Raw genomic sequence first — 57,671 nt, 5'->3', positions numbered from 1 at the left:
GGACAGCGGCGGGGTCAGTCCGAGCAGTGCGCCCAGGGTGATGAGCAGGACCGGTGGCGCCACCCGGTACCGGCCACCGAGCGTGGTACCCACCAGCACCGTCGCGGCCAGCACGACGACCAACACGAGACCCTGCACCGCCGACACCCCCGGTCCAGCATGGGGCAAACGGACCGGCTTACGGGCCGGGTTGGCCGGCATCGCGGCAACCTGGCTCTCCCGCCCGCCCGTGACCGGCCCGGCGTCACGGGGTCGGCGGGGCTGACGTCAGCGGCAGCCGCGGATCGCCGTCAGGGTCGTGTGTACGGCGAGTTGGTCGCCCTCCTCGTTGTCCCAGGCACCGTCGCTGCGTTGGCTGTCCGCCAGCCGCCGCCGGGCCGCGATGATGAACCGGTCGTTGACCGGCACGTCCACCCGGCGCAACGCGGCGGTCAGCCAGGCGAGTTCGGCCGCGGAGAGGTCACCCAGCCGGCCCAGCAGCACCGCCCCGATCCGCGCCCAGTCGGGGAACATCTCCTGCCGGTACAGCACGGCCGCGGCCAGCCCGCCGGCGATCAGGAACGACGGCCAGGTGCCGTCCGGCCGTAGCCGGTCGGCGAGCGCCTGGGCGCCGGCGTGTACGACACCGGCGTACACGCCGCCGACCCGGTGGTCCAGCGGCCCCGCGGAGCGGGCGTCGAGGCCGGCCACCGTCAGCCAGAAGGCCGCGTTGGCGGTCAGGTAGAAGATGGCGTCCGGGTCGCCCGGCCTGGCCCACGGCGGCGCGACATCGGCCAGCACCGCGTTCTCATCCCAGGTGCCGTCGGGCTGCTGCCGGGCGGCGAGCCAGTCCAGCGCGCGCCGGGCGGCGGGACGGCCGAGGGCGCCCAGGTCGTCCAACTCGGCGAGCCGGAAGCAGGTCGCGTCGACCGAGGCCACCTCGCCGGCCCAGAACGCGGGCCACCCGCCGTCGACGGTCTGACCGATCTCGGCGTCCCGCAGGATCTCCGGCGGTACGTCCGCGCCGGTGCGCAGCCGGTGCAGGCGGGCCCGTTCCACCGGGTCGCCGTGCGCCACCACGAATCCGACGGCGGCCTCCATGTCAATCACGCCGGGCACGCTACTGGCCGGTCCGGAGTTACGCCTCGGTAGCTTGGCTTGCCGTGGGCCCGCCGACAGGTCGACCGGCTGGTCCGGGCCGGACGAGCGGCGGTGTGTTAAAGAAGGGCCCCTCCTCCACCGAAAGCGATAAGAAGGGGCCCTTCCTTGCTCAGTACTCGGGGAGGGAGGGATCCACCTGCTTGATCCAGGAGAGCACGCCGCCCTGGACGTGTACGGCGGTGCCGAAGCCGGCCGCCTTCAGCGCGGCGAGGGCCTCGGCCGAGCGGACGCCCGACTTGCAGTGCAGGACGATCTGCCGGTCCTGCGGCAGCCGGGACAGCGCCTCGCCGGACAGGATCTCGCCCTTGGGGATCAGCGTCGAGCCGGGGATCCGGACGATCTCGTACTCGGCCGGCTCCCGCACGTCCACCAGCAGGAAGTCCTTGCCGGCGTCCTGCCACTCCTTCAGCTCGCGGGCCGTGATGGTCGCGCCGAGGGTGGCCTCCTGCGCCTCCGTGGAGACCGCGCCGCAGAAGTCCTCGTAGTCCTCCAGCAGGTCGGTCACCGTCGGGTTCTCCCCGCACAGCACGCACTCCGGGTCCTTGCGCACCTTGATCTTGCGGTACGTCATCTCCAGCGCGTCGTAGACGATCAGACCACCGACCAGCGGCTCCCCGGTGCCGGTGAGCAGCTTGATCGCCTCGGTGACCTGGATCGAGCCGATCGAGGCGCAGAGCACGCCGAGCACGCCACCCTCGGCACACGAGGGCACCATGCCGGGCGGCGGCGGCTCCGGGTAGAGGCAGCGGTAGCACGGACCGTGCTCGGCCCAGAACACCGAGGCCTGGCCGTCGAACCGGTAGATCGAACCCCAGACGTACGGCTTGCCGAGCAGCACGGCCGCGTCGTTGACCATGTACCGGGTGGCGAAGTTGTCGGTGCCGTCCACGATCAGGTCGTACCCGCTGAAGATCTCCCGGACGTTGTCCCGGTCCAGCGCGGTGTTGTGGATGATCACCTCCACCAGCGGGTTGATCTCCCGGATGGTGTCCGCCGCCGACTCGGCCTTGGGCCGGCCGACGTCCGACTGGCCGTGGATGACCTGGCGTTGCAGGTTGGACTCGTCGACCGTGTCGAAGTCGATGATGCCGAGCGTGCCGACGCCGGCCGCCGCGAGGTACATCAACGCGGGCGATCCCAGGCCACCGGCGCCCACACAGAGCACCCGGGCGTTCTTGAGCCGCTTCTGCCCCTGGACGCCCACATCCGGAATGATCAGGTGGCGGGAATAGCGGCGGACCTCGTCAACGGTCAGCTCGGCGGCGGGCTCGACGAGCGGGGGTAGCGACACGATGGACTCCGATCGACAGCGGTCTGCCGCGCCATTGTTGCTCGCCCGACCCGCCCACGGCCATGAGCCGGAACACCTGTCCGGCATCCGGGAGCGGGAATAAGGCGGGAGACGGGCCGCCGGCCCTCGGCCCGCCGCCCGTTGGCCCGTCGACCGTTGGCCCGTCGACCGTCGGCCCGCCGCCCGTCGGCTCGTCGGCCGCAGGCACCGAGGTGCCCTCGGTCGGTCAGCCCCAGGACACCTCGGTGCCGGCGTACCGGCGCCCGTCCAGATACGGCCAGGCGTTCGCCACGCAGCCGACCAGGCCGTACGTCTGTTGCTGCATCACCGGCGCCGGCACCCCCCGACCGGGGCACGCCTCGTGTCCCAGGCCGAGTTCGTGGCCGACCTCGTGGTTCAGCGCGTACGCCTGGTAGACCCCCAGCGACGCGCCGTACCCGGGCACCGCGTACCGCCAGCGGCTGAGGTTGATGACGACCTGTCCGGGCAGCCGGCAGGAGGTGTAACCCTCGGTGTCCAGCCCGCCGCTCGCGCAGATCAGTTGCGACGTGCCGGCGGTGGCCAGATAGATCGTGAAGTCGGCGGCCGACGTCACGGGCACCCGCTGGAACCGCACGTCCCGGCCGGCGATCCAACTGCGCGGATCGCCGAGGACACCGTCGATCCTCGCCGCGAAGCCGTCCGGATCCAGCCCCACCTGCCCTTCCACCGCGACGTGGAAGGTGCGCAGCCGGCCGGCCACGCCGAGGACCGGGCCGGCACCGGCCGCGTACGCGAACGTGCCGGGACCGGTGGTCGGGGCCGATCCGGACTGTGCCGTTGCGGCCGGCGGGGCGGACGGCACCGGAACCCCCGCCGCCAGGGTGGCCCCGGAGGCGGCCGGTACCGGAGTGACCGCGATCTCGGCATCTCCGCCGAGCGCCGGACCGCTCGGACCGGTCCGGGCCGGGCCGGCCAGCGGTCCGCGCCCGGCGTGCGGGTCCGACCCACGGGTCGCCGCGACGGCGAGCCACCCGGCGCCGGCGAACGCCACGACCAGCGGAACCAGCAGGGGTACGGCGAGCCGCCGCAGCCGCCAGCGCGCGGCGGTGGACCGCAGCCGCCAGCCCGCGGCGGTGGCTCGCAGCTTCCGGACCCGACCCACCATGTTCCCAGGATCGCAAAGGCGAGCCCGATTCAGGGTCAAATCGTCATATTTTCGCGTTTTGCGCGTAGGCCGCCTCGGTGCCTTCGGAACCGACCTCGGCCAGCATTCCGACCTCGTCCAGCATTCCGACCACGGCCCGGGCCACCACCCGGGGGACTTCCAACTGCGCCACGTGCCCGACGCCGTCCAGGAGCAACAGCCGGCTGTCCGGGACAAGCCGGGCCACCTGCGGCGACACCCGGACGTCCACCAGCCGGTCCTGCCGGCCGGCGACCACCAGCGTGGGCGCGCTGACCAGCCGGGCGATCCGCCACAGCGAACCGGAACCCGGCAGGTACGCCCGGAGGAAGCTGGACACCAGGCCACGGAGCGTCCGCAGATAGGCGTCCGCGTAATGGTCCTCGGTGTAGCGGACCCGGATCTCCTCGATCGCCTCCTGCCGGCGCTGTTCGCAGATCCGGCTGGTGTCGGCGACGCACGCCTCCATGATCTGCCGGGCGGTCTCCTCCGGATCCAGCTGGGTGAGATAGCGCGCGGTCAGCCGCTCGGCGCCGGGGAGAGCCAGCAGCGGCACCAGCCGCCCCTGCAGGGACCGGCGCGGATCCAGGAACGGCATCGCCGGGGAGATCAGCGTGAGGGTGCGGACCAGGTCGGGACGGAGACCGGCCACCCGGACGCAGATGGCGCCGCCCAACGAGTTGCCGACCAGGTGCACCGGCCCCCGGCCGCTCTGCTCCAGGTATCGCACGACGTGCCTGGCGAAGGCCGGGATCGAGTAGCTGCGCCCCGGCGCGCTGCGCCCGAAGCCGGGCAGGTCGATCGCCTGTCCGGCCAACCGGTCGGCGAGCAGCCCGGCGAGATCCGTCCAGTTCTGCGCGGAACCCCCCAGACCGTGGACGAACAGCGCCGGCTCGGCGCCCTCGCTGGTCGCCGGGGTCTCCCGCACGTACGTCGCCAGCCCGTCGACCAGGACGTGCCGGCCCGGCCAGGGCGGCGGCACGTCACCCGGCGGGAACAGCTCCTCCGGGCCGAGGGAAGCAAGTTTCATGCCACCCATGATGCCCCGGCGCCGGCCGGGCTCCCACGCTCAGGCGAGCAGCGCCTCCAGCCGGCGGTTCACGGCGGCCAGTGTGGCCCGTACCACAGCCTGTCGGGGATCGCCGGTGACCAGCGCGGATCCGGCCAACTGTTCGACCCAGCCGTCGCAGACCAGGAACACCACCACCGTCGCGACCTCGCAGCTACCGAACGGCAGCACCGCGGCGTGTTCCACGAAGCACCGCCCGCGATCCGCGGTCCGGTCGGCGGACCGGAGCAGCTCACCGACGGCCGCGGCCGCCGACGCGGCACAGAGCCGCAGCACGTACCCGTCGACCGCCGGCCCGGTGGTGACCCCGGTGGCCCGCTGGTCCGCTGCCGACAGGCTCACCTCCACGGTGGCTTCCAACCCGAACGTGCTGACCTGCACATGGTCGATGACCACGCGCGGTCCGGGCGGGCCGTCCGGGTTGAGCGGCCGGGACGGCGCGCTCTCCGTCGTCGACAACTGCTGCCCGGTGGCGTACGAGACGCCGGCGGCCTGCGACTCCAGATCCGGCCCGGCCACCGGTTCACCGACCTGGGCACGGCCCCGGTGTGCCACCGCCGACCGGCGCCGGCGCGGCACCGTCAACGACTCGGCCGGGCCCGCGTCCGGCGCGTCCGGGCGCGAGCCGGTGGAGCCACCCTGCGTCGGGGCGGTGCCGGGGGACGAACCGCTGGCCGCGCCGGGCGGCGGGGCGACGGCGGGCCGGGCCGGCGGTGGGCCGGCGGCGACCGAGCGGGGCGCTCCGAACGGGGTACGCGGCCCGGGGACCGTCGCGGGCGGCGGAACGTCAGCCGCCGCGGTGCCCGCACCGGCTCCGGCGCCGGATCCGGGAAGGTTCTGCGGTGCCGCCGCCAGGCCCATCCGCTCCTGGAGCAGGCGGGCCACCTGGCGGCTGACGTCCGCGGGGTCCGCGCCGTCGGCCAGTTCGAGGCGCAGGCTGTGCGCTCCGGCTGGAGTGGTCCGCAACACCCCGTCCCGAACCCCGGGTACGCCGCGCACCGCGGCGAGGATCGCCTGGACGTCGAACCCGTCCGGTCGCTCGTCCTTGGCCGACGTCGGCTCGTCCCGGCGCAGGTGGGTAGCGATCCGGGCCAACTCGGGCGTCTCGGCTGGGGGCTCCACGGCGGGCGGCTCCGGCACGGTCGGTACGTCGGGTTCAGCGGGAACGCGCTGCGGGAGCGTGTCCCCCGAGGTCTCCGACCGGTGGCGCCAGGCCGGGTCGGAGGCGGTGGTGACGGCTCGTGTCGAGCCACGCGCGGCGGACGGCACCGGTTCAGCCGGCTCGCCGTCCACGACCGGATCCGCGGCCCGGATGGTCTGGGTCCGGCCCGCCGAGGCGACCGGAGCCGGTGCCGCCGCCGGCTCGTTCGAGGGCGGCGGGCCCGCGTACCGGTCACCGGCCGGGGGCTGCGGGACAGCGGGTGGGTACCGGTCCGGTTCCGGCCGGTCCCCCGCGGCGGGCCGCCGGTACCAGTCGGTGAACGGCCGGTCGGTGAACGGCAGGTCGCTTGACGGCCGGTCGGTTGACGGCCGGTCAGCGGACGACCGGTCGCTTGACGGCCGGGGTGGGCCCGCGTACCGGTCGCCGCCCGAGGCGTACGGCGGCATGGACGGCGGGTACGACGGCAGGGCCGGCGCGGGAGTCTGCGGATAGTCGGCCAGGTCCGGATCCGGCCTGGGGACCCCGGTCAACCCCACGAATGAGTCGGAGAGCTCACCAGCCGGAGCCGGCCGCTCATCCTCGGCCGCCCGTCGACGGCCGACGCCGCGCAGCGGGGCCAGCTGGCCGGGCTGACCGTCACCGGGCTCCGCCGGGCTGTCGGTGCCGGGAACGGTGGCATCCCGTTCCGCCGTGGCCGGCGTACCGGCGGCGGCTTCCATGGTGGGCGGAGCCGGTGGCTCCGGCGCCCACTCGTCGCGTCGGCGGCGCCCGGCGGCACCGGCCGACGACGGCGGCCAGGCCGACTGCCGATCGCCCGGATCGCGCTGCCCGGCGCCGGTCGGCTCGTCCAGCTCGAAGGCCGGCCAGGCCGTCCCGGACGGCGGATCGTAGGACCAGGATTGCGGCTCCGGACCAGCGGCGCGACCGGCGGTCGCCTCCGGACCCGGACCGGCGGCGACGCGACCGGCGGACGTCACCGGGTCGGGACCGCGTTCCGCGTCCGGCTCGAAGCGACGCCGCTCGGTGTCGGCGCCGGACGCCGCGTCCGACCGCTCGGCCGCGGCCCGCTCCCCACCCGGCTCGGGCCGGCCAGCCGGACCCGCCGGATCGTGGCCGTCACGCTGCTCGACCGGACCGAAACCGCCGCGCTGCTCGACCGGGCCGAAACCGCCATGCTGCTCGACCGCGGCGGGCTCGTTGGCCGGCTCCGATCGGACCGACCAGGGTGGGACCGGATCGTCGCGGTGCGGTGACCGGGGCGACGGCACCGGAGACCGCGTCGCGGCGGCCCCGTATTCGGGCGGCGGCTGGAATCCGGGCGGCACCTCGAACCGGGGCGCGGCGGCCTCCGGTCCGGAGCCGGCGTCCCGGGTTGGCCGCCCGGACCACGGACCGCCGGGCTCGGGCGTCGATCCCTCGCTCGCGCGCCGGGCCGGGTCGGCGAGCAGCGGCGTCTCACCTGTTGGTCGGCGCAGGGGACCGGGTGAGACCGGCCGGGCCGGGTCCGGTGCCGGACGCTGGGCCGGCACCGCCAACCGGTCGTGGGCCGCACCGTCCCCTTCGGATTCGTACGGCAGTGGTGGGCCGGCGGGCAGCGGCCGGAGTCCCGACCGGGGCATCTCGAAGCGCTCGTTGGCGTAGCCGTTGACCGGACGCTCCGTCGCCGGAGACGGGCCGGCGGGCGGCTCGGTGGCGTACCGGAACCGCGGGTCGGCCCAGCCCAGCGCGGGCGTCTCGACCGGCGGACGCCACGGCTCCGGTGGGGTGCCGCTCTCGTCCGGCTCGGCCGCCGGCGCCGGCGCGACGGGCTCGCCGTGGTCCGCCCAGCCGGCCTCGGCCCACGCGGCGTCGGCCGGTGCCCATCCGTTCACCGGCCGTACCTGTTCACCGCCGCGGCTGTTCTCTCCCGGCGTGGCAGCCCCGGGCTGCCCTGATTCATCCACCGTGCGCTCCTTGGTCGCCCTCGCTGAGGCTACCGTGTGGTGTCAGTGGCGATAAGTTACAGCGGCACGCCTTTTCAACAGTCGCGCGAAGGGTACCGATCCGGAACCGGATAGGCACCTGGTGCGTGAGTTCGGAGGGACCCCATGACGGCTGCGGGCGGCGCACAGACGGCCGGACGCCCCACCCGCCTGCCCCGTTCGGCGCGGCGTAAGCAGTTGCTGGCAGCGGCGCAGGAGGTGTTCGTCGCGCAGGGCTACCACTCGGCCGCGATGGACGACATCGCGGAACGGGCCGGGGTCAGCAAGCCCGTCCTGTACCAGCACTTCCCGGGCAAGATGGAACTCTATCTGGCCCTGCTGGACACGCACTGCGACGCCATCGTGGCCAAGGTACGCGAGGCGATGGCCGGCACCTCCGACAACAAGGAGCGGGTCAAGGGCGCCGTACGCGCCTACTTCGACTTCGTCGACCACGAGAGTGAGGCGTTCCGGCTGGTCTTCGAGTCGGACCTGCGCAACGACCCGGCGGTGCGCGAGCGGGTCGACCGGGTGGAACAGGGCTGCATCGCGGCCATCACCGACACCATCATGGCGGACACCGGGGTCAGCCGGTCCCGGGCCGAGTTGCTGGCCTCCGGCCTCGTCGGCGCGGCCGAGACGGCGGCGCAGTTCTGGTTGGCCAACGGCCGCCGGGTGCCCAAGGCGGAGGCGGAGGCCCTGCTGGCCAGCCTCTCCTGGCGGGGCATCGCGAGCTTCCCGCTGCACGGCGAGCCCGGCTGACTTCCCGCTGCACGGCGAGCCCGGCTGAGCGGCGGGACCGCTGATCGGTCGGCTGGGGCCAGACCGGCCGGCGGCGGGGCGCGAGTCGGCCTGACAGGTCCCCCTTGCGATCGGATAGCCTTCTGTCGGCGTACTTTCCTGGATGAGGAGGGCCCGTGGAGGTCAAGATCGGCGTGCAGTACGCGCCGCGCGAACTGGTCGTGGAGAGCGCGCAGACACCGGCTGAGATCGAGCGGATCGTGACCGACGCGATCGCGAACGACGGCACTCTGTCGCTGACCGATGAGAAGGGTCGCCGGATCATCGTTCCGGTGAGCAAGGTGGCATACGTGGAGATCGCCGAGTCGTCGCCCCGGGCGGTGGGCTTCACCGTCCGCTGATCCGGCGCCCGATCGTCCGCCCGGCCGGCACCGCGAGGAGCCGGCCGGACCGGCGGTCGATCGGGACCGGCGGTCGATCGGCAGGGCTTGGCGGCCGGTGAGCGCGGCCGGTGGCCGATCAAGCGAACCGGCGGTCGAAGTCGCTGGTCAGTCGGCGCGGGTCGATGGTCAGCCGGTGAGGCCGACGGCGGCGACCCGGGCCGCGTGCGCGCCGGCCAGCCGGGTGAACAGGCTCTCGATGCCGGCCGGGTCCGGCTCGGCTGCCAGGATCAGGTCGGCGACGGCCGGCCGGGCCAGCACCATCCGGTTGACCTGGGACAGCGCCTCGCGGACCAGCCGGCGGGCCCAGGCCGAGAGCCGGTCGACCAACCCTGGATCGGCATGGACGGCGGCCCGGATCTCGTCCCGGGCGAACTCGTCGTACCGCGAATCGTGCAGCACGTCCAGGATCAGCCGGCGGTCCGGCTCGGGGACCATCATGGCCACCGCCCGGCAGAAATCGTCGGCCACCGCGTCCCCGACATATGCCTTGGTCAACGCCTCCAGCCAGTCCGTCGGCTCGGTCGAGTCGTGGTACGTCCGCAGCGCGGAGACGTACGGCGACATGGCGGACGGGGTGTCGACGCCGAGTTCGGCCAGCCGGCCGGCGATCCGGCGGTAGTTGTCGACCTCCCGGGCCGCCATCTCGCTGAGCGTCGCCCGTCGGCCCAGGTCGGGGGCGAGTCGGGCATCCGCCGCCAGGCGGTCGAATGCCGACAATTGTCCGTACGCAACCAGGCCGAGCAGGCCCACGAGGGCGGACGACGGCATCGGCGGGGTGGGGTCGGGCACGCCCGCAGGGTACGCTCCGACCGCCCGGCCCGGTGGCCCCGGGATCGACGGACGTCAGCTGTGCGAGCACGATGACGAGGGCGGGAATGCTGTCCGGGGGCAACATCGTTGCAACTCGGGTAGGATGTAGTAGTTGCCGTGGGCACCGAGGTGATCCGATCCCCGGTCCACAGCGCGCGTGCGGCCCGGTCCGATCCCGCTCCCCGCGGGGACCGTGTGGCCCGCGCACACCACGAAGCGCCCTTGGGACCGATGGGGCGCACCACGAGAGGGCACCCCCACAACCACATGAGCGAGAACTACCAGAACGACACAGTCGCGACCGACGAAACGGTCGCCACCGCTCCGGTCCGTCCGGAGGCACCCACTTTCGCCGAGCTCGGCGCCCGGCAGGAAACCGTCGACGCGCTCGCCGCGGTCGGCATCACCCGCGCCTTCGCCATCCAGGAGTACGCGCTGCCGATCGGGCTGCGCGGCACCGACATGATCGGCCAGGCCCCGACGGGTACCGGCAAGACGCTCGGCTTCGGCATCCCGCTGCTGGAGCGGCTCCTCGCGCCCGCCGAGGGCGCGGACGGCCTGCCGCAGGCGCTGGTCGTGGTCCCCACCCGGGAACTCGGCCTCCAGGTCGCCAAGGACCTCGCCGCCGCCGGGCGTACCCGGGGCATCCGGGTGCTGCCGATCTACGGCGGCGTCGCTTACGAGCCGCAGGTCGATGCGCTGAAGTCCGGCGTGGAGATCCTGGTCGGCACCCCCGGCCGGCTGCTGGACCTGGCCAAGCAGAAGCAGCTGCGGCTGGACCGGGTGCACGCGCTGGTCCTGGACGAGGCCGACCGGATGCTCGACCTGGGCTTCCTCGACGACGTCGAGCGGATCCTCGCGATGCTGCCCGAGGACCGGCAGACGATGCTGTTCTCGGCCACCATGCCGGACCCGATCGTCACGCTGTCCCGGCGCTTCCTGCACCGGCCGGTGACCATCCACGCCGGGCACACCGCCGAGACCGGGCCGTCGCCGCAGACCAAGCAGCTCGTCTACCGCACCCACTCGATGAACAAGATCGAGGTGGTGGCCCGGATCCTCCAGGCGGAGGGGCGCGGCCTCACGATGATTTTCACCCGCACGAAGCGCGCCGCCGACCGGGCCGCCGCCGACCTCGACTTCCGGGGCTTCGCGGTGGCCGCCGTACACGGCGATCTCGGTCAGGGCGCGCGGGAGCGGGCGCTGCGGGCGTTCCGCGCCGGCAAGATCGACATCCTGGTCGCCACCGATGTGGCGGCCCGGGGCCTGGACGTGACAGGTGTGACGCACGTCATCAACTACGACTGCCCCGAGGACCAGGACACCTACACCCACCGGATCGGCCGGACCGGTCGGGCCGGTGCCACCGGCGTCGCGGTGACCTTCGTCGACTGGGACGACATGCCCCGCTGGCGGATCATCGACAAGACGCTCGGCCTGGAGATGCCGGAGCCGCCGGAGACGTACCACACCTCGCCGCACCTCTACACGGACCTGGCGATCCCCACGGACATCTCGGGCACCCTGCCGACCGCCTCCCAGACCCGGGCCGGCCTCTCGGCCGAGGTCGAGGAGGACCTGGGCGGCAGCGGCCCGCGTGACCGCCGTCCCGGGGGCGGCGGACACGGTGACCGGGCCCGTGGTCGCGGTCGCGGCGGGCGGTCCCGGAGCGAGCAGCCGGTGCCCGAGCAGAGCACCGAGGAGGTCACCCGGACCCCGCGTACCCGTCGGCGTCGCCGGCTCGGCACCGTGGCCACCGGGCCCGAGGTGCCCGTCGTGGACGGTGCCGCGGCCACCATCGCGGTGGACGACGCCCGACCGGCCGAGGCCGTCGGCTCGGCCGGCGTGCCGACCGATGGTGACGGGGAAACCCGACGGTCCCGGCCACGTCGACGTCGCCGGCGCGGCGGCCGGGGCCCGGACGCCACCAGCGCCGACGCCGGTACGGACGCCGGCGCGGCCACCGCCTGACGAACCGATGCCCGAACCCCTCGACCAGGCTCTGGCCGAGGTCCGGTCCCTGTTGTTGGGACCGGACCTCAGCCGCGCCGTGGCCGCCGGTCGGCGGCGCGGCCACACCCCATCGGTGGTCCGGGCCGAACTTCGTCCGGTACGCCTCAAGGCCGGTACCCGGTTGCAGATCGCGACCTTCGACGGCGCCCGACCGCACACCCGTAATGTCGCGGCAGGCGCCGACGCGGACGCGGCCATCGACGCCCTGCTGGCCGAACCGTTCGGGAACTGGCATGTGGAGACGGCCACGGGTACCACCCAGGTCCGGATCACCAAGAAGGGTGACGCCCAGGTGCACCGGGCCATCGCCGAACGCCCGCCAGCCCCGGTGAACGGCAACGACCGGGCAAAGGAACATCTGCTCGACCCCGGGGACGCGTTGTACGCCGCCGTCGGTGGCAGCGCGGCCAAGCGCCGGCAGGTCGACGCCTTCCTGCGCGCGCTCGCCGCCACCCTGCCCACCGAACTGACCGGGCCGTTGCGCGTGGTCGATCTGGGCTGCGGCAACGCCTACCTCAGCTTCGCCGCGTACCGCTATCTCACCGGTCGCGGGCTGGACGTCGAGCTGATCGGGGTGGACGTCCGGGAGGACCAGCGGCGCCGCAACTCGGCGCTGGCCGAGCAGCTCGGCTGCGCCGACCGGGTCAGCTTCGTGGCCGGCACCATCCTGGACGCCGAGGTGGCCGCCTCACCCGACCTCGTCCTCGCGCTGCACGCCTGCGACACCGCCACGGACGAGGCGCTCGCCCGAGCCGTCCGCTGGCAGGCCCGGTGGGTGCTCGCCGCGCCGTGCTGCCACCACGATCTGGCGGCGCAGCTACGCCGGGAGCCGACGCCCGCGCCGTACGACCTGGTGACCCGGCACGGCATCCTGCGCGAGCGGTTGGCCGACGTGCTGACCGACTCCCTGCGGGCCGCGCTGCTCCGGCTGCACGGCTACCGGGTGGAGGTGGTCGAGTTCGTCGACTCCCAGCACACTCCCCGGAACCTGCTGATCCGCGCCGCCCGTACCGGCTCCACCGGTACGCCCGAACAGTCCGCGGACTACCACTCGCTGGTGGCTGACTGGCGGGTCACCCCGGCACTGGAACGCCTGCTCGGCCCGCCACCCGCGCCGGGGCCCCGAGCGGACTGACCGGTCAGGCCGACCCTGCTGTTGCCGCTTCCGAGGTGGACCGGCCGGGATGCCGTCGGTCAGCGACGGCGCTGCCGGTCAGCCCATCGCGGACGCCGTCGATCGGTCAGCGGCGGCGCTCGAATTCGTTTGTCTCGCCGTGGCTCCGGTGGGCCGTCGGGGCGTCGAGCGAGGCACCCCGGAACGGCACCACCTTGGCCCCCCGCTCGTCGTTCCCGTTCCCAGCGGCGGCGAACGCGTTCCAGGAGATGTCCACCAGCAGGCGCTTGAGTTCGGCGTGCCGAACCGCGGCGTTGCGCTGGAGCGCCAGGCGCGCGCCCAGCACCACCGAGACCAGGGTGGTGACGATCCCGCCGGACGCGGCGACCAGGTGTACCCCGGTGGCGGCACCACCCCGGGCCATCAGCACGATCAGCCAGATCCAGAAGCCGGCTGCGAACAGCGCGGCCTTGGCAACGAAGAACAGGCTGATCGCCCCGGGGCTGTGCGGAGGCGGAGAGGTGGAGTCGGACATGGTCTCCTCGTCCTCGCTGCGACTCGGCCTGCACCGCGACGCCAGGCCGCCGACCAGCGTCGGGTGAGCGTCGAGCATAGAGGATGCGGTTGATCACCGCTCGTGTCCCGCGCCGGACATCCGGCGCCGGCCGGCCGGACCGACGGGAGCGGGCCGCCGGCCGCGGATCGGCCCCGCCCGGCGGATTCATGTTGATCAGTCCGATGGACGGGACCAACCGGTCGGTCGGCTGACCGCGTCGGTGGTCGTTCAGGTTAGGCTCGACCCGGTAGGTCCGATTGGTGGGCTGAAGGGGTGAGCCGGTGCCGGAGACGCCACAGGCGGCGTTCGCCCGCTTTGTCCGCAGAGCGATCGACGACGCGCGGTCGGACCGGGGCTGGACGGTCACCGACCTCGCCGCGCACACCGGTGTCGGTCGATCCACCGTGTTCCGCTGGCTGGCCGGTGACTGGCAGGACTATCCCGAGTTGGCCAAGGTCCGAGGCTTCTGCGCGGCGCTGGACGTACCGGTCGCGGCGGCGTTCCGGGCCCTCGGACTACCCGATGGCGACAGCTCCGGCACGCGGGTCAGCCGAAGCACCGGCACCCGGGTCGACGAGGACATCCGAGCCATCCTCAACCGGCTGGCCGACCCCCGGGTCGCCGCTGAGGAGAAGAAAGACATCCGGGACATGCTGCACTATCTGGCCCGGCGGACGGTCCGACGCGCAAGCTGACATCGATCCGGGGCGTCTCCTTCTATCGGCGCCAATCGTTGTGGTGGTCGTGCCGACAATTCTGTCGTCCCGCCGGATGGCCCCGCTGGCCGTCGTCATGGTGTGCGCGCTGAGCGCGACGCCCGACGCCGCCCACGCCGCGCCCGACCCAGCCGGGACCGCACGACAACTCTCCGACGCAGCGGAACGCCTGGAGGTGGTGGTCGAGGACTACAACGATCTGCACGAAGACCTGCTCGACACCCAGCACAGGATCACCGCACTCGACGCCGAACTGGCGACCCTCGAACGGCAGCTGGCGGATCACCGTGGCCAGGTCGGGATGATCGCCGCGACGGCGTACCGGACCGGCCGGACCGACACCGTGGCCGTGCTCGCCCTGCTGGACGGGACCAGCGCCGACCTGGTCGAATCGCTCACCACGTTGCAGCAGCTCGGCCGCGACCAGCGCGGCGCGTTGGAGTCGTTGACCACGGCCCGGAACAGACTCGCGGTGACCCGCCGGGACGCCCGTGCGCTGGCCGCCGAGCAGCGGGCCGATGAGCGTCAGCTGGCGCTTCGCAAACGGCAGATCGAACGGGAGATCGCCGACCTGACCGCGTTGCGCCGCACCGCCGAGGCGGCGGCGACCCGGCAGGTGGTGGACGGACCCGTCCCGGCGCCACCACCCGGCACCGGCGGCGCCGCGAAGGCGGTACGGTTCGCGTACGCGCAGCTCGGCAAGAACTACCGGTGGGGTGCCGCCGGCCCGAACGGCTACGACTGCTCGGGCCTCACCTCGGCCGCCTGGGCCACCGCCGGAGTCCAACTGCCACACAACGCGGCTCGACAGTGGCGCGCGGTGACTCGGATCGGTCGGTCCGCCCTGCGCCCCGGCGACCTGGTCTTCTATTACCCGTCCATCCACCACGTCGCCATCTACGTGGGCGGCGGCAAGATGATTCACGCGCCGCGAACGGGTGAGCGGATCCGGATCGACTCCGTGGACTCGCAGCCCGTACACGGCTACGGCCGCCCCGCCTGACCCACCCCCCCTGGTTCCCCCGGCCCTCCTGGCGCGGCCCGGGACTGGCGCGAACCGGGCCGGGAAGGGTGGTCAGGCGGCCAGACCGAGGGCCAGCGGAAGTACGTCCGGTGCCCCGGCCAGCCGCAGGAGCCGACCGACCAGCGTCATCGTCCAGCCGGTGTCGACCAGGTCGTCGACCAGCAGCACCGGACCGGCCAGCCGGGTCAGTTCGTCCGCCAGGTCGGCCGGCACCTCGAACGCGCCGTGCAACGCGCGTACCCGCTGGGCGCTGTTGCCCCGGGCGCCGCCACCGGGTGGGGCGTCGGCCACCGGGACCACGACGCCGAGCAGCGGCAGCCGGCCGACGGTTGCGATCCGCCCGGCCAACGAGCGGACGAGTTCGGGCCGGCGCCGGGACGCCACCGCGACCACCCCCACCGGCCGGCTCGGCCACGGGTCGGCACCGTGCGCCCACTCCCTGAGCACCGCCACGACGGCGTCCGCCACGTCGTCCGGTACCGGCCCGTCCGGCGCCTCCGGCCCGAGCATCGCGCGCAGCCGACCACCCCAGCCGAGGTCGGAGAGCCGGCCCACCGCCCGGCCCGGCCGCACCTGCTCCGCCGGGGGGATGCGGCCCTTCAGCGGTACGCCGACCGCCTCCATCCCGGTCGGCCAGAGCTTCTTGGCCGGGATCTGCACCCCGGGCCGGCCGAGAAAGGCGTTCCCGGCATCGAGGGCCGGCGCCGAAACCTCCCGGTCGAAGCGCGGTTCCGCGCACCGGTCGCACCGGCCACAGTCCGTCGCCGCCGGGTCGTCCAGGCACTCCCGCAGGAACCGCATCCGGCAGCCGGTCGTCGCCGCGTACTCCCGCATGGCCTGTTGCTCGGCGGTGCGCGCCTCGGCGACGCGCCGCAACCGCGCGGTGTCGTAGACCCAGGGCTGGCCGGTGGCCACCCAACCGCCACGCACCCGACGGACCGCGCCGTCCACGTCGAGCACCTTGAGCATCAGTTCCAGCCGGGCCCGGCGCAGGTCGACAATCGGTTCGAGCGCCTGCGTCGAGAGGGGACGGTCCGGGTCCAGGGCGTCGAGCACCCGCCGCACCTGCTCCTCGGGTGGGAAGGCGAGTGAGGCGAAGTACCGCCAGATCGCCGCGTCCTCGGCGCCCGGCAGCAGCAGCACCTCGGCGTGGTCCACGGCCCGACCCGCCCGGCCAACCTGCTGGTAGTACGCGATCGGCGACGGCGGGGCACCCAGGTGTACGACGAAGCCGAGATCCGGCTTGTCGAACCCCATGCCCAGCGCGCTCGTCGCGACCAGGGCCTTGATCTTGTTGTCCAGCAGGTCCTGCTCGGCGGCACGCCGGTCCGCGTCCTCGGCCTGCCCGGTGTACGAAGCGACGGCGTAGCCCCGGGCGGTGAGGAACTCCGCCGTCTCGGCCGCCGCCGCGACCGTGAGGGTGTAGATGATGCCCGAGCCGGGCAGCCGGTCCAGGTGGTCGGCGAGCCAGCCGAGCCGGTGGGCCGGGCTCGGCAGATCGACTACGGCGAGCCGCAGCGACTCGCGGTCCAGCGGGCCACGCAGCACGAGCGTGTCCCCCGTCAGCCGTCCATCGGGATCGGTGCTGAGCTGTTCGGCCACGTCGGCGGTGACCCGCGCGTTCGCGGTGGCCGTGGTGGCCAGCACCGGGGTGCCGGCCGGCAGGTCGGCGAGGAAGGTCCGCAGCCGCCGGTAGTCGGGGCGGAAGTCGTGCCCCCAGTCGGAGACGCAGTGCGCCTCGTCCACCACGAGCAGCCCGGTGGTGGCCGCCAACCGGGGCAGGATGGCATCCCGGAAGTCCGGGTTGTTGAGCCGTTCCGGGCTGATCAGCAGCACGTCCACCGTACCCGCGTGGATCTCGGCCGCGATCTCGTCCCACTCGTCCAGATTCGCGGAGTTGATCGTCCGGGCCCGGATACCGGCCCGGCCCGCCGCCTCCACCTGGTTGCGCATGAGCGCCAACAGCGGCGACACGATCACGGTCGGCCCGGCCGCCGGCGCCGAGGACCCGCCCCCGCCCGGCCCGAAGGCGTCGCCGGCCCGGGAGGCCGAGGACCCGCTCCCGACCGGCTCGGCGGCACCGGCGCGCAGCAGCGCGGTGGCCACGAAGTAGACCGCCGACTTGCCCCAACCGGTGCGTTGCACGCAGAGCACCCGACGCTTGTCGACCACCAGCGCCTCGATGGCCCGCCACTGGTCGTCGCGCAACCGCGCGCCCGCGCCGGCCAGCCGCCGCAGCACCGCCTCGGCCCGGTCCCGTACCGCCGTCCGCTCCTGCGTCATCCGGCCTTTCTACCAGCGCCACCCGACGCTCTCGCGCCGGTACGCGCCGATCATGGGCTTCCCTGCGCTCATCGGCCGGAAAGTCGCAGTACAACCCGTGCTCAACCAGGGGGGCGGGGAGGCCCGGGCGATCCGGGGGCGGGGTGCGGGGTGGGGGGAAGGAAGATCAGGACCTCGCGGAGGGTATCGGTCACCGCCGGAGGCAGCAGGCAGCGCCCGGCCAGGTCCTCCATCGAGGCGTACGGCCCGCGCAGCCAGCGGTCGACGCTGACCTGATGGCCCTGCTCGGGTGCCAGTCCCGGCAGCCGGCGCAGCACGTCATCGGCCACCGAATTGACGTCGACCAGTCCGCCGTCGTCATAGTTGCGCGGCAGGTCGGGCCGGCCGATCCGCAACTCCTGCCGGGCCGCCGGGTAGTGGTAGAGCAGATACCTCGCCTGTTCCCGCCGGAGCCGACCCGGATCCGACCGGTGCCGCACGCCGCCACCCGAGCCGGCCGGGCGGCCGCCGATCGCGGTCCGCACCTGCCGATTGAGCAGCACGATGTGTGCCGCGCCACCGAGCCAGCTGATCAACAGGCTCGGGAGTGCGATCGCATCCAGGGCCCTGAAGGCCTCGTAGTCCGGATTCTCGTGCACCACGATGCTGAGGAACGTCGCGAACAACGCCCCGTAACCGATCCCGGTGATGGCCAATCGGCGACTCCGCCGGTACAGGGCATAGCCGAGGAAGACGAGCCAGGTCAGGGACCCGAAACTGGCCAGCGCCACCAGCGCGCCGATGAAGGTGACCAGGGCCACCAACCAGCGTGGCGGATCGTCGCGCGGGCGCGCCGGAGCCGGAGAGTACGCCGTACCCGGATATCCGGACGGTGACAGCGGCGGCCCGTAGGTCACGGGCGGCCAGCCAGCCAGCGAGCCCGGTGGAACCACCGGCGGGGCCGACAGCGCCGGCGGCGGCGGAGCCACCGGCAGGGCCGGCGGGGGCGGAGCCACCGGCAGGGCCGGCGCCGGCGCGACCGGCGGAGGCGGAGCCACCGGCGGGGCAGGTGGCGGCGGAACCACGGGCGGGGCCGGGGGCGGCGGGGCTATCGGCGGCGACGGCGCGGTCGGGCCGGCGAGGTCGGGGTCGGCGCGCAGGATCCGGCCATGCAGCTCACGCAGGGCCTCCCCCGGCTCCAGCCCGTGTTCCTCCGCGAGCAACCGCCGGATGTCCCGGTACGCCGCCAGGGCGTCGGCCTGCCGGCCACTGCGGTACAGGGCCAGCATCAGGGCGTGGCGCAGTTGCTCCCGCAACGGCATCTCGTCGACCAGCGGCACCAGTTCGGTCACCAGATCGCGATGGTTTCCGCGGGACAGCTCCAACTCGGCCCACAGCTCCACGGCGGCGGCACGGTCCTCGACCAGCCGGACCCGGGCCGCGGCGAAGTACGGACCGCTGAGCCCGCCCAGCGGCTCCCCACGCCACAGTTCCAGTGCGGACCGGAGCGCGTCGACAGCCGCCGCCGGTTCGCCCCGGGACCGGGCGGCCCGGGCCCGGCGTACCAGTGCCTCGAAACGGGTGAGGTCAACCGCCTCGGGTCCGACCCGCAGCACGTACCCGGCCTCGGTCAGCCCGATCAGTTGCCCGGGGGCCCGTGGGGACCGGTCGGGTTCGAGGATCCGCCGGAGACCGGCGACGTACTTCTGCACGACGTTCGGACCGTTGGCCGGCAGGTCCTCCTGCCACACCGCGTCGAGGATCTGTCCGGTCGGGACGGGCCGACCGGCCCGCAGCAGCAGCACGCCCAGCACCGCCCGCTGCTTGCCCGGGCCCAGGTCAAGCTCCTGGTCACCGGCCCAGGCGCGCTGCGGCCCGAGGACCTCGAAGCGCAGCTCACCCGCCACTGGCCTCATCCCCCGACCCGATCCCCGTACGGCCGCAGTGAGGCCGCAGTCGAACGGCAGCATATCGGCAGTCGCTCGGCAGTGATCCCGAGCAGTGTTCGCTACCGGCCGTCCCGAGGCACGGGACCGCCGGGCAGAAACACGCTGGGAGAGCAGAGACATGAATCGACAGACCGCCTCCGTACGACACACCCGGAAGGGAGCGGTGGTTGCCGCCACCCTGGTCGCGATGGCCGTACCCGTGACCGGTTGTGACCCGGCGACCGTGGCGCAGGTGGCCACGCAGTCGCCCAAGGAGGCGTTGCTCGCGGCCGTACCGGACGGTTCCGAGGGGCCGTTCCGGTTCAGCGGCAAGGACGAGTCGAGCGACATCTCCGGCTCGGTGGACCCGGCGGCGAAGGCGCTCCAGCTCGCCACCTCGGTGCGGCAGGAGGGCTTCGCCATGAAGATGTCCTTCCTGGTCGTCACCGAGCAGTCCTGGGTCAGGGTGAAGTTCACCGGGGACCGCAGGCAGGTCGCCCTGCTGCCGAAGTTCCCGGACCGGTGGATGCACCTGAACCGGTCGAAGCTGACCGGCGAGGACGCCATCCCGACCTACGACGGGGCGGACCAGGGCAATGTCGGTCCGCTGGTCCAGAACGCGACGTCCGTCGAGGACAAGGGCTCCGGGCGGTACGCCGGCGTCCTCGATCTGTCCACCGGAGAGGCGGCCAAGGTGCTGGATGCCGAGGAGATGACCGCGCTCGGTGCCGCCGCCAAGCAGGTCCCGTTCACCGCCGAGGTGACCGGTGACAACCTGACCGCGTTCACCATGCGGGTTCCGGCGGCCGGCAAGCACAAGGCATTCGAGTACGTCGTCAACTACCGCGACTACGGCTCCGCCCCGAAGCTCACCGCGCCGACCGGGGACGCGGCCCGGGAGGCGCCGCCGGCCCTGTACGACATGCTGGCGGGCTGACCCGCTCGACGGGACCAGGGACTCCTGGAGGGGTGGCGGGGACACGGGGGAACCGCCGCCCCTTCCGGCGTTGGACTACCGGACCCGGCGTGCGGCCGTCGGTCACCAGGTCGGACGAGGCTACCGGCGGGAAACCGCTGTTGAGTAGGGTGCGGCCATGCGCGCTCGGTTGTCAGACATCGCTCAGCAGGCTCAGGTGAGCGAAGCCACCGTGTCCCGCGTGCTCAACGACCGGCCCGGGGTGGCGCCGGAAACCCGGCAGGCGGTACTGACCGCTCTCGATGTGCTCGGCTACGAGCGCCCCGCCCGGTTGCGTCAACGCAGCGCCGGCCTGGTCGGGCTGGTCGTGCCGGAGCTGGAAAATCCGATCTTCCCGGCCTTCGCCCAGATCATCGAGTCGGCGCTGGCTCAGTCGGGCTTCACCCCGGTGCTGTGCACCCAGGCGCCCGGCGGCGTGACCGAGGACGAGTACGTCGAGATGCTGCTCGACCGCCAGGTCTCCGGCATCGTCTTCGTCTCCGGCCGGCACGCCGACACCGCCGCCGACCACGACCGCTACCGCGCGCTGCTCACCCGCCCGCTGCCGATAGTGATGATCAACGGGTACGCACCGGGCATTCCGGCGCCGTTCGTCTCCTGTGACGACCGGGAGGCGGCCGAGTTGGCCGTTGCTCACCTGGTCGCGCTCGGCCACCGCCGGATCGGCCTGATCACCGGGCCCGACCGCTTCGTACCCGTGCGGCGCAAGGTGGCCGGCTACCGGGCCGCGATGGGGCGCCTGGTCGGTCTCGCCGACGCCGACCTGGACGAGTTGGCCGAGCTGTCGCTGTTCGGCGTGGAGGGTGGGGAGGCCGCCGCCGGCCGGCTCATCGAGCGGGGGGTCACCGGGCTGGTCTGTGGCTCCGACCTGATGGCCCTGGGCGCCGTACGGGCTGGTCGGCAACGCGGATTGGCGGTGCCTCGGGACCTCTCCGTGGTCGGCTATGACGACTCACCGCTGATGGCCTTCACCGATCCACCGTTGACCACGATGCGCCAACCGGTGATCTCGATGGCCGTGGCTGCCGTCCGGGCCCTGGTCGATGAGATCAACGGGCACGCCGCTCCGCACACCGAGTACGTCTTCCGGCCCGAGCTGGTGGTTCGAGGCTCGACGGCGGTCGCCCCGGCGGCGGCACCGACGGCCCCGGCGAATCAGGTGACCTCGGGGACCCCGCTCTCCCCGGTTTCGCCGCTGCCCTCGCCCGCCGGCTGACTTCCGGAGCCTCGATCCTGAGGTTCTGTCGGACGGCGCTGCGACGAGATGGTTCGAACCGGCGTCCCTGGGGTAAGGCGATGGTCAGGTCAGGTCACCCGGTGTGCAGCGTCGCCCCGGGCGGACCGACCGCAGACCCCTGTGGTGGGGGGCGATGGTGGCGCCGGTGTCCCGCAACCGCGGGCCACCGGCGCTCTTCGCTTCGGGCTTCGGCCCCTCAGTCCCGGGATGCCGTTGCGGGCCTTCTCATCCTCGACTGCGCGGGAACACCGCCGACGGGCTTCTCAGTCCCCGGGCGCGACCGGGCCGTCACTGGTCAGCAGCGTCGCGATCCGGGCGAAGCCGGCTCTGACCTCGGCCTCGCTGGGTGGCGTGCCGGGCTCCCGCTGGGACGGTTCGGTCAGCTCGGCCAACTCGGCGTCGAGGTCCGGGTCTCCGTAGTCCGCGTAGAGATCGGCGTCCGCCCGCTCCGCCGCGTCGTCCTCGGCCGCGCTGCGGGCCGCGGCGATCTCGGCCTGGATCTCCCTGGTCGAGACGGCCATCACCAACGGCTCCACCACCGCCATCAACTGTTCGTCGGCCACCACCGCCTCGGCCAGCGCCAGTGCGTGCGGGCGCTCGTACGGACCGCACACCACCGGCTCCCACTCGTCCACGTCGTCGAGCGGGCCGAAGGTGATGATCCACGGCTGCCGGAGCATCGGCGAGCCGTCCGGCAGGTCCAGTGTCACGAGTGCGCCCACGCGCCTCATCATGTCGGCCGCCGGTCGACCAGTGGACCGATTTGCCCGTATTGCGGTTCTCGCGATTTCATGCAGATGATCAGTCGTCCTCGTCCTCCACCGGCCGCTCCGGACGCCGCCCGGGCGGCATCGAAGCCGGCGGGACCGAGGGCGGCGGGGCGATGACCTCAGGCGGGCGCCCCCCGGACAGGTCAACCACCCGGCCGTACTCACTGGTGGCGGCGATCGCCGCGCCGAACAACAGCAGCTGATTGAGCAGGTAGAGGTACAGCAGCAGGGCCACCGCGCCGGCCACCACGGTGTACGCGGGGTTCCGCTCGGTACGTCCCACCCAGTACCGCCCGACGGTGTTCAGCAGGGTGATGCCCACGGCCACGAAGAGGATCGCCGGCCGCAGCCGGCGACTGCTGATCTTGACCCGTGGCACGGCGACCATCAGGGCCGTGGCCAGCACGAGGTTCACCAGGACGCTCAGCACCCCGCTGAGAATGCCCAGGCCCACCGAGCCGGTGCTGCGCAGCAGCCAACGCAGCAGCGATTCCAACGCGTCGATGGCGGCCACCGACACGCCCAGCATGAGGAACACCCCGAACAGCACAGCCAGGTCGATCAACCAGCGGACCACGATGTTGCCCGGTTGCTGTTGCAGGCCGTAGATCAGCCGCTGCGAGGAACGGATCGCCTCGATCCAGCCCACCCCGGTGAAGACCAGGATGATCGCACCGGCCACGCTCGCCGTGCTGCCGCTGTTGAGGATCTGGTTGAGATCGACGAAGGGCAGGTTGTTGGCGAGGAAGTCCGCGACGGCCACCCGGACCCCCGCGCTGCTCCTGATCACCACGCCGAAGATCGAGTACGCCAGCAGGCCGAGCGCGAAGAAGGCGAAGAAGCCGTAGTACGCGATGGCCGCGGCGAGCCGACCGCCAAGAACATCCTGGTAGCGCATCAGCGCCCGCCAGAAGTGGTCGAACCACGCCGAGCGGCGCCGCAGCACCTCGATCCACCGGTCGAAGCCGGCCTCGATCCGGGACAGGAGATCCACGCCACTCATCCTCGCCGATCCGGTGCCCGTCCGGCGGGCACCACCCGGTGGCTTCCGGAACGGCACCGGCCAGCGCCCGGCCGCCGGGCACCGGCCGGTGGCGTCAGGAACAGTCCTGACCGGTCAACTCGAAGTCCCGGCGCGGCTGCCACCGGGTCTGCCCACTGTGCGAGAAGAGGGTGAAGTGCTCCACCTCGAACCGGGCGGAGAAATCCGCGAGGTCATCGTAGATCTTGTCCAGGGCCTCGGGCGCGACATCCTGGGCCACCGTGACGTGTGGGTGGTAGGGGAACCGGGTCTCCCGGTGCAGGTCCGGCGCCGAGCGGATGGACTCGACTAGCAGCTCACACTCACTGATGCCGGCAGCCACCACCACGAAGACCACCTCGGTGATCGGCCGGAAGGTGCCGGTGCCCCGCAGGTGCATGGTGAACGGCAGATGCTGACCGGCCACCGTGGCCAGGTGCTCCTCGATGACCGGCAGGCTGGTCGACGGGATCTCGGTCGGCCCGAGCAGCGTGACGTGTGCCGGTACGTCCACCGCCTGCGGATCGCCGGCCTCGGCCCGACACCGGGTCAGGAACTCACCCCACGGCGGGGGGATGTCGATCGCGATGCCGATCTGCGTCGTCGCGATCCCGCTGTTACGCGTACCGTCCGTCCGAACCACGCTCCCGCTCACCACCGGCCGGTTCGCCGGTCTGCCCTCTCCGCCATCCGCCTGCCGCGCGACCGAACTAGGCCGGCCGGCCCGGCCCCAGGAAACCCACCCGGTCATAGGTGGTGCGCAGGGTGGCCGAGGCGACCGCCCGGGCCTTCTCGGCGCCCACCGCGAGCAGCTTGTCCAGCTGCGCCGGGTCTTCGAGATAGGCCCGGGTGCGCTCCTGGATCGGCCGCACCGCGTCGGTGACCACCTCGGCCAGGTCCTTCTTGAGGTCGCCGTAGCCCTTGCCGGCGTACGCCTCGACCAGCTCGTCGATGGTCCGGTCGCTCAGTGCCGAGTAGATGGTCAACAGGTTGGCGATGCCGGGCTTGCTCTCCGGCTCGAAGATGATCTCGCGGCCAGTGTCGGTCACCGCCGAACGGATCTTCTTCGCCGACTTCGCGGGGTCGTCGAGCAGGTCGATGATGCCGGCCGGCGAGGAGGCCGACTTGGACATCTTCGCCGTCGGATCCTGCAGATCCGTGATCTTGGCGGTGTCCTTGACGATGTACGGCGCCGGAACGGTGAACGTCGGCCCGAACAGGCCGTTGAACCGCTGGGCCAGGTCACGGGTCAGCTCCAGATGCTGGCGCTGGTCCTCGCCCACCGGCACCGCGTCGGCCTGGTAGAGCAGGATGTCCGCGGCCTGCAGGATCGGGTACGTGAACAGGCCCACACTGGCCCGCTCGGTGCCCTGCCGGGTCGACTTGTCCTTGAACTGGGTCATCCGGCTCGCCTCGCCGAAGCCGGTGATACAGCTCAGTACCCAGGCCAGCTGCGCGTGTTCCGGCGCCTGGGACTGGACGAACAGGGTGCACCGCTCCTGGTCGAGCCCGGCCGCCAGCAACTGTGCGGCGGCCACCCGGGTCCGCTGGCGCAGCACCGCGGGATCGTGCCCGGCGGTGATGGCGTGCAGGTCCACCACGCAGTAGAACGCGTCATGGGTGTCCTGCATGGCCACCCAGTTGCGCAGCGCTCCCAGGTAGTTGCCGAGGTGGAACGAGTCGGCGGTTGGCTGGATGCCGGAGAAGACCCGGGGGCGGGCGCCTGCGTCGGACATGCCGGCATTCTGTCAGCAACGCCGCCCCGTCGCGACGACCCCCCGGACCGATGAAAGGAAGGGCCCCTTCTTATCGCTTTTTGTACAGGAGGGGGCCCTTCCTAACGTCCGTCGCGGTCGGCGAAGTCCGCGCGGGAAACACCGTTGGGCGCAGTCAACCCCGGCATGCCGCCGGACGCAGGTTGCGCGGGAACGCCGTTGGCCGGCCGGGTTGGCGAGATCGCCAACCGGCCGATGCGGCGGCCGTCCAGGGCCAGCACCCGCAGCGTCCACCTGTTGGTCTCCCCCGACGGTCCGTCGTCGTCGGCCACCGGCACGTCCACCTGCACCTCGTCGCCGACCACCGGTAGCCGGCCGAGGGCGGCCATCACGAACCCGCCCACCGTCTCGTACGGTCCGGCGGCCAGCTCGATGCCGGCCCGTTCGGCGAAGTCGGCGAGGTTGAGCCGGCCGTCCGCCTCGACGGCGAAGCCGGCCGCCACCGGGTCCGGGTCGGTGTCGTACTCGTCGTGGATCTCGCCCACCAGTTCCTCGATCAGGTCCTCCAGGGTGACGATCCCGGCGGTCCCGCCGTACTCGTCCACCACGACCGCGAGATGATGGCGCTCCCGCCGCATCTCGGTGAGCGCGGCCAGCACCCGCTTGCTGCCGGGCAGCCGCTTCACCTCGCGGACCAGATCCCGGACCCGGGTGCCGTCGGCGGGCGGGTGCAGCAGCAGATCACGCAGGTGGACGAAGCCGATCACGTCGTCGTGGGTGCCGTCGACCACCGGGTAGCGGGTGTGGGTAGCGTCCCGCGCCCGCTCGGCCGCCTCACCGACCGTCAGGCTGGCGGTCAGGAACACCACCTCGGTCCGCGGCATCATCACCTCGCGTACCAGGCTCGCGCCGGCCACCAGCACCTCGTCGATGATCCGCCGTTCCACCGGGTCGAGGCGGGTGTTGGCCGCGACCAGATCACGCAGCTCGGCCTCGCTGATCCGTTCCCGGCCGGCGGCCGGGCTCGCGCCGAGCAGGTCCGTGACCAGCCGGGTGGCGGCGTCCGCCGCCCGGACCACGACCCGGGCCACCACCCGGGCCATCCGGCCGGGCTGCCGTCGTGGACGCCCCGACGATCGTCGCCGGGGCCCGGGACTGCCACCTTCCCGCATGCCAGTGATGGTAGACAGCGCGGACCCGTCGGGGTCGACGCAGCGCGGTGGCCGACGCAGCTCGGTGGCCGACGCAGCTCGGTGGCCGACGCACTGCGGTGGCCGACGCACTGCGGTGGCCGACGCACTGCGGTGTTCGATTACGTTCGGATGTGTGCGAACATGAAAGCCGGTCGGTCGGCGGCGACCAACCGCCGACCGTAGGCTGATCCACAACCGGGTACCGCCGTCCCTCCGGCGGCCGACAGGGAGGACAAAGCGTGAAACTGCTGGTCACCGGCGGCGCGGGGTACATCGGCGGCGTCGTCACCCGGTTGCTCCTCGATGCCGGACACCAGGTCGTGGTGCTCGACGACCTCCGCACCGGGCACCGGGCCGCACTCGCCGCCGAGGCCGAGTTCGTCGAGCTGCCGGTGCAGGAGGCGGCCCGGATCCTCACCCCGGAAGCCGGTTTCGACGGCGTGTTGCACTTCGCCGCGCTGATCGCCGCCGGCGAGTCGATGGTCCGGCCCGAGCGCTACTGGCGGAACAACACCGTGGGTACGCTCGCACTGCTCGACGCGGTACGCGCCGCTCGGGTACCCCGGCTGGTCTTCTCGTCCACCGCCGCCGTCTACGGCAATCCGGTCGAGCTGCCGATCCGGGAGACCGCCGTGACGGCCCCCACCAACCCGTACGGCTCGACCAAGCTCGCCATCGACCTGGCGCTGACCTCGGAGGCGACCGCGCACGGCCTGGCCGCCGTGTCGCTGCGGTACTTCAACGTCGCCGGCGCCTATCTGCGACCCGGCGTCGCGCTCGGCGAACGGCACGACCCGGAGACGCACCTGATCCCGATCGCGCTGGAGGTCGCCGCCGACCGGCGGGACAAGCTCCAGATCTTCGGCGACGACTACCCCACCGCCGACGGCACCTGCGTCCGGGACTACATCCACGTGGAGGACCTGGCCCAGGCCCACCTGCTGGCCCTGGACGCCGCCCGACCGGGCGAGCACCGGGTGTTCAACCTTGGCAACGGCAGCGGCTTCACGAACCGTCAGGTGGCCGAGGTGGTCCGGGAGGTCACCGGTCATCCGTTGCCGGTGGAGGTCGCCCCCCGCCGGGAGGGCGATCCGGCGGCGCTGGTCGCCTCGTCCGACCGGGCCCGCGCCGAGCTGGGTTGGACCCCGGCGAAGCCGACCCTGCACGACATGGTGAGCGACGCCTGGGCGTTCTACCGTACGCAGATCCTGGAGCAGCCGTGACCGACCAGCCGACGCAGCCGGATCCGGTGGCCGAGCGGGCCGTCGCCGGTTTCCGGACCGAGTACGCCGGTGAGCCGGCCGGCTGTTGGGTGGCCCCGGGCCGGGCGAACCTGATCGGCGAGCACACCGACTACAACGACGGGTACGTCCTGCCGTTCGCCCTGCCCCAGCACACGGTGGTGGCGGCCGCCGCGGCCGACCGGGCCAACTGGTCGGTCTGGTCCGAGGTCGGGCCGGAGCGGATCTCGTTCGACGATGCCGGCCTGGCGCCCGGGGTGGTTCCGGGCTGGGGCGCGTACGTCGCGGGCGTGGTGTGGGCGCTGCGCGAGGCCGGGCACCGGGTGCCGCACGCCGAGTTGGCGATCGCCTCGGACGTGCCGCTGGGCGCCGGGCTGTCGTCCTCGGCCGCGCTGGAGTCCGCCGTACTCACCGCCCTGGCCGACCTCGGCGGCCTGGACCTGCCGGTCGACGACCGGCCCCGGCTCGCGCAGCGCGCCGAGAACGAGTACGTCGGCGCGCCCACCGGGGTGATGGACCAGTCCGCCTCGATCCGCTGCCGCGAGGGACACGCGCTGTTCCTGGACTGCCGCTCGTTCGAGGTGGAGCACATTCCGTTCGACCTGGTCGGTGCCGGCCTCTCGATCGTCATCATCGACACCCGCGCCGAGCACCGGCACGTCGACGGCGAGTACGCCGACCGTCGCCGGGCCTGTGAGGAGGCCGCCCGGCAGCTCGGCGTGCCCGCGCTGCGCGATGTCGATCAGGCCGAGTTGGACACGGCGCTGGGCCGGCTGCCCGACGAGGTGATCCGGCGGCGGGTGCGGCATGTGGTGACCGAGAACCAGCGGGTGCTGGACACCGTGGCGTTGCTGCGGGCGGGGCGGGTCCGGGAGATCGGGCCGCTGCTCACCGCCTCGCACGCCTCGATGCGGGACGACTTCGAGATCACCGTCCCGGAGGTGGACACCGCGGTGACGGCCGCGCTGGGCGCCGGTGCGTACGGTGCCCGGATGACCGGCGGCGGTTTCGGGGGCTGTGTGATCGCACTTGCCGACACCGACCGTGCCGACGCGGTGGCAACGGCCGTGACCGACGCCTTCGCCGACCAGGGTTTCACCCCGCCACGGTCGTTCACCGTGCTACCCGGTCCAGGAGCCCGCCGACTGTCCTGAATCGAGCCGGCCGTCCCGGCCCGGCCGTCCCGGGCCCGCCTCGGTTGATCATGAAGTTGGCCGGCGGTATCGAGATCGAACAGCCAGCCAACTTCATGATCGGTGCGACGGGGCCGGGCGGACCGGGATCAGGTGGCGTCGACGATCATGCCGGCGCCCACGGTCCGGTTCGTGCTCTCGTCGATCAGGATGAACCCGCCCGTGGTGCGGTTACGCCGGTACTCGTCGGCCAGCAGCGGCACGGTGGTCCGCAACCGCACCCGGCCGATCTCGTTCAACGCCAGCGAGGTGGCCGTCTCGTCCCGGTGCAGCGAGTTCACGTCGAGCCGGTACTGCAGGCCGCGTACCACCGCCCGGGCGCTCCGGGTGGTGTGCTTGATGGCGTACTTCCCGCCCGCCTGCAACGGCCGGGTCTCGTCCATCCAGCAGAGCATCGCCTCGATGTCCTGCGCCACCGCCGGCGCGTTGTTCGGCCGGCAGATCATGTCACCGCGCGACACGTCCAGCTCGTCGGTCAACCGCACGGTCACCGACATCGGCGGGTACGCCTCGGCGACCGGGCCGTCGGCGGTGTCGATGCTCGCGATCTGGCTGGTGAACCCGGACGGCAGCACCATCACCTCGTCGCCGGGCTTGAGCACCCCCGAGGCCACCTGACCGGCGTAACCGCGGTAGTCCGTCACGGTCGTCGACTGCGGACGGATGACGTACTGCACCGGGAACCGCACGTCCACGAGGTTGCGGTCCGAGGCGATGTGCACCCGTTCCAGATGGTGCAGCAGTGACGGACCCTCGTACCACGGCATGTTGTCGGACCGGTTCACGATGTTGTCGCCGCGCAACGCCGAGATCGGCACCACCGCGAGGTCCGGCGCCTCCAGCTTGGCCGCGAACGTGGTGAACTCGTCGGCGATCCGCTCGTAGATCTCCTGCGACCAGTCGACCAGATCCATCTTGTTGACGCAGAGGACCAGGTGCGGCACCCGCAGCAGCGAGCAGAGGAAGGCATGCCGCCGGGACTGCTCGACCAGGCCCTTCCGGGCGTCGACCAGGATCAGTGCCAGGTCGGCGGTGGAGGCCCCGGTGACCATGTTGCGGGTGTACTGGATGTGGCCCGGCGTGTCGGCGATGATGAACTTGCGCCGGGGCGTCGCGAAGTACCGGTAGGCCACGTCGATGGTGATGCCCTGCTCCCGCTCGGCCCGCAGGCCGTCGGTGAGCAGCGCCAGGTTGGTGTACTCGTCCCCGCGCGCCGAGCTGGCCGCCTCGACGGCCTCCAACTGGTCGCTGAACAGGGACTTCGTGTCATACAACAGCCGGCCGATGAGCGTGGACTTACCGTCGTCGACACTGCCGGCGGTGGCGAACCGCAGCAGGTCCATCGGTCGGACCTCGGGGGTCGCCGGCGAAATGGCGGTAGCCGTCATCAGAAGTAGCCCTCTCGCTTGCGGTCTTCCATGGCGGCCTCGCTCACCCGGTCGTCGCCCCGGGTGGCGCCGCGCTCGGTGATCCGGGTCGCCGCCACCTCGTCGATGACTCCGATCACCGTGTCGGCGTCGGACCGTACGGCCGCCGTACACGACGCGTCACCAACCGTCCGGTAGCGCACCCGTGCGGTGAACGTCTGCTCGCCGGGCCGCGGCTGGAAGAACTCGTTGACCCCGTACAGCATCCCGTCCCGCTCGACCACCTCGCGGTCGTGCGCGAAGTAGATCTCCGGGAGCGCCAGTTCCTCCCGTTCGATGTAGTGCCACACGTCCAGCTCGGTCCAGTTCGACAGCGGGAACACCCGGATCGACTCGCCCGGGTGATGCCGGCCGTTGTAGAGCGACCACAGCTCGGGCCGTTGGTTCTTCGGATCCCACTGCCCGAAGTCGTCGCGGAAGCTGAAGATCCGCTCCTTGGCCCGGGCCTTCTCCTCGTCCCGGCGGGCGCCACCGAACAGTGCGTTGAAGCGGTACTTCTCGACCGCCTCCAGCAGCACAGGGGTCTGGATCCGGTTGCGCGTCCCGTCCGCCGGCTGGCTGACCAGGCCCTTCTCCAGCGCCTCCGGCACGCTCGCCACGAGCAGTTGCAGCCGCAGCTCGTTCACCCGACGGTCCCGGTAGGCCAGCACCTCCGGGAAGTTGTGTCCGGTGTCCACGTGCAGCACCGGGAACGGGATGCCGGCCGGGGCGAACGCCTTCTGCGCCAGCCGCAGCATCACGATCGAGTCCTTGCCGCCGGAGAACAGCAGCGCTGGCCGTTCCAGCTCGGCGACCACCTCGCGGATGATGAAGATGCTCTCGGCCTCAAGCTCCGCCAGATGGGAAACCCGGTACGCCGCTGTGGCGGTCATGACAACTCCTCGCTACGCTCGGACCCGCCGTAAGGCCCTGTCGCACTGAGTCTGATGAATCGTTCGCTCATGACGGCCAACTTGACGGTGGTCCATCGGGGTCACTCATGCGCAAATCACACTCTCCCGGTAGGTGAAGCCGAGATTTCGGGCCGAAACTATCCGAGGTGCCGCTGCAACGCCGCAAGCAGCCGGGGAGCGAGGTCCTTCCGGCACACCATGAGATCCGGTAGCCGTGGATCGGCCTGGTTGTATCTCAGCGCAGAACCATCGATCCGGGAAGCGTGCAACCCGGTGGCCGTCGCCACAGCCGCTGGCGCGGCCGAGTCCCACTCGTACTGACCGCCCGCGTGGATGTAGGCGTCGACCTCGCCGCTGATCACGGCGGCGATCTTCGCGCCCGCCGAGCCCATCGGCACCAGCTGGGCGCCCACCTCGTCGGCCAGATCGGTCAGGAACACCGGCGGCCGGCTGCGGCTCGCGGCCATCCGGATCCGCCGCTCGCCCGGCCCGTCGGCCGCCGCCGGATACGGCGGTGGCGAGTCGGTGCCCAACACCCGGTCCTGGGCGGGCAACGCCACCGCACCCGCCGCCAGGCCGTGCTCGGTCGGCGCGTCCCGGGCCCACAGCGCCACGTGTACCGCCCAGTCGGCGCGCCCCTCCTCGGAGAACTCCCGGGTGCCATCCAGCGGGTCGACGATCCACACCCGGTCCGCAGTCAGCCGGGGCACCGCCGCCGTGTCCACGTCGGCCGCCCAGGCCAGCCGCGAACCCTCATCCTCCTCGGACAGGACCGCGTCGGCCGGCCGCCAGCGAGCCAGCTCGGCCCGGAGCAGATCGTGCGAGACCTTGTCGCCGGCCGCCTTCAACGCACCCGGATCGGCGAACCCCAACTCGGCACGTACCTCAAGCAGGGCCTGTCCGGCGCGGGCCGCGAGCCAACCGGCGAAGCCGCCGTCGCTCACCGGCGGGGCCGCCATCAGCACTCATCCCGAGGAGCAGTGAACACCGCCGCCGTACGCGTCACGACCGCCTCCTTGCGCGACTGTCCGCGCCGCGGAAGGGGCCCGGCGGCACGATTCGGGACAGCATACCGGCCGGGTCACCGCACCGGCACAGCCTGCACAAACGCCCAAACGAGACACCGACCGATCACGCTCAGTGATAAGTGTTCTGCGTCCACTCCAGGCCCCGGAGGATCACCGACTCCACCGCGTCGGCCGCCCGGTCCACCAGAAAATCCAGCTCCTTGCGTTCTACCGAGCCGAAATCGGCAAGCACGTAGTCGGCGGGATCCTGTCGACCCGGCGGCCGACCGATGCCGAACCGCACCCGAAGGTAGTCCTTGGTGCCGAGTGATTTGGACATCGAGCGGAGTCCATTGTGACCACCCTCACCCCCGCCACACTTGAGCCGGAGCTGCCCGTACGGGATGTCCAACTCGTCATGTACCGCCACGATCTGGTCCACCGGAACCTTGTAGAACCGGGCCAGCGCGACCACCGGTCCGCCGGACAGGTTCATGTAGGTCATCGGTTTCACCAGCACCAGACGCGGTCCGCCGAGCCCGAGTCGGCCCTCCCCGACCTCGGCGACCGCCCGGCGGTGCCGGCCGAACCGCGCGCCGAACCGGCCGGCCAGCAGGTCCGCCACCATGAAGCCGACGTTGTGCCGGTTACCGGCGTACTCCCGGCCCGGATTGCCCAGCCCGACGACCAGCCACGGAAAGGTCTCCTCCGACACCGCGCCCCCACAACCTCGACTCACGTACCGGGAAACGCCGACAGGCGCCCCCGGATGGCGGGGACGCCTGTCGGATCGATCGGGTCAGCTCTCGGCGCTGGCCTCGGCCGGCGTCTGCTCGCCCTCGGCGGCGGCCTCACCCTCGGCAGACTCCTCCGCGGGCGCCTCTTCCGCGACCTCGCCGCCCTCGGCGGCCATCTGCTCCGCGGTCGGCGCCGCCGTGATCAACGCGACCAGCGTCTCGGCACCAACGGCCAGCTCGACCCCGGAAGGCAGCTGCACGTCACCGGCGGTGAGCTGCGAGCCCGCCTCCAGGCCGTCGATCGACAGGTCCAGCGACTCGGGCAGCTTGGTCGCGTCCGCCAGCACGGCCAGGGTGTCGTGCTCGTGCATCACCAGGGTGTCCCGGGCCGGCTCGCCGGTCAGGTGCACCGGCACCTCCACGGTGACCTTCTCGCCACGGCGCACCAGCAGCAGGTCCACGTGCTCGAAGGTGTCCCGGATCGGGTCGCGCTGGATCGCCTTCGGCAGGGCCAGCGCCTGGGTGCCGTCGCTGACCTCGATGCTGAGCAGTTGGTTCGCGCCACCGTGCCGGATCGCGGCGGCGAACTCCAGGGCGGGCAGGGCGATGTGCTTGGGATTCTCGCCGTGGCCGTAGAGCACGGCAGGCACCAGGCCGGCCCGGCGGGTACGGCGGGCACCACCCTTGCCGAACTCGGTACGGGGCTCGGCGCTGATCTTTACCTCGGACACGGCAAAAACTCCTGATACGTTCGCGGCGGCGGTCGTCTTCGATAACGGCGTCTCGGTGCTCGGCAAGGGGCTCACTGGGGGCGGAAACATCACGCACTGCCCGGAGCACCGCGTCGATGACGGTGCCTCCGCGCCGCGCTATCCGCGTCCCGCAGGGCCCCCTCGCCGTGGCAACCGCACCAGTCTACCCGAGCGGAAACCCGCATTCCGGCCGGGTGCCCGACCAGCTCCGGGACGGCGCGGCGGACACGGAATCCTCAGCTCAACCCGCCGAACAGGGTGGTCACCGAACCGTCGTCGAAGACCTCCCGGATCGCCCGGGCCAGCAACGGCGCGATCGACAGCACGGTGATCTTGTCGAGCCGCTTCTCCGGCGGCAGCGGCAGGGTGTTGGTGACCACGACCTCGCTGATCCGGCCGTTCTTCAACCGCTCGGTCGCCGGATCGGACAGCAGCGCGTGGGTCGACGCGACCAGGACGTCCGCCGCACCGCTGTCGTGCAGGATCTCGGCCGCGCCGCAGATCGTGCCGCCCGTGTCGATCATGTCGTCGACGATCAGGCAGACCCGGCCCTCGACGTCACCCACCACCCGGTTCGCCACCACCTGGTTCGGCTTCAGCGGATCCCGGGTCTTGTGGATGAACGCCAGCGGGCAGCCGCCGAGCCGGTCCGTCCAGCGCTCAGCCACCCGGACCCGACCGGAATCCGGCGCCACCACCGTCATCGGCCGGCCCGCGTACTTGCGCTGGACGTACTCGGCAAGCGTGTCCATCGCGAACAGGTGGTCCACCGGCCCGTCGAAGAAGCCCTGGATCTGCGCGGTGTGCAGGTCGACAGTCAGGATCCGGTTCGCGCCCGCGGTCTTCAACAGATCCGCCACCAGACGCGCCGAGATCGGCTCCCGGCCACGGTGCTTCTTGTCCTGCCGGGCGTACGGATAGAACGGGAGCACCACGGTGATCCGCTTGGCCGAACCGCGCTTCAGCGCGTCGACCATGATCAGGGTCTCCATCACCCACTTGTTGACCCCGTGCGTGACCGACTGGACCACGAAGGCGTCCGAACCCCGGACCGACTCCTTGAACCGGACGAAGATCTCGCCGTTGGCGAACTCGTACGAGTCGGCCGGCGTGGGCGCCACCCCGAGAGCCTCACCGATCTCGTGCGCCAGCTCCGGAAACCCGCGTCCGGAGAAAAGCATCAGGCTCTTGCGATTTTCCGCGACGATGCTGCCCATCGGCTCGTCCGCTCCCGTGGCTGAAGGATTTCCTGGCGGTGGGACCAGGCGCTAGTCAGTTGGAGTATCCCTCGCATCCGGGCCGGAGCCACCCTCGCGGGTACCGGCGTGGTCTTGCTCACCCCGACTCCCGGCGGCCCGCGCCGCGGCCTCCGCCGACCGGGTCCCGGCGCGGCGCCGCAGCACCCAGCCGTCGATGTTCCGCTGCGGCGCCCGGGTCACCCCCAGCGCTCCCGCCGGCACGTCCTTGTCGATCGCACTACCCGCGGCCACGTACGCGCCGGGCCCCACCTCGACCGGGGCGATCAGGCTCGTGTCGCAGCCGATGAAGGCCGCCTCGCCGACCGTGGTGTGGTGCTTGTTCACCCCGTCGTAGTTCACGAAGATCGTCGCGGCCCCGATGTTGGCCCGCGGGCCGATGGTGGCGTCCCCGACGTAGCTCAGGTGCGGCACCTTGGCACCCGCGCCGATCTCCGACTTCTTCACCTCGACGAAGGTGCCGATCTTGGCACCCTCGCCGACGTTCGCCTCCGGTCGCAGATAGGCGTACGGCCCGACGCTGGCCCCCGGACCCACCCGGGCCGACAGCACGTGGCTGCGCAGCACCGTGGCACCCTCGCCGACCTCCGTGTCGACGAGCGTCACGTCCGGCCCCACGCTGGCCCGTTCACCCACGCTGGTCGCGCCGCTCAACTGGGTGTTCTGGTCCACCACCGCGTCCCGGCCCAGGCTCACCGTCACGTCGATCCAGGTGGTCGCCGGGTCGAGGATCGTCACCCCGGCCCGCATCCAGCTCTCGTTGACCCGGTCCCGCAGCAGCCGGCGCAACCCGGCCAACTCGTACCGGTCGTTGCAGCCCAGTGCCTCGGTCGCGTCGCCGGCCAGGTGCACCCCGACCGGCTCGCCGGCGCCCACCAGCAGCTCGAACACATCGGTGAGGTATTCCTCACCCTGGTCGTTGTCCGTGGAGAGCTTCGCCAGCGCGGATCGCAACCGGGTCGCGTCGAAGACGTAGCTCCCCGCGTTGATCTCCCGGATCGCCCGCTGCGCCGGGGTCGCGTCGCGCTCCTCGACGATCCGTTCCAGCCGCCCCGCGGCGTCCCGGACGATCCGGCCCAGCCCGGTCGGCCGGTCGACCTCGGCGGCCAGCACCGTCGCCGCGGAGCCGGTCGACTCGTGCGCGTCGACCATCTCGGCAAGGGTCTCCGGGCGCAGGAGCGGGACATCACCGTTGATCACGACGACGGTCCCGGTCGACTCCGGTACGGCGTCCAACGCCACCCGCACCGCGTGCCCGGTGCCGCGCTGTTCCGCCTGGAGCACCGGCGTGGCGGCCGGGGCGACCTCGGTCAGATGCGCGGTCACCTGGTCGGCGCCGTGGCCCACCACCACCACCGTGCGCTCGGCGGCCAGGCTCCCGGTGGCGACCAGGACGTGGCCCAGCAGGGTACGTCCGAGCAGCGGGTGCAACATCTTCGGTAGCGCCGACTTCATCCGTTTTCCCTCGCCGGCGGCGAGGATGACCACGGTACGAGTGCGGGGCTGGGACACGGGCGAGCTCCCGTCGGCTGGCTGGCAGTCTGCGTCCTCATGCTAACCAGGCCGCCCACGACCGCACCCCAAAGCTCCCGGGAGAGGACTCGAACCCCTACAACCAGGACCAAAACCTGGCGTCCTGCCATTAGACGACCCGGGAAGGTCTAAACCAGACAAAGCACCACTTGGATGCGTTGCCCCCACACCTTACCGCCCGGGATCCTGGACCTCACCCGCTATACCCTCCACGATTCCCCGGTTCGCCGACTCCGCCCGATCATCCCCGGCCCGGGCGGGCCGTCCAGGTCCGGAGGTTTGGTCGGCGAAGCAACGGGCACCCGCGCGGCAGACCCGATACGCCCAGGTCAGCGCTCTCAGCCAACTGCCAGAAACCGATTCCGTGCAGTCTACGGGAGCGTAGGTTACGGTGACGTAGGCGTAAGTTTCTGATCATCCATCCCTCTGCGAGGTGCCATGTCCACTGCACTCCTCGAATCGAACACCGGCGGGCCGAAACCCCTGACCGAGGGCCGGCAACCGGTCGGCATCATGGTCGGTCTGTGGGGCTTCGTGGTCGTACCGTTCATCGCTCTCCTGGTGGCCATCCCGGTCGCCTGGGGCGGCTGGCTGCACTGGACGGACGTGGCCATCGCCCTGGCCTGGTACCTGGTCTCCGGTCTGGGAGTGACGGTGGGTTTCCACCGCTACTTCACGCACGGTTCCTTCAAGGCGAAGCGCTGGCTACGGGTGACCCTCGCGGTGGCCGGTTCACTGGCCGTGCAGGGCAGCATCGTGCAGTGGGTGGCCGACCACCGGCGGCACCACGCCTTCTCCGACGTGGAGGGTGACCCGCACTCGCCGTGGCGGTTCGGGACCACCTTCTGGGGGCTGACCAAGGGCCTGTTCCACGCGCACGTCGGCTGGCTGTTCCGCCGCGAACTGTCGAACCGGGAGCGGTTCGCCCCCGACCTGCTCGCCGACAAGGACATCCGGCGCGTCGACAGCCTGTTCCTGCCGCTGGTGCTGCTCTCCACGCTCGGCCCGGCACTGATGGGCGGCCTGCTCACCTGGTCGTGGCAGGGCGCGCTGACCGCGTTCTTCTGGGGCGGCCTGATCCGGATCGCCACCCTGCACCACGTCACCTGGGCGATCAACTCGGTCTGCCACGTCTACGGCGAGCGGCCGTTCGAGGTACGTCAGGGCGACAAGGCGGCCAACTTCTGGCCCTTGGCGATCCTGTCCTTCGGCGAGAGCTGGCACAACCTGCACCACGCGGATCCGACGAGCGCCCGACACGGGGTGCTGCGCGGCCAGATCGACATCTCGGCCCGGGTCATCTGGCTGTTCGAGAAGATCGGCGCCGCCTCCAACGTGCGATGGCCGAAGCCGGAACGTATCGCCGCCAAGATGGCGAAACCGGCCGTTCAGCAGTGACCGACGTACTGCGGGACAACCTTCCCCGTGCCCGAGCCTGGCAGGATGGCACGGTGACCGAGCGCGACGAGAACGGCAGTGGCCGGGCGAGGCGACGCCAACGGCGGGGCGAGGCCACCCCGGAGAACGCGGACGGAAGCGCGCCACCGGCCCGACCGGCGAGCCCGGCACCCGCGCCACCGGCCCGACCGGCGAGCCCGGCACCCGCGCCACCGGCCCGACCGGCGGTCACGCCACCGAAACCAGGTTCCCGGGTACGGATGTCCGCCGCGCAACGGCGGGAGCAGCTCATCGCCATCGGTCGGCTGATCTTCGCGGAACGCGGGTTCGACGCGACCTCCATCGAGGAGGTGGCGGCGCGGGCCAAGGTGTCGAAGCCGGTCGTCTACGAGCACTTCGGCGGCAAGGAAGGGCTGTACGCCGTCGTGGTGGACCGGGAGGTCCGGGCGTTACTCGACCGGATCGCCGCGGCGCTGACCGCGGGTCACCCCCGGGAGTTGCTCGAACAGGCCGCCCTGGCCCTGCTCAGCTACATCGAGGAGGAGACCAGCGGGTTCCGGGTGCTCGTCCGGGAGTCACCGCTGATGTCCGCCACCGGCAACTTCAGCAGCGTGCTCAACGACGTGGCCCACCAGGTCGAGCACATCCTCGGCGCCGAGTTCAAGAGCCGGGGGTACGACCCGAAGCTGTCCGAGCTGTACGCGCAGTCCCTGGTGGGGATGGTGGCGCTCACCGGTCGCTGGTGGTTGGAGGTGCGCAAGCCGCGCAAGGAGACGGTGGCGGCGCACCTGGTCAACCTGGCCTGGAACGGGCTGTCGCATCTGGAGGCCAAGCCGACGTTGCAGACCCACCGGCAGCGCTGAGCCCGCCGCGCGGTACCGGGTGGGGGTTCTGGCGGGGCCGGCCCACTCTGGGCGGTCAAGCTTGATCCCGACGTGGACCGGCCCCGCCAGAACCCCCGGGACACCCCACTCTGGGCGGTCAGGCTTGAGGGACCTCTCTCTGGATCAGCGTTGTCGAGCCTGTGGCTCGGGCTGCGGTTCGGGTCGGGTTGGTTTGGCGTTCTCCAGGCTCGCGTGCTCGTGCGGGCCGACCTTGTCGTACAGGCCGGTGGCCAGGTAGACCAGCCCGAACAGCAGCGAGACGATCACGGTCGACATCGAGAAGTTGAGGAAGTTGGCCGAGGTCTGTAGCACGGTCATCATGGCCAGCCCGGTGACCATGAAGACCACACCGGCGGTCAGGTTCATGAAGTGACCGAGGTTGCCCCGCCGCGACGCGCCGATGATCAGGCCGATGCCGAACACCACTGACACGAGCGCGAACGCGAGGTTCACCCGCAGGCCCAGCACCCAGTGGCTGGCCCGGGAGAACAGCGGGCTGTCCCAGGTTTCGACGACGCCCAGGATCCCGAAGATCAGGATGTAGAGCCCGACGAGTCCGGCGATGAGTCGGTAGAGCGGCCGGGCCGGATGGTTGATCGGGAAGTGGGGCACGACGCCTCCTCGGCACGGTGACGATCCTTCCGGATTGTCGCTGTTCAGCGGCCCACTTCGCGGTGGAACCGGGAAAGGCCAGCCCTCCCGGTCGGGTGGAAACGCCGAAGGGCCCCGCGACATCGCGGGGCCCTTCGGCGTCGTACCGGGGTCAGAGCACCAGGCGGGCGTCCCGGGACGCCTTGGCCTCGTCCTCGGTACCCACGGCGCAGTACATCGCGCTGGTCAGCAGGACCAGCCCGAGCAGCATGGTGACGATGCAGGTGGCGAGGCTGAAGTCGAGCAGGTTCGCCTCGGTACGCAGCAGGGCGAGCGCGGCCAGACCGAGCGCCATCACGAGGTAGCCGAGCGGCTTGTTGACCCGCACGTCGATGTTGCGACCGACACCGGTGACGATCAGGATCACCGCGCCCAGCGCCACGAACAGCACGGAGCCGCCGAGGTTCACGCCCTGGCCGAGGACCAGGGTGTCGTCCTGACCGAAGAATTCCTCGCCGGCGTTCTGGATCACGCCCAAGATGCCGAAGATCACCGAGTAGAGGCCGATCAGACCGGTGATCGCCCGGTAGACCGGCCGCGCGGGGTGGTTGACGGGGTTGTGCGCCATGTCGAAATCTCCAACGTGCCGGGGGTGGTCACCTGGAATTCTCGCGCATGCCCCGGGACAGCCGCCCGACACCCCCGTCGGTCAGGCGTCGCCCACCTGGTCGGCGAGGGTGAGCCAGGTTTCCTCGATCTGCTCCCGCTCGGCCCGCAACGCCCGGAGTTGGCCGTCGAGTTCGGCGACCCGGTTGTAGTCGGTGGCATGCTGGGCGAGTTGTTCGTGCAGGCTCGTTTCCCGCTGCTCCAGCTTGCCGATCTGGCGTTCCAGCCGGTTGAGCTCCTTCTTCGCGGTGCGTGCCTCGGCTGCGGAGAGTCGGGGCGCTCCGGCCGGGGCCGTACCGTCCGGGCCCGTGTCGCCGGCGGTCGCCGAGCCGGTGCTCGAGCCCGCCGTTGCCGGTCCGCCGGCCATCCGCCGGGCCAGCATGCCGCCGTCGCCGACCCGGGCCAGATACTCCTCCACCCCGCCCGGCAGGTGGACCAGCCGGCCGTCGCCGAACATGCCGTACACGACCTCGGTGACCCGCTCGATCAGGTAGCGGTCGTGGCTGGCCACGATCACCGTGCCGGGCCAGGAGTCGAGCAGGTCCTCCAGCGCGGCCAGGGTGTCGGTGTCCAGATCGTTGGTGGGCTCGTCGAAGAGCAGCACGTTGGGTTCGGCCGCGAGCAGCCGCAGCAGTTGCAGCCGACGCCGTTCACCACCGGAGAGATCCTGTACCGGCGTCCAGAGCCGCCGGTCGTCGAAGCCGAACATCTCGGCGAGCTGGGACGCGGCCACCTCCCGGTCGCCGATCACGACCCGCCGGGCCACCTCCTCGACCGCCTCCAGCACCCGCAACTCGCCGGGGAGTTCGGCCAGTTCCTGGGAAAGGAAGGCGGGTCGGACGGTGGCACCGGTACGGATCGTGCCGGAGTCCGGGCCGCGTACCCCGGCGAGCAGCCGCAGCAGGGTGGTCTTGCCGGCGCCGTTGGCACCCACGATGGCGATCCGGTCGCCCGGTCCGACCTGCCAGGTCAGGTCGTGCAGGATAGGGGTGTCGCCGGCGGTGAGGGTGACGTCCGTCAGGTCGTACACCTGCTTGCCGAGCCGGGCGGTGGCCAGGCGGTGCAGCGCGACGGTGTCCCGGGGTTCCGGTTCGTCGGCGATGAGCGCGTTGGCGGCCTCGATCCGGAACCTCGGCTTGGAGGTCCGGGCCGGCGGCCCGCGCCGCAGCCACGCGATCTCCTTGCGCAGCAGGTTCTGGCGCCGGGCCTCCGTCGCGGCGGCCACCCGGGCCCGTTCGGCGCGGGCGAGGGTCCAGGCCGCGAAACCGCCCTCGTACGCTCGGACCGCGCGGTCGGCGACCTCCCAGGTGGTGGTGCAGACGGCGTCCAGGAACCACCGGTCGTGGGTGACCACGACCAGGGCACCACGCCGACCGACCAGATGCCGGGCAAGCCAGTCCACCCCGGCGACGTCCAGGTGGTTGGTGGGTTCGTCGAGGACGAGCAGGTCGGACTCGCGAACCAGCAGGGCGGCCAGGGCCACCCGCCGCCGTTCGCCGCCGGACATCGGACCGACCGGCTGGTCGAGCCCGAGGTACGGCATGCCGAGGCCGTCGAGGATGGCCCGGACCCCGGCGTCGCCGGCCCACTCGTGCTCGGCGCCCATGTCCTCGGCGAGCCAGGCGGTGCCGAGGACCACCTGGCGCACGGTGGCCTCCGGATCCAGCCGTAGTTGCTGGGGCAACCCGGCGACCCGGAGGTCACGGCGGTGGGTGACCCGGCCGTCGTCCGGCTCCTCGGCGCGGGTGAGCAGCCGCAGCAGGGTGGACTTGCCCGCACCGTTGAGGCCGACCACGCCGATCCGGTCCGCGTCGTCGAGCCCGAGGGACACGTCGGTGAGCAGCAGCCCGGCAGCGCCATAGCCCTTGGACACGCGGTCCAGGTTGACGATGTTGGCCACGAACCCCACCTTTCCGTCTTCTCGGTCGGTCGTCTCGATCGTCTCGGGCGCCGCCAAGGGTAACGCCCGACGATTCCGCCCGGCGGTGCGAGCCGGTCAACCGACCCGGGCCCCGGCCACCGGACCGTGGGCGGTGCGGGCCAGCCGGCACACTCCGGCGGCGGTCAGCGCGGCAGCCACCCGGTCGGCGTGGCCGGCGTCGGTGGCGAGGAAGACGCAGGTCGGACCGGATCCGGAGACGATTCCCGCGAGCGCCCCGGCGTCCCGCCCGACGTCGAGCACGTCAGCCAGGGCGGGCCACAGGGAGAGGGCCGCGGACTCCAGGTCGTTGCCGAGCGCCTCGCCGAGTATCGCCGGATCGCGCTGGCGCAGCGCCGCGAGCAACCCGTCCGGGCTGCCAACGGGGAGTGGTGCGACCCCCGCGTCGCGCAACCGGTCGAGTTCGCCGTAGACCCGGGGGGTGGCGAGCCCGCCGTCGGCGATGGCCACCACCCAGTGCCAGGTGGTGGGTCGGACGAGTACGGGACTGACTGCCTCGCCGCGGCCGGTGCCCAGCGCCGTCCCGCCGAAGACCAGGAACGGGACGTCGGAGCCGAGACTCGCGGCGACGCTGGCGAGGTCGTCCCGGGTCAGACCGGTGCCCCACAACGCGTCGCAGGCGACCAGCGCGGCGGCCGCGTCGGCGCTGCCGCCGGCCAGCCCACCCGCGAGCGGGATCTGCTTACGCAGGTGCAGCCGGGCATGTGCCGGCACCCCGGCGTACGCGGCCAGCGCCCGGGCGGCCCGGATGATCAGGTTCGTCTCGTCCAGGGCCAACTCTCCGGTGCCCTCACCCTCCATGGTGAGGGTGAGGGTGTCACCGCGCCGGGCAGTCAACTCGTCGTAGATCGAGATGGCGTGGTAGACCGTGTGCAGCTCGTGGAAGCCGTCCGGGCGCAACGGGCCCACGCCGAGATGAAGGTTGATCTTGGCGGGAACGCGCACCCGCACCGGCCCGGCAGCGCCCCGGCGCGAGGTTTCGTCGTCCTCGTCGGGGCGCCATGCCTCCGTCACGGGGTGATGTCCCGGACACGCAGCCGCAACTCGAACGGCGTGGTCACGACCAACTCCTCCTCGGCGGGCACGCCGTCAGCCTACTGTGCGGCCGACGTACCGGCAGGGGCCGACGCGGCGATCGCGGCGAACTGCTCGACGGTGAGCGACTCACCCCTGGCGGTGGGGTCGACACCGGCCGCGACCAGCGCGGCAGCGGCCCGATCAGGCCCGCCGGCCCAACCGGCCAGGGCGGCGCGCAGGGTCTTGCGGCGCTGTGCGAACGCCGCGTCCACGACGGCGAAGACCAGCTCCCGGGGTACGTCCTGGACGGGCGGCTCGCGACGGCTGAACGCCACCAGCCCCGAGTCCACGTTCGGCACCGGCCAGAACACGTTGGGCGGTACCCGCCCGGCCGAACGGGCCGTGGCGTACCAGGCGATCTTGACCGAGGGAATGCCGTACACCCGGGAGCCGGGACCGGCGATCAGCCGGTCGGCCACCTCCTTCTGCACCATGACCAGGCCGCTGCGCAGCGTCGGCAGCTCGGCCAGCAGGTGCAGGACAACCGGCACCGCCACGTTGTAGGGCAGATTGGCCACCAACGCCGTCGGCGCCGGTTCGCCCAGGTCGGCGGCGGTCACCCGCAGCGCGTCGGCGCGATGCACCCGCAACCGGTCCGCGGCGGGTCCGGCGTACCGGGTCGCGGTCTCCGGCAGGGCGCCGGCCAGCACCGGATCGATCTCGACCGCGTGCACCTGCCGGACCACCGGCAGCAGGGCCAGGGTCAGCGAGCCCAGCCCCGGTCCCACCTCGACCACCACGTCGTCCCCGGTGAGGCCGGCGGCGGCCACGATCCGACGGACCGTGTTCGGGTCATGCACGAAGTTCTGCCCGAGTTTCTTCGTCGGCGTCACCCCGAGCCGGGCCGCCAACTCCCGGATCTCCACCGGCCCCAGCAGCCCTGCCATCACCACCCGCCGAAGGCACGGTCGCCGGTGGCGGAGATCGCCGCGCACAGCTTGGCCAGCTCGGTGCCGGTGGTGTCGGCGAGCGCCCGGACGGTCAGCGGGATCAGGTACGACGCGTTGGGCCGGCCCCGGTACGGAGTCGGCGTCAGGAACGGGGCGTCGGTCTCCACGAGCAGCTGGTCGACCGGCGTGATCCGGGCCGCCTCGCGGAGCGCGGCGGCGCTGGCGAAGGTGACCGTGCCGGCGAAACTGAGCAGGTACCCGCGCCGGACGCACTCGGCGGCGAACTCCGCGTCGCCGGAGAAGCAGTGCAGCACGACGGTGTCCGGCGCACCCTCGTCGTCGAGTACCCGCAGCACGTCCGAGTGCGCGTCCCGATCGTGGATCATCAGCGGCTTGCCGTACCGCTTGGCGATGGCGATGTGCGCCCGGAAGCTGGTCTCCTGCGCGGCCCGGCCCTCCTCACCGGTACGGAAGAAGTCCATCCCGGTCTCACCGATCCCGCGTACCCGGTCCTGCCCGGCCAGCGCCTCGATCTCGCGCAACGCCTCGTCCAGGTCGGCCAGCCGGGGTGCCTCGTTGGGATGCAGCGCGACCGTGGCCAGCACCGCCGGATGCCGGGCCGCCAGCTCGGCACCCCAGCGGGAGGACTCGACGTCCACGCCGACCTGTACCAGCCGGTCCACCCCGACCGCGCGGGCCGCGGCCACGATCACCTCGACCGGATCGGCGCCCACCCCGCCCGGACCGCCGACCACCGGACCACCGGCGCCGGAGCCCGCGACCGGTGGCGCGGCGGCGTTGGAGCCCGGGACTCGTGGCGCGGTGTCCGTCGTCGCCGGTCCGAGCGACGGTACGCCGGCCTCGGCGACCGTGATGTCGAGGTGGGTATGGCTGTCGAGCACCGGAACGGGCAGCGGCTCGGGCGCCGGCGGAAACTCGCCGGCCCGGCGGGCGGCCCGCTGGCGGCGGGTTTCGGTCGGCTCACTCATCATCGGCCAGCATCACATACGGGCGGACGTGGTCGACGGCCGACGCCACCGGTGCGGCCCGGACCACCTGGCAGGCCACCCGGCTTGAGCGTCGCGCTCCGCAGCCGCGGATATCCGGACGGTCGCGATCGACTGTAAACCTCCTGTTCATCTGCCGGGAACCGGATCTGCCTAGCGTCTCCAGGTGTGAGCCTCAGCCCCGGATCCCACCAGCTCCCGGCGACCGCGACCGGTCTGTGGGTCTCCCTCGACGGCGTCGCCTATCCGGCCGACGAGATCGCCCGGGGCGCCGCGTACGAGGTGTTCAGCGCCGAACCCGCCGCCGGGTTCGAGCCCAGCCCGCAGCGGGAGGCCCGACTGCCCTGGCACCGCTACGTCCACGCCAGCGAGGTGGACGCGGTCCGGGGTGCCAGCGGGGACGGCGAGTTGGACGCGCCGCTCATGGCACCGGTGAGCCGGCGGCGCACCTGGGCCGACCTGCACCAGCTCAGCCAGCGGCCGGCCGCCGCCGCCGACCCGGTGCTGGCCGCGCTCCGCGCCTCGGCCGTGATCCGGCGCGGCACCCCGATGGTGAAGGTGCTCTCGGCGCGGCAGCTCGCCGGTTTCGTCCGGGGCTGGCTGCCGTACGGCTTCTGCTACCGCGAGTACGACGTGGCCCACCTGCGTACCCCGAACGACCTGGCGGTGTTGCGCAGCGATCCCGACCCCGCCCGGGACGACTCGGAGGTCGCCTTCGCGCTGCGCTGGCGGGCCATCGACCCGATCGACTACGAGTTCCCGACCGCCGGGACGTACCCGGGACTGGTCACGATGCCACCGCACGACCGGGTGGGTCCGCCGGTGCTCGGCACCGGGTTCACCCCCAGCGGCCGGCAGCTCATCCCGGAGTTCGTCACCCGCGACCTGGCCGACCTGCCGATGCCGGCCAACGCGGCCCTGGTCGCGTACCCGGCCTCCGGTGAGGAGGTGGTGCTCTACACGTACCGGCCGGAGCAGCGCGGGTGGCTGCGGATGGCCGGGCCGCGCTGGCGGCACCTGCTGGCGGCGGTGCCGGGCGTCTCCCCCGACCAGGAGTACGTACCGGCCGGCGAGGAGCCGGCCGCGCGGCTGGTCGGCGAACGGCACGGCGAGGAGTACGAGGCGGTGGCCGACCTGCCGGGTGGCTTCCGGGTGCTGGCGATGACCCGGGCCGCCCGGTTCCCGGTGGATGCGGTACGCCGCCGGATGCGGTTCGCGACCTGGCGCGGAGCGCGCTGTCTGGTGCTGCGGGCCGACGGCGCCTGGTTGCGGGTCCGGCTGTGCCGGCCGGACCAGGACTCGGTGGCCGCCCTCGGCGCGCAGTGCAACGAACGGGGCATCTACGAGGCGTGGGCTCCGGTCGGCGAGGTCAGCGACGACCGGAGCGTCGACCTGGTCTACCCGGCGGCGTGACGGGCCGGGCGGACCGCCGTCACCCGGACGCGGACCGCCGTCGCCCGGAGGCCGCCAGGCAGCCGCCACGGCCCGGTCAGCCGCCCAGGCGGGCCAGTTCCTCCTCGACGATCGACGGGTCGAGCTTGCGGAACACCGGCTTGGGCGCGGCCAGCGGGCGACCGGGCTCGATCGGCGTCGACTCCCAGCGCGCGCCGGTGGTGTAGTCACCGGTCAGCACCGGGTACGCCGGGCCGCCGTCCAGATCCTCGACCTGCACGATGGACGGCATCGGGGCGTGTACGCCGGTGCCGCCGAGCAGTTCGTGGATCTTCTGGGCGGAGTGCGGCAGGAACGGGGTGAGCAGCGTGTTGGCGTCGCTCACCACCTGGAGCGCGACGTGCAGGATGGTGCCCATCCGCGGCTTGTCGGCCTCGCCCTTGAGCTTCCAGGGCGCCTGCTCGGAGAGGTACTTGTTGGCCTCGGCTACCACCCGCATGGCCTCGCCGATCGCCTGCTTCTGCCGGTGCCGGCCGATCAGGTCACCCACCGTCCCGAACCCGGCCCGTGCGGTGGCCAGCAGGGCCTCGTCGGCCTCGGTGAGCCCGGCCGGATCGATCGGCGGGATGGCGCCGAAGTTCTTGGCGGCCATCGAGACGGACCGGTTGACCAGGTTGCCCCAGCCGGCCACCAGTTCGTCGTTGTTGCGGCGCAGGAACTCCGCCCAGGTGAAGTCGGTGTCCTGGCTCTCCGGTCCGGCCACTGCGATGAAGTAGCGCAGGGCGTCGGCGTCGTACCGTTCGAGGAAGTCCCGGACGTAGATCACCACCTGGCGGGACGAGGAGAACTTGCGGCCCTCCATCGTGAGGAACTCGCTCGACACCACCTCGGTGGGCAGGTTGAGCCGGCCGTACCGGCCGGGTTCGCCGTCCCGGTCGCCCTCGCCGGAGTACCCGAGCAGCAGCCCCGGCCAGATCACCGAGTGGAAGACGATGTTGTCCTTGCCCATGAAGTAGTAGCCGCGCGCGGTCTTGCCCTCGGCGTCGGCGGCCCACCACTTCCGCCAGGCCTCCGGGTCACCACTGCGCCGGGCCCACTCGATGGAGGCGGAAAGGTACCCGATCACCGCGTCGAACCAGACGTAGATGCGCTTGTCGGTGCGGTCCCGCCAGTCCTCCAGCGGGATCGGTACGCCCCATTCCAGGTCCCGGGTGATCGCGCGGGGCTGGAGGTCGTCGAGCAGGTTCTTCGAGAACCGCAGCACGTTGGGCCGCCAGCCCTCGCGGCTGTCCAGCCACCGGCCGAGCGCAGCGGCCAGGGCCGGCAGGTCCAGGAAGAAGTGCTCGGTCTCGACGAACTTCGGCGGCTCCCCGTTGATCTTCGAGCGGGGGTTGATCAGGTCGACCGGGTCGAGCTGGTTGCCGCAGTTGTCGCACTGGTCGCCGCGCGCGCTGTCGTAGCCGCAGATCGGGCAGGTGCCCTCGATGTAGCGGTCCGGCAGGGTCCGCCCGGTGGACGGCGAGATGGCGCCCATGGTCACCCGGGGGATGATGTAGCCGTTGCGGTACATCCCCTCGAAGATCTCCTGCACCACGGCGTAGTGGTTACGGGTGGTGGTGCGGGTGAACAGGTCGTACGAGAGACCCAGCCCGTGCAGGTCCTCGACGATCACCCGGTTGTAGCGGTCGGCCAGCTCCCGGGCGCTGACCCCCTCCTTGTCCGCCTGCACCTGGATGGGGGTTCCGTGTTCGTCGGTGCCGGAAACCATGAGCACGTCGTGGCCGGCCATTCGCATGTATCGGCTGAACACGTCGGAGGGCACCCCGAAACCGGAGACGTGGCCGATGTGACGCGGGCCGTTGGCATACGGCCAGGCGACCGCCGCGAGAACGTGACTCATGACAGGCAAGCCTAATGACCCACCGGGCACGGCCGTGAACCAACGCCGGTGGCGCCGGACGCGGGCCGGCCGGAATGGTCAATCAAGCCCACTTCGACACGCCGAGTCACCTGTTGGTTTCGATCAGTAACCCGTAGTGCAATGGCGAGGTGACTGGAGACCCAGCACCGCGTCAGGCTGCCGAAAACCGGACGGACCCTCCCGTCGTACCGCCGGCCCGGGGCAGAACATCCGCCCGGGGCCGGGCGCCCGCACCAGCCGGCGCCCTCCCTCCACCCACTCCGGCCGTCGGCGCGACTCCCGGCTCGGCTTCCGGCAGAGCTTCCGCGCCGGCTGCCGGCCGGGTCCCCGCGCCCACCCCCGGCCGGCCGGCGCCGGTCGTCGGACGAGCGACGGCCCCGCCGGCCCGGAAGGGCGCGGAGGACTCGACCCCGCCCGATGCCGACGCTCCGGTCGCGACCGATATCGACCCGCAACCCGTACCCGACACCCCGATCACACCCGATGCCGACGCCGACACGCCCGGATCCAGCACCGACACGACCGGACCCAGCACCGAGGCGGGCGGGACCGACACCGAGGCGGCCGGGGCCGACGCCGAGGCGACCGAGACCCACACCGGAACAGGCGGGACCCACGCCGGGGCAGACGGGGCCGACGCCGGGACAGACGGGACAGACGCCGGGACAGGCGGGACCGGTCCGGACGAGGTTCCGGCCGTCACCACCGTCCGGATCGCCACGGGACGGGTCCGGGCACCCCGGGCCCGGACGGTCCCGGCCCCGGCCGACCCGGGCGAGGATGCCGAGCCCGCACCGGGCGACGCCGCGGATGGGCCGACCGGCCCGCAGCCGGCACCGGCAGTGGGCGACCTGGAGACCGCCGAAGCGGCCGGGCCAGCCGACGGCGCGGACGGCGCCCAACCAGTGGAACCGCTCGATGGCGGGGTCGCCACCGCACCGGTCGGGCCGGCTGGCAGCGCGATCGGAGCGGGCAAACCAGCCACCGACGGGATCGGCGTGGGCCGCCCCGCGCCGGCACCGCGCCGGGGCAAGGCGGCGGGAACCGGAGCCGGCAAACGGGTCGGTACCGCAACCGGTCCGCCGGACAGCGTCAGCCCACCGGAGGGTACGGCCGAACCGGCCATCGAGGCCACCACCGGAGCCCCGGTCGGCTCGCTACCCCGACGCGCACCCGTGCGGCAACAGCCGACCGGGTGGTCCGCCCCCGGCGAGGGTGGCCGGACCGGGACGGATGCCGACCCGGCGGGGCCGGTGGAGGGGGTCGACGAACCGGCCTTCTGGCTGCCCATCGAGGATGTCCACTGGGATGGTCGACCCGTCCGGCGGGAACGCGAGACCTGGTTGGGCCGTTGGCGTGCCGCACGGGCGGCGGCGCACCGGGCCACCCGACCGCCGCCGCCACCCCGGCGTCCACTGGTCGGGCTCACCGGGCTGGTGCTGTTCGCGCTGGCCGCCGGCTTCTTCTCGTGGGTCACCGCCGAGCCGCTGTGGCTGGCGACGGGCCACGGCGCGCGTGGGGTGGTGACCATCTCCTGGTGCGCCGGGCACGGCGTCGGGCTGCACTGCCGGGGCGGGTTCACGGCCGAAGCCGGTTGGACCAGCCCGGCCGTGTCGGTCACCGGGGTGAGCCCGAAGGCACGCGCCACGGGTACCCGGGTCGGCGCCCGGATGGTCGACGCCGGCGCCGGGAAGGCGTACGCGGATGCCGGTGCCGCCGACCGGCACCTGCGCTGGCTGCTCGGCCTGGTCGCGGCGCTGCTGTGCGGTCCGGGGATCGTCTGGGCGACCGGGGCCCGCCGGCTGCCGGATCTCCAGGTACGGCGCAGCGCGACCCTGGTCGCGCTGGCCGGCCCGGTCCTGCTGGTCGCCGGCTTCCTGCTGGCGACCTTCTGAGCCGCGACCGGGGCGGCAGCGGATCCGCGACCGAGGAGGGTGGATCCTCGATCGGCCCCCGGCGGCGAGCCCGCAGGACGCCGCCCGACGGGCGTCAACGGCGGTCAGGGCGCGTGGACCACGGCGTACACCTCGCGCCGGCGCAGGCCATACTCGGTGGCGACGGCGGCGATGGCGTCCCGCCGGGAGGCTCCGGCGGCCTCCAGCGCCGACACGGCGGCCCGCAGCGCGTCGTCGTCGGGCCGGACCGCCGGACCGGCCGGGGCGCCGCCGACCACCAGGGTGATCTCGCCGCGCGGGTTCGCCGTGGCGGCCCACTCGGCCAGCTCGCCGAGCGGCCGACGCAGCACCTCCTCGTACGTCTTGGTCAGCTCGCGGCACAACGCGGCCGGCCGGTCCGCGCCGAACGCCTCGGCGAGGTCGGCCAGCGCGCCGGCGATCCGGTGCGGGGCCTCGAACAGCACCAGCGTCCGCTCCTCGGCGGCCAGTTCGCGCAGCCGGCTGCGCCGGGCGCCGCCGGACCGGGGCAGGAAGCCCTCGAAGCAGAACCGGTCGCAGGGCAGCCCGGAGACCGCGAGCGCCGTGGTGACCGCGCTCGGGCCGGGCGCCACGGTGACCGGTACGCCGGCCTCCAGCGCGCCGCGTACCAGCCGGTAACCGGGGTCCGAGACGCTGGGCATGCCGCCGTCGGTGACCACCGCCACCGTCGCGCCGTCGAGGAGGGCCTGGACCAGTTCTGGGGTACGGCGTTCCTCGTTGCCCTCGAAGTAGGAAACGACCCGCCCGGACAGCGTGATCGTCAGATCCCGGCTCAGCCGGCTCAGCCGGCGGGTGTCCTCGGCCGCCACCACATCGGCCGTGGTCAACACCTCACGCAGCCGGGCGGAGGCGTCGGCAGGGTTGCCCAACGGCGCTCCGACCAGCACCAACCGGCCGCTTCCGGGGTTCTCCGACACGTGGCGACTCCTTGTGGATCATTCCCGATTGGCGGGCCGACGGTGATGAGAGCCACCGTTTTTGACCCTGGCAGCCTACGATCGCTTGGTGACCTCGGCGTCGACAGCGCAGACCACGAGCCCGGACAACGCCCGTACCGGCGATAATCCCAGCTCAGCGGCCGATGACCCAGCGGTGCCGCCGGACGCGGCCACCGGCACCCCCGCGGCGCGGGGGCTGCCGGACGCCGTCCGGCGTCGGCTGGCGCCACTGGAGGACCGACTCGGTTCCAGATCCTGGCTCGCCACCTTCGTCGTGGTGGCGATCGCCGCGATCCTGCGGCTGGTCGGCCTCAGCCATCCGCCGGGGAAGATCTTCGACGAGATCTACTACGCCCGGGACGCCTGGGGGCTGCTCAACCACGGCGCCGAGTGGAACTACGAGACCAACACCCCGTCGTACGTGGTCCACCCGCCGCTGGGCAAGTGGCTCATCGCACTGGGTGAGTGGGCGTTCGGCTACGCGGACAACGACCAGCACATCTCCGTGCCGGGGCACCTGACCACGACCGCGCCCGAGTTCGGCTGGCGGATCTCGGCCGCGATCGTCGGCATCCTCGGGGTGCTGCTGATGGTCCGGATCGCCCGCCGGATGTTCCGGTCGACCGTGCTCGGCTGCGCGGCGGGACTGCTGATGGCGCTGGACGGCTTCCAGCTGGTGCTGGCCCGGACCGCGCTGCTGGACGGGTTCCTGATGTTCTTCGTGCTCGCCGCGTTCGGCGCGCTGGTGCTGGACCGCGACATGCGCCGCAAGCGCTGGTTGCGGGCCCTGGAGGACGGCTTCGATCCGACCCGCACCCGGCACCTGCCCACCGGCGTGCCGTGGTGGCGGTTCGGCTCGGCGGTGCTGCTCGGCTGCGCCGTCTCGGTGAAGTGGAGCGCGATCTACTTCGTCGTCGCCTTCGTCATCCTGGCCGTGCTCTGGGACGTCGGCGCGCGCCGCTCGGTGGGCATCCGGCGGCCCTGGCTCGACACCCTGGCCGGTGAGTTCGGCTGGCTGGTACTCAGCGGCGTGCTGGTGCTCGGCACCTACCTGCTGTCCTGGTCGGGGTGGTTCCTCACGGACGGCGGCTACTTCCGGCACTTCCTGGCCGACAGCGGGCACTCAGAGCCGCCGGTGATCGGGGCGCTGCGCAACCTGTGGCACTACCACGTCGAGGTGTACAAGTTCCACACCACGCTCGACAAGCCACACAAGTACCAGTCCTGGCCGTGGCAGTGGCTGCTGCTGGGCCGTCCGGTCGCCTTCTACTACTCCGGCAACGGGCCGTGCGGGGGGCCGAGCTGCTCGTCCGAGGTGCTGCTGCTCGGTACGCCGCTGCTGTGGTGGTCGTTCCTGCCCGCCCTGGTCGGCACCGCCTGGCTGGGCATCGCCCGCCGGGACTGGCGGGCCGGCGGCCTGCTGCTCTGCGTGGGCGCGGGTCTGCTGCCCTGGTTCTGGTACGCCTTCGACAGCCGGACGATGTTCTCCTTCTACGCGGCGCCGACCGTGCCGTTCCTGATCCTCGCCGTGGTGTACGTGCTCGGCGCCATCATGAGTCCGGTCACGGCGGACCTGCCGGTACGCCTGGAGGCCCCACCCGCACCCGATGACGACCGCGTCGACCGGCGGGTGGTCGGCGCGGCGGTTGCCGGCGCGTACGTGCTGGCGGTGGCGATCTGCTTCGCGTACTTCTATCCGATCTTCGTCGCCAAGGGGCTCACCTACGCCGAATGGTCGGCGCGGATGTGGTTGGGCGGTCGCTGGATCTGAGCCGGTGCCGGGCCGGGCGGCTCCGGCACCCGGCCGCACCTCTGCACCGCCCGCCGCACTGATCGACCGGCCGGGACGGTGGAAGGCCGCTCGTCGACCGGCCGGGACGGTGGAAGGTCGCTCGCGTTCGGCGGGGGATGTGCTCTCGGCCGGTCAGGGCGTGGCCATAGCCAGGTTGTGGTCACAGTCGGGGGCGGGGGTTGGAACCACCCCGGCGCGGAAGCGCGGCGACACCCCGAGAAGGACACCCTGAACAAATAGGTGCGCGCCCCGATCGCCTGCCACGGGGGAAGCGGGCGATTGGAGCGCGCAGATCAAGCTTAACCACCGTAGTTGCCTGGCACAACGGGGCAGCGGGAGTCAGATTCCCGACGATCGGTCAACGCACCCGCGGGCGCCCAGGTCAACGCCCTGCGCGACCGGCCGGGGAAGGCCGGGGCCGAAGGTGTCGACGGGTACCGGACAACGGCGCCGACGCCGACTCAACGCCCAGGTTCCGCCGACCGGCCCGAGCTGTCCAGGTCCGTGGAGTGCCGTTCCGCAATCGTTCACCTCCGTGTATTGCCAGCAGACGCATTCATGGGGCTAGCTGTATCCAGCGAACTTCTTCGATCGGAGTCAGCATGTCCCGAGTTCTCCGCTGGTCGGCCACCCTGCTGGCCAGCATCACGGCCGCCACCCTCGGCCTGGTCAGCCCCGCCCACGCGGCCAGCACCTCGCAGCCGCTGCGCACGATGATCGCCAACCTGCCAGTCGCCACCGAGGTACGCACCGGCTACAGCCGCAGCCTCTTCCCGCTCTGGATCGACGCCGACGGCGACGGCTGCAACACCCGGTACGAGGTGCTGATCGCGGAGGCGGTCACCGCGCCCTCGGTCGGCTCCGGCTGTTCGCTGTCCGGCGGGCGGTGGTACTCGTACTACGACGCCGCGTACTGGACCGCCACCGCCGACCTGGACATCGACCATGTCGTACCGCTGGCCGAGGCGTGGGACTCCGGAGCGCGCTCCTGGACCACCAGCCGCCGCCAGTCGTACGCGAATGACCTGGGCGACTACCGCGCACTCGCCGCGGTGACCGACAACGTCAACCAGGCCAAGGGTGACCAGGATCCGGCCACCTGGATGCCCACCTATGAGCGGTGCCGGTACGTCGGCGAATGGACGGCGGTGAAGACCCGTTGGCGGCTGAGCGTGGACAGCGCCGAGAAGAGCGCGCTGACCAGCTACGCCAGCTCCTGCACCAACGTGACGATCTCGGTAACCTACGCCTACTGACGTGCCTGGAGGGCAGGGGTGGGGCGGATGGATCTGCTGGAACAGGTACGCGCCATCTGCCTCGCCCTGCCCGAGGTGACCGAACGGCCCAGCCACGGCGCCCCGACCTGGTTCGTCCGGGGCAAGACCACCTTCGTGATGCTGCACGAGGACGGCCACCACCGGAACGGGTTTCCACACCTGTGGTGCGCCGCCCCACCCGGCGCCCAGCCGGAACTGATCGCGGTTGATCCCGAGCGGTTCTTCCGGCCACCGTACGTGGGCGGTCGCGGCTGGCTGGGCGTACGGCTGGACGGCGGGGTCGACTGGACCGAGATCGCCGAGCTGTGCGCCGATGCCTACCGGACGGTGGCGCCCAAGAAGCTGGCCGCCCTCCTCGACGACACCGGAGTCCGCCCGGACTGAGCGCACCAGGCGCGGGCCGGCCACACCGGTGTCACGCCCTGCGCAACCGATCCAGCGAACACAACAGGTCCGGCGTTAACGGGTCCGGCGTTAATTAACGGGTCCGACGTTAACGGGTCCGGAGTTAACAAGGGGCCCTTGCTATACAAAAAGCGATAACAAGGTGCCCTTCCTTACGTCAGACCGGGGGGAGGCCGAGAGCGTCGTCGACCCGGGCGAGCACCTCGGCGTCGTCATCGCCGCCCACCCCACGCAACAGGTCGATGGCGGTGGCCCGGACCTGGCCGATGATCATGATCAGTGGCAGCGGCGGTCCCGCCGCGAAGAGGCCGCCGGCCAGCCGTACCGCCGCCAACGCGGCCCGTTCCGCCTCCTCGGCGTACCGGTCGGCGGCGGCGTCCTCCCGGGTCAGGTCGGCGGCCAGCGCCTCGCCGGCCGCCCGCACGGCGTCGGCCAGCGACCGCAGCGCCGCGAGCAGGTCGGTCGGTACCCCGGCCGGCAGTCGGGTCAGCGTCACGGCGGCCCGCGCCAGCACCCGGACGTTGCGGACGGCATAGTCGGCCTGCCGGGTCGAGGCGTCCACCGCGTGTACCCGGCGCAGGTGCCGACGCCGACGTACGTGCAGGCGCAGCGCCTCGCCAGCGGCCGTGACCTCCGCCTGCAACCTGTCGACCGCGGCGTCCATGCCCCGAGCCCGGGTGAGCGCCGCCCGGGCCCCGGGCTCGCTGTGCCGCTCCAGCGCTCCGCCGATCTCCTCGACCAGCCCAGCGAGCTGGCCGAACAGCTCGCTGGCCTGCGCCACCAGTGGGGCCAGCGGGTTGCGGGCCGCCACGAGCTGGCTGGCCAGCACCGCGACGCCACCACCGATCAGCGCGTCGACGAAGCGGAACGGCACCAGGCTGGTCGTGGTGGGGCTGACCACCACGAGATAGAGCGCGGAAACCGCGGCCTGTACGACGGTGATCGTGCTGGCCCCGACCGCCACGGCGAGCGCGAGGGTGAGCAGGATGACCGTGAAGATCGTCCAGGTGCCGCGCGGGCCCAGCGCCTGGATCACCAGGTCCGCGACGAGCACCCCGCCGGCCACCCCGAGCACCACCTCGACGGCGCGGCGGATCCGCTGGCCCCGGGTCTGGCCGAGCACGATCAGGGCGGCGGCCGGTGCGAAGAACGGCTGCGGATGCCCGACCAGCCGGGTGTCCAGCACCCAGGCCAGGGTCGCCGCCAGGGTCGCCTCGGCGATCGGCAGCCAGCCGTGGCGTAGCCGACCCGCACCACGACGCAGCCAACCCAACTGGACCATCCCCGCCTCCTCGCCAGCGGCGTCGCGCCCCGGTCTACCCCCACCGGTCACCAACCTAACGGCGGAAGCCGCAGCCCACCGCCGGTGGCCCACCGACCCGCTCACAGGTTGCCGATCCGTCCGGGCGGTCCGAGCTACCGCGGTAGCGCTGGTACCGTCCGGCGACACGATGGATTCCGGTGTGGGCGTTGGGGGCACGCATGACGGAGACGCGCTATTTCGACGTTGGCGAGGTACGGCTGGCGGCCACGATCGCTGGACCGGTCGACGCGATCCCGCTGGTGCTGCTGCACGGCGGCGGTAACAACCGGTCGAGCTGGGACCCGGTGCTCCCCGCCCTGGCCACCGACCGCCGGGTCCACGCCGTCGACCTGCGTGGCTTCGGCGACAGCGACCGGCCGGCGGCGTACTCCTTGGAACTGATGCGCGACGACGTGCTGGGCCTGTTCGACGTGCTCGGTGCCGACCGCATCGATCTGATCGGCCACTCGATGGGCGGCACGGTGGCCTGGCTGGTCGCGCAGGAAAGCCCGGAGCGGATCCGCCGGCTGGTCGTCGAGGACAGCGCCCCACCGAAGGCAACCGCGCCACGGAGTCTGGACCTCGGGCCCCGCCCGGTCGAGGAGCCGCCGTTCGACTGGGACGCGCTGGCGGCCGTCATCGGCCAGCTCAACAAGCCGGACCCCCGATGGTGGGAGCGGATCCCGCTGGTGACCGCGCCGACTCTGGTGCTGGCCGGCGGGCCGGCCAGTCACGTACCGCAGCAGGACCTGGTCGAGGCTGCGGCGCTGGTGTCGGACGGACGGCTCGTGGAGATACCGGTGGGTCACCGCATCCACCGTGATGCGCCGGAGGAGTTCGTCGCCGCCGTTCGCCCCTTCCTCGACTGAGCCAGCGCCGCCATCGTTGACCACAATGCGTCAGCCCCGATCCCAACGGCCGTGGTGATCCTCCGGGCCCCGGCCGACAGGAGCCAGTGGGCATGTCGCATCGCACACCCGGTCCGCCGTCGCGTCCGCCCTGGATCGACGCTACGCCACCGCCGGGCCGGTCCGGGACCGCCATTCCCGGTCGAGGATCGCGAAGACGAGCTGGTCGGCCCACTCACCCCGGAACGGGTAACTCTCGACGTGCCGCGCCTCGCACCGCATGCCGAGCCGGGCCATCAGCCGGGCCGACGCGGTGTTGTCGGCGTGACAACGGCCGTAGACGCGGTGCAGACCGAACTTCTCGAATCCCCAGCACAGCAGCGCGGCGACGGCCTCGGTGGCCAGTCCCCGGCCCTGGTGGTCGGGGTTGAAGACGTACCCGATCTCCCCCGCGCGCTCGGCGGCGCTGCGCCAGACCAGCTCGACGGTACCGATCACCCGGCCATCCGCCTCGGCCGCCAGGGTCAGGCAGTCACCCTCGGCCCGCAGCACGTCCTCGGAAACCATCGCCGCCACGGAGTCCCTGGACTGTTCGCGGGTGCGTGGCCCGGCGCCCAGCATCCAGCGCGCCACGTCGGGTCGACGCTGGTAGTCGTACACGTCGTCGAGGTCGGCGAGGGTGACCGGGCGCAGGGCGAGCCGTGCGGTTCGGATCGGGTACGTCGGCTGGACCATTTGGGCGATCCTAGGTGCCCGACCGGTTGACGCGGGAATGGCACGGACCGATGAGTTCGCAGGCCGGCGGCGGTCAACCCGTGCGGGAGATCGCGGGCCGGTGCCGGGTCGCCCGGCTGCCCGTCGTGTTCGGCGAATCTGTCGTACCCGTCGAATACAACTACCGCACCAAGCGGGAGTGGCAGGCGGACGACGGCGGCACCGGGCTCCGCCACCACAGCCGGCACCGGCACCGAGCCGGTTGCCGACCCGTACCGGGGGGGGAGTAGCGGGGGGGAGGCCGCCCGGTGTAAAGGCAAGGGGGAGGTCCTCCCGCAGGTCTGGGTAA

50 protein-coding genes, 1 tRNA gene and 1 pseudogene (1 of these 52 running past the window's edge) are annotated in these 57,671 nt (G+C 72.3%); 19 read left to right on the top strand and 33 right to left on the bottom strand.

From position 1 onward, the window contains the following. The 6 genes and pseudogenes from ACXN5W_RS02915 to ACXN5W_RS02890 all read right to left on the bottom strand — a co-directional run. Positions 1–138, bottom strand: the start of a protein-coding gene (locus ACXN5W_RS02915) for a Na+/H+ antiporter (protein WP_473156562.1). The gene continues 1,428 nt to the left of window position 1, outside the view; only the first 138 of its 1,566 coding nucleotides appear in the window; it begins with the start codon at positions 136–138; its stop codon lies beyond the left edge, outside the window. A 129-nt stretch (positions 139–267) separates the two neighbouring features. Next, positions 268–1,080 (bottom strand): prenyltransferase/squalene oxidase repeat-containing protein, encoded by an 813-nt coding sequence (locus ACXN5W_RS02910; RefSeq protein ID WP_473156682.1) that lies wholly within the window; start codon positions 1,078–1,080, stop codon positions 268–270. Positions 1,081–1,249: 169 nt separating this feature from the next. After that, on the bottom strand, positions 1,250–2,431 hold the full coding sequence (gene moeZ, locus ACXN5W_RS02905) for an adenylyltransferase/sulfurtransferase MoeZ (protein WP_473156561.1): 1,182 nt from the start codon (positions 2,429–2,431) through the stop codon (positions 1,250–1,252). 226 nt (positions 2,432–2,657) lie between these two features. Continuing rightward, entirely contained in the window at positions 2,658–3,578 is a 921-nt protein-coding gene (locus tag ACXN5W_RS02900) for a DUF3152 domain-containing protein (protein WP_473156560.1), read from the bottom strand. 43 nt (positions 3,579–3,621) lie between these two features. Beyond that, positions 3,622–4,626 (bottom strand): alpha/beta fold hydrolase, encoded by a 1,005-nt coding sequence (locus tag ACXN5W_RS02895; protein ID WP_473156559.1) that lies wholly within the window; start codon positions 4,624–4,626, stop codon positions 3,622–3,624. Between the two features lie 39 nt (positions 4,627–4,665). Then, positions 4,666–5,766, bottom strand: a pseudogene (locus ACXN5W_RS02890) (hypothetical protein); the annotation flags it as partial. Positions 5,767–7,914: 2,148 nt separating this feature from the next. Between ACXN5W_RS02890 and ACXN5W_RS02885 the strand changes: the two are divergent. Further along, positions 7,915–8,550, top strand: a complete 636-nt coding sequence (locus tag ACXN5W_RS02885; RefSeq protein ID WP_473156558.1) for a TetR/AcrR family transcriptional regulator — start codon at positions 7,915–7,917, stop codon at positions 8,548–8,550. A gap of 155 nt (positions 8,551–8,705) precedes the next feature. Beyond that, the gene (locus ACXN5W_RS02880) at positions 8,706–8,930 is read left to right on the top strand and encodes a DUF3107 domain-containing protein (RefSeq protein WP_473156557.1); all 225 of its coding nucleotides are present in this window, start codon (positions 8,706–8,708) and stop codon (positions 8,928–8,930) included. 168 nt (positions 8,931–9,098) lie between these two features. Here ACXN5W_RS02880 and ACXN5W_RS02875 read toward each other — a convergent pair whose 3' ends face one another. Then, positions 9,099–9,761: a ferritin-like fold-containing protein gene (locus ACXN5W_RS02875; RefSeq protein ID WP_473156556.1), complete on the bottom strand. Its 663-nt coding sequence runs from the start codon at positions 9,759–9,761 to the stop codon at positions 9,099–9,101. A gap of 288 nt (positions 9,762–10,049) precedes the next feature. Between ACXN5W_RS02875 and ACXN5W_RS02870 the strand changes: the two genes are divergently transcribed. Together ACXN5W_RS02870 and ACXN5W_RS02865 are read left to right on the top strand one after the other, a co-directional pair. Further along, on the top strand, positions 10,050–11,753 hold the full coding sequence (locus ACXN5W_RS02870; protein ID WP_473156555.1) for a DEAD/DEAH box helicase: 1,704 nt from the start codon (positions 10,050–10,052) through the stop codon (positions 11,751–11,753). A 7-nt stretch (positions 11,754–11,760) separates the two neighbouring features. After that, positions 11,761–12,930 (top strand): class I SAM-dependent methyltransferase, encoded by a 1,170-nt coding sequence (locus ACXN5W_RS02865; RefSeq protein WP_473156554.1) that lies wholly within the window; start codon positions 11,761–11,763, stop codon positions 12,928–12,930. Between the two features lie 106 nt (positions 12,931–13,036). Here the strand turns inward: ACXN5W_RS02865 and ACXN5W_RS02860 are convergent, their stop codons facing one another. Further along, entirely contained in the window at positions 13,037–13,444 is a 408-nt protein-coding gene (locus ACXN5W_RS02860; protein WP_473156553.1) for a hypothetical protein, read from the bottom strand. Between the two features lie 302 nt (positions 13,445–13,746). Here ACXN5W_RS02860 and ACXN5W_RS02855 point away from each other — a divergent pair, with 302 nt between their 5' ends. Together ACXN5W_RS02855 and ACXN5W_RS02850 are read left to right on the top strand one after the other, a co-directional pair. Continuing rightward, positions 13,747–14,160, top strand: a complete 414-nt coding sequence (locus ACXN5W_RS02855) for a helix-turn-helix domain-containing protein (protein ID WP_473156552.1) — start codon at positions 13,747–13,749, stop codon at positions 14,158–14,160. 49 nt (positions 14,161–14,209) lie between these two features. Then, complete coding sequence (locus tag ACXN5W_RS02850) at positions 14,210–15,184, top strand: C40 family peptidase (protein ID WP_473156551.1); 975 nt, start codon at positions 14,210–14,212, stop codon at positions 15,182–15,184. Between the two features lie 72 nt (positions 15,185–15,256). Here the strand turns inward: ACXN5W_RS02850 and ACXN5W_RS02845 are convergent, their stop codons facing one another. Together ACXN5W_RS02845 and ACXN5W_RS02840 are read right to left on the bottom strand one after the other, a co-directional pair. Continuing rightward, positions 15,257–17,488: a DEAD/DEAH box helicase gene (locus tag ACXN5W_RS02845; protein WP_473156550.1), complete on the bottom strand. Its 2,232-nt coding sequence runs from the start codon at positions 17,486–17,488 to the stop codon at positions 15,257–15,259. A 101-nt stretch (positions 17,489–17,589) separates the two neighbouring features. Next, entirely contained in the window at positions 17,590–19,383 is a 1,794-nt protein-coding gene (locus ACXN5W_RS02840; RefSeq protein ID WP_473156549.1) for an AfsR/SARP family transcriptional regulator, read from the bottom strand. 151 nt (positions 19,384–19,534) lie between these two features. Between ACXN5W_RS02840 and ACXN5W_RS02835 the strand changes: the two genes are divergently transcribed. Together ACXN5W_RS02835 and ACXN5W_RS02830 are read left to right on the top strand one after the other, a co-directional pair. Then, a complete protein-coding gene (locus tag ACXN5W_RS02835) occupies positions 19,535–20,332 on the top strand; it encodes a hypothetical protein (protein ID WP_473156548.1) in 798 nt (265 codons plus the stop codon). Positions 20,333–20,489: 157 nt separating this feature from the next. Further along, the gene (locus ACXN5W_RS02830; protein ID WP_473156547.1) at positions 20,490–21,587 is read left to right on the top strand and encodes a LacI family DNA-binding transcriptional regulator; all 1,098 of its coding nucleotides are present in this window, start codon (positions 20,490–20,492) and stop codon (positions 21,585–21,587) included. A 284-nt stretch (positions 21,588–21,871) separates the two neighbouring features. Here the strand turns inward: ACXN5W_RS02830 and ACXN5W_RS02825 are convergent, their stop codons facing one another. The 5 genes from ACXN5W_RS02825 to ACXN5W_RS02805 all read right to left on the bottom strand — a co-directional run bounded on the left by ACXN5W_RS02825 (position 21,872) and on the right by ACXN5W_RS02805 (position 26,208). Further along, complete coding sequence (locus tag ACXN5W_RS02825) at positions 21,872–22,330, bottom strand: hypothetical protein (RefSeq protein ID WP_473156546.1); 459 nt, start codon at positions 22,328–22,330, stop codon at positions 21,872–21,874. A 79-nt stretch (positions 22,331–22,409) separates the two neighbouring features. Then, positions 22,410–23,372 carry a YihY/virulence factor BrkB family protein gene (locus ACXN5W_RS02820; protein ID WP_473156545.1) on the bottom strand — a complete coding sequence of 321 codons (963 nt, stop codon included), beginning with the start codon at positions 23,370–23,372 and terminating at the stop codon, positions 22,410–22,412. A gap of 103 nt (positions 23,373–23,475) precedes the next feature. Further along, complete coding sequence (locus ACXN5W_RS02815; RefSeq protein ID WP_473156544.1) at positions 23,476–24,042, bottom strand: 2'-5' RNA ligase family protein; 567 nt, start codon at positions 24,040–24,042, stop codon at positions 23,476–23,478. A 67-nt stretch (positions 24,043–24,109) separates the two neighbouring features. Beyond that, positions 24,110–25,135: a tryptophan--tRNA ligase gene (trpS, locus tag ACXN5W_RS02810; RefSeq protein WP_473156543.1), complete on the bottom strand. Its 1,026-nt coding sequence runs from the start codon at positions 25,133–25,135 to the stop codon at positions 24,110–24,112. Positions 25,136–25,236: 101 nt separating this feature from the next. Further along, a complete protein-coding gene (locus ACXN5W_RS02805) occupies positions 25,237–26,208 on the bottom strand; it encodes a hemolysin family protein (RefSeq protein WP_473156681.1) in 972 nt (323 codons plus the stop codon). Positions 26,209–26,546: 338 nt separating this feature from the next. Here ACXN5W_RS02805 and galE point away from each other — a divergent pair, with 338 nt between their 5' ends. Continuing rightward, a complete protein-coding gene (gene galE / locus ACXN5W_RS02800) occupies positions 26,547–27,530 on the top strand; it encodes a UDP-glucose 4-epimerase GalE (protein ID WP_473156542.1) in 984 nt (327 codons plus the stop codon). After that, positions 27,527–28,702, top strand: a complete 1,176-nt coding sequence (gene galK, locus ACXN5W_RS02795) for a galactokinase (RefSeq protein WP_473156541.1) — start codon at positions 27,527–27,529, stop codon at positions 28,700–28,702. The genes galE and galK overlap by 4 nt, the downstream gene beginning before the upstream one ends. A 128-nt stretch (positions 28,703–28,830) precedes the next feature. On the opposite strand, the gene ACXN5W_RS02790 is transcribed toward galK, so the two are convergent. The 8 genes from ACXN5W_RS02790 to ACXN5W_RS02755 form a co-directional block, all read right to left on the bottom strand. Then, positions 28,831–30,129 carry a sulfate adenylyltransferase subunit 1 gene (locus ACXN5W_RS02790; protein WP_473156540.1) on the bottom strand — a complete coding sequence of 433 codons (1,299 nt, stop codon included), beginning with the start codon at positions 30,127–30,129 and terminating at the stop codon, positions 28,831–28,833. Then, entirely contained in the window at positions 30,129–31,040 is a 912-nt protein-coding gene (gene cysD / locus ACXN5W_RS02785; protein ID WP_473156539.1) for a sulfate adenylyltransferase subunit CysD, read from the bottom strand. The genes ACXN5W_RS02790 and cysD overlap by 1 nt, the downstream gene beginning before the upstream one ends. Before the next feature lie 158 nt (positions 31,041–31,198). Then, on the bottom strand, positions 31,199–32,020 hold the full coding sequence (locus tag ACXN5W_RS02780; protein ID WP_473156538.1) for an inositol monophosphatase family protein: 822 nt from the start codon (positions 32,018–32,020) through the stop codon (positions 31,199–31,201). A 178-nt stretch (positions 32,021–32,198) separates the two neighbouring features. Then, positions 32,199–32,783 (bottom strand): aminoacyl-tRNA hydrolase, encoded by a 585-nt coding sequence (pth, locus tag ACXN5W_RS02775; RefSeq protein ID WP_473156537.1) that lies wholly within the window; start codon positions 32,781–32,783, stop codon positions 32,199–32,201. An 84-nt stretch (positions 32,784–32,867) separates the two neighbouring features. Beyond that, positions 32,868–33,536, bottom strand: coding sequence for a 50S ribosomal protein L25/general stress protein Ctc (locus tag ACXN5W_RS02770; RefSeq protein ID WP_473156536.1), 669 nt, complete (start codon positions 33,534–33,536; stop codon positions 32,868–32,870). A 257-nt stretch (positions 33,537–33,793) separates the two neighbouring features. Beyond that, positions 33,794–34,774 (bottom strand): ribose-phosphate diphosphokinase, encoded by a 981-nt coding sequence (locus tag ACXN5W_RS02765; RefSeq protein ID WP_473156535.1) that lies wholly within the window; start codon positions 34,772–34,774, stop codon positions 33,794–33,796. Positions 34,775–34,825: 51 nt separating this feature from the next. After that, on the bottom strand, positions 34,826–36,325 hold the full coding sequence (glmU, locus tag ACXN5W_RS02760) for a bifunctional UDP-N-acetylglucosamine diphosphorylase/glucosamine-1-phosphate N-acetyltransferase GlmU (protein ID WP_473156534.1): 1,500 nt from the start codon (positions 36,323–36,325) through the stop codon (positions 34,826–34,828). Positions 36,326–36,399: 74 nt separating this feature from the next. Then, positions 36,400–36,470, bottom strand: a tRNA-Gln gene (locus ACXN5W_RS02755). Positions 36,471–36,784: 314 nt separating this feature from the next. Here ACXN5W_RS02755 and ACXN5W_RS02750 point away from each other — a divergent pair. Both ACXN5W_RS02750 and ACXN5W_RS02745 read left to right on the top strand, forming a co-directional pair. Then, positions 36,785–37,744: an acyl-CoA desaturase gene (locus ACXN5W_RS02750; RefSeq protein WP_473156533.1), complete on the top strand. Its 960-nt coding sequence runs from the start codon at positions 36,785–36,787 to the stop codon at positions 37,742–37,744. Then, positions 37,741–38,607, top strand: a complete 867-nt coding sequence (locus tag ACXN5W_RS02745; RefSeq protein WP_473156532.1) for a TetR family transcriptional regulator — start codon at positions 37,741–37,743, stop codon at positions 38,605–38,607. Before ACXN5W_RS02750 ends, ACXN5W_RS02745 begins: the two co-directional genes overlap by 4 nt. Positions 38,608–38,751: 144 nt before the next feature. On the opposite strand, the gene ACXN5W_RS02740 is transcribed toward ACXN5W_RS02745, so the two are convergent. The 6 genes from ACXN5W_RS02740 to ACXN5W_RS02715 all read right to left on the bottom strand — a co-directional run bounded on the left by ACXN5W_RS02740 (position 38,752) and on the right by ACXN5W_RS02715 (position 44,780). Beyond that, complete coding sequence (locus ACXN5W_RS02740; protein WP_473156531.1) at positions 38,752–39,240, bottom strand: DUF4383 domain-containing protein; 489 nt, start codon at positions 39,238–39,240, stop codon at positions 38,752–38,754. A gap of 151 nt (positions 39,241–39,391) precedes the next feature. Further along, positions 39,392–39,847 carry a DUF4383 domain-containing protein gene (locus ACXN5W_RS02735; protein WP_473156530.1) on the bottom strand — a complete coding sequence of 152 codons (456 nt, stop codon included), beginning with the start codon at positions 39,845–39,847 and terminating at the stop codon, positions 39,392–39,394. 81 nt (positions 39,848–39,928) lie between these two features. After that, positions 39,929–41,785 carry an ABC-F family ATP-binding cassette domain-containing protein gene (locus ACXN5W_RS02730; RefSeq protein ID WP_473156529.1) on the bottom strand — a complete coding sequence of 619 codons (1,857 nt, stop codon included), beginning with the start codon at positions 41,783–41,785 and terminating at the stop codon, positions 39,929–39,931. Between the two features lie 96 nt (positions 41,786–41,881). Continuing rightward, positions 41,882–42,838 (bottom strand): 4-(cytidine 5'-diphospho)-2-C-methyl-D-erythritol kinase, encoded by a 957-nt coding sequence (locus ACXN5W_RS02725; protein WP_473156528.1) that lies wholly within the window; start codon positions 42,836–42,838, stop codon positions 41,882–41,884. Between the two features lie 80 nt (positions 42,839–42,918). Beyond that, positions 42,919–43,788, bottom strand: coding sequence for a 16S rRNA (adenine(1518)-N(6)/adenine(1519)-N(6))-dimethyltransferase RsmA (gene rsmA, locus ACXN5W_RS02720; RefSeq protein ID WP_473156527.1), 870 nt, complete (start codon positions 43,786–43,788; stop codon positions 42,919–42,921). Further along, the gene (locus tag ACXN5W_RS02715; RefSeq protein WP_473156526.1) at positions 43,788–44,780 is read right to left on the bottom strand and encodes a TatD family hydrolase; all 993 of its coding nucleotides are present in this window, start codon (positions 44,778–44,780) and stop codon (positions 43,788–43,790) included. Before ACXN5W_RS02715 ends, rsmA begins: the two co-directional genes overlap by 1 nt. Before the next feature lie 186 nt (positions 44,781–44,966). On the opposite strand from ACXN5W_RS02715, the gene ACXN5W_RS02710 reads away from it, so the two are divergent. Beyond that, positions 44,967–46,211, top strand: a complete 1,245-nt coding sequence (locus tag ACXN5W_RS02710; RefSeq protein WP_473156525.1) for a hypothetical protein — start codon at positions 44,967–44,969, stop codon at positions 46,209–46,211. Positions 46,212–46,287: 76 nt separating this feature from the next. Here ACXN5W_RS02710 and metG read toward each other — a convergent pair whose 3' ends face one another. Continuing rightward, the gene (gene metG / locus ACXN5W_RS02705; protein WP_473156524.1) at positions 46,288–48,090 is read right to left on the bottom strand and encodes a methionine--tRNA ligase; all 1,803 of its coding nucleotides are present in this window, start codon (positions 48,088–48,090) and stop codon (positions 46,288–46,290) included. Positions 48,091–48,953: 863 nt separating this feature from the next. Between metG and ACXN5W_RS02700 the strand changes: the two genes are divergently transcribed. Further along, entirely contained in the window at positions 48,954–50,006 is a 1,053-nt protein-coding gene (locus ACXN5W_RS02700; protein ID WP_473156523.1) for a hypothetical protein, read from the top strand. A 104-nt stretch (positions 50,007–50,110) separates the two neighbouring features. On the opposite strand, the gene rsmI is transcribed toward ACXN5W_RS02700, so the two are convergent. Beyond that, on the bottom strand, positions 50,111–50,962 hold the full coding sequence (gene rsmI / locus ACXN5W_RS02695; RefSeq protein ID WP_473156522.1) for a 16S rRNA (cytidine(1402)-2'-O)-methyltransferase: 852 nt from the start codon (positions 50,960–50,962) through the stop codon (positions 50,111–50,113). A gap of 88 nt (positions 50,963–51,050) precedes the next feature. On the opposite strand from rsmI, the gene ACXN5W_RS02690 reads away from it, so the two are divergent. The 3 genes from ACXN5W_RS02690 to ACXN5W_RS02680 all read left to right on the top strand — a co-directional run bounded on the left by ACXN5W_RS02690 (position 51,051) and on the right by ACXN5W_RS02680 (position 54,436). After that, a complete protein-coding gene (locus ACXN5W_RS02690) occupies positions 51,051–52,754 on the top strand; it encodes a dolichyl-phosphate-mannose--protein mannosyltransferase (protein WP_473156521.1) in 1,704 nt (567 codons plus the stop codon). A 623-nt stretch (positions 52,755–53,377) separates the two neighbouring features. After that, the gene (locus ACXN5W_RS02685; protein ID WP_473156520.1) at positions 53,378–54,031 is read left to right on the top strand and encodes an HNH endonuclease family protein; all 654 of its coding nucleotides are present in this window, start codon (positions 53,378–53,380) and stop codon (positions 54,029–54,031) included. Between the two features lie 27 nt (positions 54,032–54,058). Next, on the top strand, positions 54,059–54,436 hold the full coding sequence (locus tag ACXN5W_RS02680) for an MmcQ/YjbR family DNA-binding protein (RefSeq protein WP_473156519.1): 378 nt from the start codon (positions 54,059–54,061) through the stop codon (positions 54,434–54,436). Positions 54,437–54,614: 178 nt separating this feature from the next. Here ACXN5W_RS02680 and ACXN5W_RS02675 read toward each other — a convergent pair whose 3' ends face one another. Beyond that, the gene (locus tag ACXN5W_RS02675; protein WP_473156518.1) at positions 54,615–55,739 is read right to left on the bottom strand and encodes an FUSC family protein; all 1,125 of its coding nucleotides are present in this window, start codon (positions 55,737–55,739) and stop codon (positions 54,615–54,617) included. A gap of 200 nt (positions 55,740–55,939) precedes the next feature. Here ACXN5W_RS02675 and ACXN5W_RS02670 point away from each other — a divergent pair, with 200 nt between their 5' ends. Next, complete coding sequence (locus tag ACXN5W_RS02670) at positions 55,940–56,629, top strand: alpha/beta fold hydrolase (protein ID WP_473156517.1); 690 nt, start codon at positions 55,940–55,942, stop codon at positions 56,627–56,629. A 141-nt stretch (positions 56,630–56,770) separates the two neighbouring features. Here ACXN5W_RS02670 and ACXN5W_RS02665 read toward each other — a convergent pair whose 3' ends face one another. After that, a complete protein-coding gene (locus ACXN5W_RS02665; RefSeq protein ID WP_473156516.1) occupies positions 56,771–57,343 on the bottom strand; it encodes a GNAT family N-acetyltransferase in 573 nt (190 codons plus the stop codon). Positions 57,344–57,393: 50 nt separating this feature from the next. Between ACXN5W_RS02665 and ACXN5W_RS02660 the strand changes: the two genes are divergently transcribed. Next, positions 57,394–57,612 (top strand): hypothetical protein, encoded by a 219-nt coding sequence (locus ACXN5W_RS02660; protein WP_473156515.1) that lies wholly within the window; start codon positions 57,394–57,396, stop codon positions 57,610–57,612. Positions 57,613–57,671 lie beyond the last annotated feature (59 nt).

The organism is Plantactinospora sp. A48 (assembly GCF_055793945.1).
This window is presented reverse-complemented; position numbering and strand designations above follow the sequence as displayed.

Coding starts and splice junctions, on each gene's coding strand:
- ACXN5W_RS02750 (WP_473156533.1), top strand. CDS start 36,785: ATGTCCACTGCACTCCTCGAATCGAACACCGGCGGGCCGAAACCCCTG.
- ACXN5W_RS02910 (WP_473156682.1), bottom strand. CDS start 1,080: ATGGAGGCCGCCGTCGGATTCGTGGTGGCGCACGGCGACCCGGTGGAA.
- metG (WP_473156524.1), bottom strand. CDS start 48,090: ATGAGTCACGTTCTCGCGGCGGTCGCCTGGCCGTATGCCAACGGCCCG.
- ACXN5W_RS02790 (WP_473156540.1), bottom strand. CDS start 30,129: ATGACGGCTACCGCCATTTCGCCGGCGACCCCCGAGGTCCGACCGATG.
- ACXN5W_RS02765 (WP_473156535.1), bottom strand. CDS start 34,774: ATGGGCAGCATCGTCGCGGAAAATCGCAAGAGCCTGATGCTTTTCTCC.
- ACXN5W_RS02670 (WP_473156517.1), top strand. CDS start 55,940: ATGACGGAGACGCGCTATTTCGACGTTGGCGAGGTACGGCTGGCGGCC.
- trpS (WP_473156543.1), bottom strand. CDS start 25,135: ATGTCCGACGCAGGCGCCCGCCCCCGGGTCTTCTCCGGCATCCAGCCA.
- cysD (WP_473156539.1), bottom strand. CDS start 31,040: ATGACCGCCACAGCGGCGTACCGGGTTTCCCATCTGGCGGAGCTTGAG.
- ACXN5W_RS02715 (WP_473156526.1), bottom strand. CDS start 44,780: ATGAGTGAGCCGACCGAAACCCGCCGCCAGCGGGCCGCCCGCCGGGCC.
- ACXN5W_RS02835 (WP_473156548.1), top strand. CDS start 19,535: ATGAATCGACAGACCGCCTCCGTACGACACACCCGGAAGGGAGCGGTG.
- ACXN5W_RS02865 (WP_473156554.1), top strand. CDS start 11,761: ATGCCCGAACCCCTCGACCAGGCTCTGGCCGAGGTCCGGTCCCTGTTG.
- ACXN5W_RS02680 (WP_473156519.1), top strand. CDS start 54,059: ATGGATCTGCTGGAACAGGTACGCGCCATCTGCCTCGCCCTGCCCGAG.
- ACXN5W_RS02675 (WP_473156518.1), bottom strand. CDS start 55,739: ATGGTCCAGTTGGGTTGGCTGCGTCGTGGTGCGGGTCGGCTACGCCAC.
- ACXN5W_RS02845 (WP_473156550.1), bottom strand. CDS start 17,488: ATGACGCAGGAGCGGACGGCGGTACGGGACCGGGCCGAGGCGGTGCTG.
- ACXN5W_RS02870 (WP_473156555.1), top strand. CDS start 10,050: ATGAGCGAGAACTACCAGAACGACACAGTCGCGACCGACGAAACGGTC.
- ACXN5W_RS02830 (WP_473156547.1), top strand. CDS start 20,490: ATGCGCGCTCGGTTGTCAGACATCGCTCAGCAGGCTCAGGTGAGCGAA.
- ACXN5W_RS02895 (WP_473156559.1), bottom strand. CDS start 4,626: ATGAAACTTGCTTCCCTCGGCCCGGAGGAGCTGTTCCCGCCGGGTGAC.
- ACXN5W_RS02685 (WP_473156520.1), top strand. CDS start 53,378: ATGTCCCGAGTTCTCCGCTGGTCGGCCACCCTGCTGGCCAGCATCACG.
- ACXN5W_RS02735 (WP_473156530.1), bottom strand. CDS start 39,847: ATGGCGCACAACCCCGTCAACCACCCCGCGCGGCCGGTCTACCGGGCG.
- ACXN5W_RS02885 (WP_473156558.1), top strand. CDS start 7,915: ATGACGGCTGCGGGCGGCGCACAGACGGCCGGACGCCCCACCCGCCTG.
- ACXN5W_RS02840 (WP_473156549.1), bottom strand. CDS start 19,383: ATGAGGCCAGTGGCGGGTGAGCTGCGCTTCGAGGTCCTCGGGCCGCAG.
- rsmA (WP_473156527.1), bottom strand. CDS start 43,788: ATGGCAGGGCTGCTGGGGCCGGTGGAGATCCGGGAGTTGGCGGCCCGG.
- ACXN5W_RS02900 (WP_473156560.1), bottom strand. CDS start 3,578: ATGGTGGGTCGGGTCCGGAAGCTGCGAGCCACCGCCGCGGGCTGGCGG.
- ACXN5W_RS02860 (WP_473156553.1), bottom strand. CDS start 13,444: ATGTCCGACTCCACCTCTCCGCCTCCGCACAGCCCCGGGGCGATCAGC.
- ACXN5W_RS02665 (WP_473156516.1), bottom strand. CDS start 57,343: ATGGTCCAGCCGACGTACCCGATCCGAACCGCACGGCTCGCCCTGCGC.
- ACXN5W_RS02780 (WP_473156538.1), bottom strand. CDS start 32,020: ATGGCGGCCCCGCCGGTGAGCGACGGCGGCTTCGCCGGTTGGCTCGCG.
- ACXN5W_RS02660 (WP_473156515.1), top strand. CDS start 57,394: ATGAGTTCGCAGGCCGGCGGCGGTCAACCCGTGCGGGAGATCGCGGGC.